This window comes from Bradyrhizobium sp. CCGE-LA001, from assembly GCF_000296215.2.
Lineage (GTDB): Bacteria > Pseudomonadota > Alphaproteobacteria > Rhizobiales > Xanthobacteraceae > Bradyrhizobium.
This window is the reverse complement of the sequence record NZ_CP013949.1, coordinates 1-57,470: the sequence shown is the minus strand read 5'-3', so window position 1 is coordinate 57,470 and position 57,470 is coordinate 1. Positions and strand designations below refer to the sequence as shown.

The window sequence follows — 57,470 nt, the reverse complement described above, 5'->3', positions numbered from 1 at the left end:
AGAACTTCGCCGACCGGCTTTCCCGCGATCTGCGGATTGTCCTTGGCGAAATTGTTCAGGTTGGTGATGAACGCCTGGTGATGGCGGTCATGATGGATCTCCATCGTCTTGGCATCGATATGCGGTTCCAGCGCATTCGCCGGATAGGCGAGCGGATCGAGCTTGAACGGCCCTGCGGGCGCCGCGGCGGCTTGTGCAAACGCGATGCGTGGAGCCGCGGCCGCCGCGACGAGGCCGGTTGCAGCGAACATGAGACGACGCCGGGATATGGATGTCATTCGGTTCTCCTGTCTGGGGACGATCCGCTGAAGCGTAGGGCGGTACGATAGGTACGCATCACCAACCATCGTCGGTTTCGATCCCGGTCTCTCCGGCGCTGCGGCGGAATCGCGCATGGCCAATCCGGTAAAGCCGGCCGCAAACGGCTAACAAAAAGGGCGGCCTTTCGGCCGCCCTTCGTGTTTCTGGACTGTCGCGAGAGCTTACTCGCCGGCGGCTTCGCGCGGAGCCTTCTCGCCCTCGCCCTTGCCTTCGAGGTCTTCGCCGGTGGTCTGGTCGACCACCTTCATCGACAGGCGGGTCTTGCCGCGGTCGTCGAAGCCGAGCAGCTTGACCTTGACCTTGTCGCCTTCCTTGACGACGTCGGAGGTCTTCTGCACGCGCGACGAAGCGAGCTGGCTGATGTGGACGAGACCGTCCTTGGAGCCGAAGAAGTTCACGAAGGCGCCGAACTCCATGACCTTGACGACGGTGCCGTCATAGATCTGGCCGACTTCCGGATCGGACGCGATCGACTTGATCCACTTGATCGCCGCCTTCATGGCCTCGCCGTCGCTGGAGGCGACCTTGACGGTGCCGTCGTCCTCGATGTTGACCTTGGCGCCGGTCTTCTCGACGATCTCGCGGATCACCTTGCCGCCGGTGCCGATCACTTCGCGGATCTTGTCGGTCGCGATCTTGAAGGTCTCGATGCGCGGCGCGTATTCGCCGAGCTCGGCGCGCGCGGCAGTCAGCGCCTTGGACATCTCACCCAGGATATGGATGCGACCTTCCTTGGCCTGGCCGAGCGCCACCTTCATGATCTCTTCGGTGATGCCCTCGATCTTGATGTCCATCTGGAGCGAGGTGATGCCCTGCTCCGTCCCGGCCACCTTGAAGTCCATGTCGCCGAGATGGTCTTCGTCACCGAGGATGTCCGAGAGAACCGCATAGCGCTTGTCTTCGAGGATCAGGCCCATCGCGATGCCCGCGGTCGGCCGCTTCAGCGGCACGCCGGCATCCATCAGCGCGAGCGAGGCGCCGCAGACCGACGCCATCGACGAGGAGCCGTTGGACTCGGTGATTTCCGACACCACGCGCGTGGTGTAGGGGAATTCGTGGTGCGGCGGCAGCACCGGATGGATCGCGCGCCAGGCCAGCTTGCCGTGGCCGATCTCGCGGCGCTTGGTGCCGCCGAGGCGGCCGGTCTCGCCGACCGAATAGGGCGGGAAGTTGTAGTGCAGCAGGAACGTCTCCTTGTACGTTCCCGACAGCGCGTCGATGTACTGCTCGTCCTCGCCGGTACCGAGCGTGGTCACGACCATCGCCTGGGTCTCACCGCGGGTGAACAGCGCCGAGCCGTGCGCGCGGGGCAGCACGCCGACTTCGGCGACGATGTTGCGCACGGTCTTGCTGTCGCGGCCGTCGATGCGCTTGCCGGTGTCCAGGATGTTCCAGCGGACGATCTTGGCTTCGAGCTCCTTGAACACGCCGGCGACGCGCAGCTTGTCGTATTTCGGCTCCTGCCCTTCGGGGAAGTAGTGGGCGATCACCTTTTCCTTGACCTTGCCGACCGCGGCGTAGCGGTCCTGCTTCACCGGAATGGCGTAGGCGGCGCGCAGCTCCTGCTCGACCAGGCCGAGCATTTCCTTCTCGAGCGCGGAATTGTCGATGACGGTGACTTCGCGCGGCTCCTTGGCGGCCTTCTCGGCCAGCTCGATGATCGCGTTGATGACCGGCTGGAAGTGGCGGTGACCGAACATCACGGCGCCGAGCATGATGTCTTCGTTCAGTTCCTTGGCTTCCGATTCCACCATCAGCACGGCGTCGGCGGTGCCGGCGACGACGAGGTCGAGCTGGGTGTCGACCATCTCGTCGAGCGTCGGGTTGAGGATGAATTCGTCATTGGCGAAGCCGACGCGGGCGGCGCCGATCGGGCCCTTGAACGGAGCGCCGGACAGGGTCAGTGCAGCCGAAGAGGCCACCAGCGCGACGATGTCGGGATCGTTCTCCATGTCGTGCGACAGCACGGTGGCGATCACCTGGGTCTCGTTGCGCCAGCCGTCGACGAACAGCGGGCGGATCGGACGGTCGATCAGGCGGGAGACCAGCGTCTCCTTCTCGGTCGGACGGCCCTCGCGCTTGAAATAGCCGCCGGGAATGCGGCCGGCAGCGTAGGTCTTCTCCTGATAGTCGACGGTCAGCGGGAGGAAGTCGACGCCTTCGCGCGGCGCCTTCGCCGCGACCACGGTGGCGAGCACCACGGTCTCGCCGTAGGTGGCGACGACGGCGCCGTCGGCCTGGCGGGCGATCTTGCCGGTTTCCAGCTTGAGCGGGCGTCCACCCCAGTCGATCTCGACGGAATGCTTATTGAACATGGAGGTCTTCTTTCATGGGTTCTCGAAAGAAGGGACGGCCTCTCGAAAAACAAAAACCATGCGCAAGATTGCGGGACGCTGATCGGAGCGGATGATCAGCGTCCTGCGATCCTGCCATGGTTTTTGGATGTCGGATGGCGTCCATCCTTTCGGGTCATACGGGCGCCTTGCCCGTTGTGCCCAGCCGCCGGATTGCTGCTGGACTGTCAGTCGGCACGAATGCGAACACCGAACCGCGGTCTTCGCCCATCATGCCCGGATGCAAGTCTTCAACGGCTCGCATCCGACGCGCACGCAGCCTCGATCAAAAACCTCAAAGGAAGCGCTTTCGTTCGAAACCACGCGCGAAAACGCGCGCCAATGGCGCGCGTTGGGAACACTTAACGACGAATGTTGTGCTTCTCGAGCAGCGCCTTGTACCGCGCCTCATCCTTCTTCTTGAGATAGTCGAGGAGCGAGCGGCGGGTCGAGACCAGCTTCAAGAGGCCGCGACGCGAATGGTTGTCCTTCACGTGGGTCTTGAAATGGTTGGTGAGGTTGTTGATGCGTTCCGACAGGATCGCGACCTGAACCTCGGGCGAGCCGGTGTCGCCGGCCTTGGTGGCATTGGTCTTGATGACTTCCGCTTTGCGTTCTGCGGCAATCGACATCGTCAATTTCTCTCGTTGCGACCGGGGCTGGCAGTCAGGCCGGTCAGGTTGAACACACGCTTGGGGATGATTTCGCCATTGCCAACTTCAGCAAGCGCCAAAAGACGGCCTGCCACCGTGACATAGACTGTGCCGCTACAAGTGGGCGCATCCCGTCCGCGCAACAAAACGGCCTGGCCCCGATGGAGCCTTGCCGCATCAGCCCGAGTGACGGCCAGTGCCGGGATGTCGTCCAGCGCGGTCTCAACGGGCAAAAGCGCGTCGGCGAGGCTTCCCTCGCCGGACGCGGCTCTATCGCACAAAGCCTCCAACTGATCCAGCGGAATCATGTCGTTTTCGCCGAATGGGCCGACCAGGGTCCGCCGCAGCGCGGAGATATGGCCATAAGTACCGAGAATCCGGCCCATATCGCGGGCGAGCGCCCGGACATAGGTGCCCTTGCCGCATTCGGCCTCGAACACCGCCCGGTCGTTATCTGGTTGATCTACAAGGGTTAAATGGTGAATCTCGACGGGGCGGGGGGCCAGTTCCACGACCTCGCCGTCGCGGGCGAGGTCGTAGGCGCGCTCGCCCTGCACCTTGATCGCGGAATAGCGCGGCGGGATCTGCTCGATCACCCCGGTGAAGCGGGGCAGGAGGGCCAGGATGGCCTCGCGGGTCGGGCGCTGGTCCGAGGTCGCGGTGACCCGGCCCTCGATGTCGTCGGTGTCGCGCTCCTCGCCCCAGCTCACGGTGAACTGGTAGCGCTTGCGGCCGTCCATCACGAAGGGGACGGTCTTGGTGGCTTCGCCGAGCGCGATCGGCAGACCGCCCGAGGCGAGCGGATCGAGCGTGCCGGCATGTCCCGCGCGCTTGGCGTTGAACAGGCGCTTGAGCACGGCGACGGCCTGCGTCGAGGTCATGCCGATCGGCTTATCGAGCACGACCCAGCCGTGGACGTCGCGGCGGTCGCGGCGAACCTGGTTGCCCTTTTGCTGCTGCTTGGCGCGCGGATCGTTGTTGACGCGGCGCGGCTCCCGATGTGGCTGCGAGTCGTTGCTCAGCTCCGCAAAATTGTTTGTCTGCACGTCGCGCTGATCGGCCTGGTCGCCGCTGATCGTGTCGTGAGCCGGGTCCATCGTCATCGTTCTTCTTCCCGATCCGAATCCGGATCCTGTTCCAAGTCTTGCTCGAAGCCCTGTTCGAGATCCTTCTGCACCGCAGGTGTTCGCAAAAGCTTCTCGATCCGTTCCGCTTCGTCGAATCGCTCGTCGACGCGGAAGCGAATGTCAGGTGCAAATTTCAGGTTAACGCGCCGCGCGACCTCGCCGCGCAAAAATTTCTTGTTGCGCTCGAGCGCACCGATGACGATCCCGGTGTCGCGGCCACCGAGCGGCATCACGTAGATCGTCGCGAGCTTCAGGTCGGGCGACATCCGCACCTCCGGCACGGTGATGATGTGACCTTCGAGGTCCGCATCATGCACGTTGCCTTGCGCCAGAATCTCGGCCATCGCATGGCGAACCTGCTCGCCGACGCGCAACTGGCGTTGCGAGCCTCCGCCGGGCGCGGAACTCTTCTTCTGATGATGGCGTGGCATTCTCGAAAATCACCTCGTCATGCCCGTGCATGGGACACGGGCATTGTCGCTTGTCCTGTTGAAACGAAGAAGGGTGGGTGGCCGAAAAAAATCCGGCCACCGCACTCCTGCAATCTCAGTTCAAAAAGATCCGAACGCTTCGGTAAGATTTGGACTTACAGGGAGCGCTGGATCGTCTCCACGCGATAACACTCGATCACGTCACCAGCACGCATGTCGTGATAGTTCTCGAAGGCCATGCCGCACTCCTGGCCGGACTGGACTTCCTTCACTTCGTCCTTGAAGCGCTTGAGCGTCGACAGCTTGCCTTCGTGCACGACGACGTTGTCGCGGATCAGGCGCACATTGGCGCCGCGTTCCACGGTGCCGTCGGTGACGCGGCAGCCGGCGACCTTGCCGACCTTGGAGATGTTGAAGATCTCCAGGATCTCGGCATTGCCCAGCATGGTTTCGCGCAAGGTCGGCGCGAGCAGGCCGCTCATCGCCTTCTTCACGTCGTCCACGAGGTCGTAGATGATGTTGTAGTAGCGGATCTCGATGCCGTTGCGCTTGGCGGCCGCAGCGGCCTCCTTGTTGGCACGGACCGAGAAGCCGATGATCGCGGCGTTGAAGCCTTCCGCGAGCGTGACGTCGGACTCCGAGATGCCGCCGACGCCGGCGTGAAGGATGCGCGCGGCGACCTCGTCGGTGCCGAGCTTCTCCAGCGAGCCGAGGATCGCTTCCAGCGAGCCTTGCACGTCGGCCTTGATGATCAGCGGGAATTCCTTGCGGCCCGCCGTCTTCAATTGCGACATCATCTGCTCGAGCGAGCCACGCATGCCGGAGATCGAGGCCGCCGCGTTCTCGCGCTTCTGGTGCGCGCGGTAGCTGGTGATCTGGCGGGCGCGGGCTTCGTTCTCGACGACTGCCAGGCGATCGCCGGCCTCCGGCGGGCCGTTGAAGCCGAGCACCTCGACCGGCACCGAGGGGCCGGCCTCCTGCACGGTGTCGCCCTGATCGGAGATCAGCGCGCGGACGCGGCCCATCTCTGCGCCGGCGACGATGATGTCGCCGACACGAAGCGTGCCGCGCTGGACCAGCACGGTCGCGACCGGACCACGGCCGCGATCGAGCTTGGCCTCGATCACGGTGCCCTCCGCCGGACGTTCCGAATTGGTCTTCAGGTCAAGGATTTCGGCCTGCAGAGCGATCATCTCGAGCAGCTTGTCGAGATTGGTCTTGTTCTTGGCGGACACTTCGACGTCGACGACTTCGCCGCCGAAGGATTCGACCTGAACCTCGTGCTGGAGCAGCTCGGTGCGCACCCGCTCGGGCTTGGCATCGGGCTTGTCGATCTTGTTGATGGCAACGATGATCGGCACACCCGCCGCCTTGGCGTGGTTGATGGCTTCGACCGTCTGCGGCATCACGCCGTCATCGGCCGCGACTACCAGCACGACGATGTCGGTGACCTTGGCGCCGCGGGCGCGCATCGCGGTGAACGCGGCGTGGCCGGGCGTGTCGATGAAGGTGATCTTCTTGCCGCTCTCGGGCGAGAGCACCTGATAGGCGCCGATATGCTGGGTGATGCCGCCGGCTTCGCCGGAGACCACGTTGGCATGGCGGAGCGCGTCGAGCAGCGAGGTCTTGCCGTGGTCGACGTGGCCCATCACGGTCACGACGGGCGAACGCGTCTCGGTGTCGGTGGAATCGTCGACCTGGTCGAACAGGCCTTCCTCGACGTCCGAGGCGGCGACGCGCTTGACGGTGTGGCCGAGCTCTTCGGCGATCAGCTGCGCGGTGTCGGCGTCGATCACGTCGGTGATCTTGTGCATCGCGCCCTGCTTCATCAGCATGCGGATGACGTCGACCGCGCGCTCGGACATGCGGTTGGCGAGTTCCTGGATGGTGATCGCTTCCGGAATGACCACCTCGCGGATGAGCTTTTCCTTGGGCTCGTTCGAGGCGTGACCCTTCAGGCGCTGGGTGCGCCGGCGGAACGAGGCGATCGAGCGCTCGCGCACTTCGTCCGCATTGAGCGCCGTGACGACCGTCAGGCGGCCGCGCTCTTTCTGCGGGCCGGGCTTGTGGGTGGTCTTGGGGGCTGCCGCAGGACGCGCGGCGCCGCCGGGACCGCGGCGGATCTGGCGCGGACCGTCGTCTTCGTCGGGGCCGGCCGCGACTGCGGGCGCGCGACCCAGCGGTCCGCCGGCAGGCCTTGCTGTGGTCGTTCCGGGGCGCGCAGTCGTCGTTCCCGGGCGTGCCGTGGTCGTGGTGGTGCCGGGCCGCGCCGTGGGCGCGCCGGGGCGGGGCGCTGAAGCGGCCGGGGCGGCCGCAGCGGGGCGCGGAGCCGATTGCGGCTGCTCGCCTTCGCCAAAACGCTTCTTGGCCTCGGTCTCGGCCTTCCGCTTGGCTTCGTCCTCGTGGCGATGGCGCTCGTCCTCGGCCTTGCGGCGGGCCTCGGCGGCTTCGCGCTCGGCGCGTTCGGCGGCCTCGCGGACCGCGCGGCGCTGGGCCTCTTCCTCGGCCTGGCGGCGTTCCTCGACCTCGCGCAGCTTGGCATCGGCCAGCGCGCTGGCACGGGCCGAACGCTCGTCCTCGGTCAGCGTGCGCAGCACCACGCCGGAACCGGCGTTGCGGGGTGGGGCAGCCTTCGGGGCAGGACGCGGCGCCGCCGCGGGCGCAGCCGGTGCGGGCTTGGCGACCTCGGCAGCCTGCGGCTCAGGCGCGCCGTCGATCCGGCGCTTGCCGCGCTTCTCGACCACGACCTGCTTGCTGCGGCCATGGCTGAAGCTCTGGCGCACGGTGCCCGTTTCGACGCGCGGCTTGAGCGATAGCGTCTTGCTCGGAACGCTCAGCTTCTTGTCGCCAGGGGTCTTGGTATCAACCATTCAGCAGTCCTAATCCTGATTATCAGTGTTGTGCGTTTACCGCACCGTCCTATCGGGTCGTCGTTATCTCTCAGAAATCCTGGCCGGGCTTTTCGGCAGTCTTGTCGGCGTCCGCCATCCGGTATCGGACCAGCATCTGGCTACGCGACAGGAATGACTTGCTCGCCGGGCCCGCGAGCAGGGCAGCATGTATCACATTTGACCGGGTCAGTGCCAAATCCAATTCTATCGATTTCAGTGCGGTGACGACGGGAATCTGCGGCTTGGCGCCGCGATTCCCGGCATTTTGCCGCGCCAGCATGTCCAATTTGCGGATTCCGTCCGCGGCCCCGTCGCTGGCGTGGATCAGGACCTCGACCGTGCCTTCCCGAAGGGCGCTTTCGACCTTGCCGAAGCCGGCCACGACCTGGCCCGCCTTGGCGGCGATCCCAAGGGCCTCCGTCACGCTCCGAACCAGGAGCGCCTCGATGTCGGCAGGAAGCGTCTGAGGGGTGCGCAGGTCGCGCTTGAAGGCTTTGCTAAATTGGTGACGCCGGACGGCTTCCGCAACCACCTGCCGCGAGGCGGTGACCCACATGCCGCGTCCGGGCAGCTTGCGCTTGAGATCGGGAACTATGTCGCCTTGCGGCGAGACGACGAAGCGGATCAGCTCGTCGATCGGCCGGACCTCCCGGCTGACCGCGCACATCCGCATGGTCGCGGACCTTTCGGTCCGCGGTCCATGGTCGAGTTCGTGGTCAGTATCTGCAAGCATTCGGGCGACATTCTCCGTTGCCCTTAAGCCGGCTGATCTTCGGTCGCCTCGGCCTCTTCGGGCTTGGCGAGATCGGCCTCGGTGATCCAGCCGGCCTTGACGCGGGCCTGCATGATCAACGCTTCGGCATCGTCACGGGTGATCTCGATGCCGTCGAGCGCGCCGGCGTGCTTGGTCGGCTCGCTGCCTTCCTTGCGCTCGGTCCAGCCGACCAGATCGTCGGTGGCGCAGCCGGCGAGGTCGTCGACGGTCTTGATGTCGTTCTCGCCGAACTTCACCAGCATCTTCGAGGTCACGCCGGGCACGTCCTTCAGGGCGTCCTCGACACCGAGCTCTTTGCGCCTGGCCTCGAGCTCGGCTTCCTGCTGCTCCAGATATTCGCGGGCGCGGTTCTGCAGCTCCTGTGCGGTCTCCTCGTCGAAACCCTCGATGCCGGCGAGCTCCTTGACGTCTACCATCGCGAGTTCCTCGACCGAGGTGAAGCCTTCGGACGCCAGGAGCTGGCCGACCACCTCGTCGACGTTGAGCGATTCCATGAAGACGCGCGTGGAGTTCTCGAAGTCCGCCTGGCGGCGCTCCGATTCCTCCTGCTCGGTCAGGATGTCGATGTCCCAGCCGGTGAGCTGCGAGGCCAGACGCACGTTCTGGCCGCGGCGGCCGATCGCCAGCGAGAGCTGGTTGTTGGTGTCGGGCACGACGACCTCGATGCGCTCGCGGTCCTCGTCGATGACCACCTTGGAGACTTCCGCCGGCGCCAGCGCGTTGACCACGAAGGTCGCGATGTCGGGCGACCACGGGATGATGTCGATCTTCTCGCCCTGCAATTCGTTCACCACCGCCTGCACGCGCGAGCCGCGCATGCCGACGCAGGCGCCGACCGGGTCGACCGAGGAATCGCGGGAAATCACGCCGATCTTCGCGCGCGAGCCCGGATCACGGGCGACCGCCTTGATCTCGACGATGCCGTCATAGATCTCCGGCACCTCCTGCGCGAACAGCTTCGCCATGAACTGCGGATGGGTGCGGGAGAGGAAGATCTGCGGACCGCGGGTTTCGCGGCGGACGTCGAAGATGTAGGCGCGGACGCGGTCGCCGTTGCGGAAGACTTCGCGCGGCAGCATCTCGTCGCGGCGGATGATGGCCTCGCCGCGGCCGAGATCGACGATCACGCTGCCATATTCGACGCGCTTGACGACGCCGTTGACGATGTCGCCGATGCGGTCCTTGAATTCCTGATATTGCCGGTCGCGCTCGGCCTCGCGCACCTTCTGCACGATCACCTGCTTGGCCGATTGCGCGGCGATGCGGCCATATTCCAGCGGCGGCAGCGTGTCGGCGATGGTGTCGCCGACCTGGGCGCCGGGATTGGCGCGCTGCGCATCCACCAGCGAGATCTGGTTCGAATGGTTTTCCACCTTCTCGACCACCAGCATGTGGCGCGACAGCCGCAGCTCACCCTTCTTCGGGTCGATCTCGGCGTGAACGTCAGTCTCGCTGCCGTAGCGGGCCCGCGCCGCCTTGGCGATGGCGTCCTCCATCGCGGCGATGACGATGCCGCGGTCGATGGATTTCTCGCGCGCAACGGCGTCCGCGATCTGGAGCAATTCAAGTCGATTGGCGCTGACTGCCATGGCTAGTCTCCTTGGTCAGGATCGATCTCGCCGCGCCGCGCACGTTCGGCGGCAAGGCGATGTTTCTTCGTATTGGTCGGAGCCGGCTTCTTCTTCGGCTTGGTGTTCTTGGTCGTTTTCTCGCTGATCTTGGCATGCGGAACCTGCGGCGGCTCCAGGCCCAGATTGCGGCGCATCTCGCGCGCCTCGGCCTTGCCGCGACGCATCGATTCCGCGATCAGCTCGTCGGTCAGCACGAGGCGTGCCTCGCCGATATCCTCCATGGTCAGGAGAACGTCGGCTTCGTCGCCTGCCTTGACGTCGTCGCGATGCAGATGGACGCGATCGCCTTCGACGGCACCGATCGTGCCGCGGAACCGCTTCCGCCCCTCATGGGCGACCGCCATCTCGACCTTTACCAGATGTCCGGCATAGCGCTCGAAATCGGAGCGGCGCACCAGCGGACGGTCGATCCCCGGCGAGGAGATCTCCAATCGGTAGGCGCGATCGATGGGGTCGGCGACATCGAGCACGGGCGACAGCGCCCGCGAGATCGCTTCGCAATCCTCGATCTGCATCGTGCCGTCCGGTCGCTCGGCCATGACCTGCACGGTGCAGCCGGCCTCGCCGGAAATACGGATCCGCACCAGGCGATAGCCCATGCCCTGAAGCACGGGCGCTGCGACCGCGGACACCCGTGCCGCGACGCCCGGCTCGACCACGAGCCGCGGCTCGGCCAGCAATTCGGCATCCGTGGAACCAGAGGTCGGTTCGGTCATGGCAGGGGTCAAGGCGCTCGTTGGGTTTAACGCTTGGGTTAAGGCTTGGTTAATCTCAAAGCCCGCTTCGGAACTCTCCCGACACGCGTCGGGCCGCATCTTCCGCCAAGCCGCGTTCAGGTAATAAAAAAGAGCGGGTCCTTTCGGGCCCACTCTCACTACGCGGATCGTATGAGAAGATGAATTGGCGGTGATATAGCCCTTTCCACCCTCCCGGACAAGGCCCATTGCAGGGCCGAGGCGGCTTTTTGCGCCCTTCGGACCGCCCGCCGCGCAACGCTTCCTTCATCAAGCAGGCCTAGATTCCCTAATTGTGGGGCGGCTTGAGCTACGGCGCGCCCACGGCGTGCCAGATCCCGAGTTGCGTTTTCATGTCCGTTGCCACGTCGCTCATTCCTGGACTGGACGATATCGTCAAACGCGGCGATCCGAGACGTCGTGGCGAGATCGCGCGCGCCATCTCCCAGCTGTTCTTCCAGGACGCCGAGAACCTCCGCCCCGAGCTCATCGCTCTCTTCGACAATCTCCTGATCGATCTCGTCCCGCATGCCGAGCTCGACTCGCGCGTCGATCTCGCCGAGCGCTTCTCGCGCCTGAACAACGCGCCGCCGCATCTGGTGAACCAGCTCGCGCGCGAAAACGAGATCATGGTGGCAGGCCCCGTGCTGCGCCGCTCGCCCGTGCTCGACGAGGCCGCCTTGGTCGAGATCGCGCGGCTGAAGGGGCAGGGCCATCTGCTGGCGATGACGGAGCGCCCCGCTCTGCCTGTCGTCGTCACCGACGTGCTGGTCGAGCGTGGTGATCGCGACGTGGTGCGCCGCGCTGCTGCAAATGCAGGTGCGGTGTTCTCGCCGGGCAGCTATTCCGAGCTGATCAAGCGCGCCGCGCAGGACGGCGTGCTGACACTCAAGATCGGCCAGCGCAACGATCTCTCGGGCGAGCACCTGAAGGAGCTTCTCAACGGTACGCTCGACGTCATCCGCCGCCGCCTCTCCAGCGTGGTCAATCCCGCGCGCCAGGTCGAGATCAAGCGCGCCATGGCCGCCATCGAGGAGGCTTCGCTGCCGCCGGGGCCGCGCCGCGATTTCTCGGGGGCACAGCGCACGGTGCTGGGATTGCATCGTGATGGTCATCTCGGCGAGAGCGCACTGCTCGGTTTTGCCAAGGCCCACAAATACGAGGAATCGATCGCGACGCTCTCGGCGATGGCCGGCGTCCGTCTCTCAATTCTCGATCGCCTGATTTCGGGCGATCGCTACGATCCGCTTCTGATCCTCGGCCGTGTTCTGAATCTTGGCTGGCCCACGGTGCGCGCCCTCATCCTGCTTTGGTACGGCCCGCACCGCACGCCCGCCGATGCCGACATCGAGGCCGCGCGTGTCAACTACACGCGCCTGATGCCGGCGACCGCCGAGCGCATCGTGAATTTCTGGCGCAATCGGCAGACGATCTAAAGCCGCCTGAATCGCAGGTAAGCCGCCTTGCGTCCCTCACGCGCGGCCTTCCGGCCGTAGCGCGTCATGGTGTAGCCGTCCCAGGGCTGCCTGAAATCGTCGGCGCGCTCCGCGAGCCATTTGAAGTCCGAAGACCGCGCCAGATGCGACAGTGTCCAGGCGCAGTAATCGTCGATGTCGCAGACGAAGCGGAATTCGCCGCCAGGCTTGAGCACGCGCGCCATTGCGGCAATGGTCCTGTCCTGCACGAAGCGCCGCTTCCAATGCCGCCGCTTCGGCCAGGGATCGGGATGGATCAGGTCGATCCGCGACAGCGAGGCCTTCGGCAGCCAGGCCAGCAGCTCGGCGGCATCGCCGGCGAACAGGCGGATGTTGCCGATATTGGCGGCCTCGATCTGCGCGAGGATCTTGGCCATGCCGTTGACATAGGGCTCGCAGCCGATGAAGCCGGTCGTGGAGAAAGTTTGCGCCTCGGCCGCGAGATGCTCGCCGCCACCGAAGCCGATCTCGAGCCGCACGTCCTCGGCCGCGGGGTCGAAGATCCCGCGGGCATCCGCCGGTGCTTCGCCCTCGATGTCGAGGGCAAGATGCGGCAGCAGCTGCTCGATCAATCCGGCCTGGTGCTGCCTGAGCTTGTGGCCCTTGCGGCGCCCGAAGAAGGCGCGCTCGGTGTCATCGCGCTCGGGATCTGACTTGCGCTCGCTCATCGCAGCGTCTGATACAGGCGATGGAGCAGCCGCGCACGCGGCGCGAGCGACGAGACGTAGAGCTGCTCATAATGGGTGTGTGCGCCCTTGCCGTCGACGCCGAGCCCATCGAGCGTCGCGGTATGCGCGGCGGTGAAATTGCCGTCCGAGCCGCCGCCGGTGTGGGTGTCGATCAGTTCGAAGCCAAGATCGGCCGCAACCGCCTTCGCATGCTCGTAGAGCGAGGCGCCTGCATTGCTCTTCTCGTAAGGCGGCCGATTGAGCCCGCCAGTGACCTTGACGGTGACGCCGTCGGTCTTCGATGTGAGCGCGAGGATCTTGCCGACGAACTCGTCCGCATCCTTCAGGCTCACGACGCGCAGATCGACTTCGGCATAAGCCTCCTCCGGCGTGACGTTGGGACGCGTGCCGCCCCGCGCCACGCCGACATTGACGGTGACCCCGCGCGTCAGATCGTTCATGCCTTCCAATGCCAGAATCACATTGGCGAGCTCGCGAACGGCGCTGCGGCCGTCTTCCGGCCGGGATCCGGCATGCGCAGGCACGCCCTTGATGAAGACCTTGAAGCGTCCAACGCCCTTGCGGGCCGTGACGATCCTGCCGCCGTCGCGCGCCGGCTCCGTCACCAGCACGTATTTGGCCTTGCGCCCTTCCTGCTCGATCAGCGCGCGCGAGGTCGGGCTGCCGATCTCCTCGTCGGAGGTGAACAGGTGGGTGATGCCGAGCGGCGAACGATCGCCGCTCGAACAGAGCGCGCGAAAGGCGTGATGGGCGATATAGGCCCCGCCCTTCATGTCATAGATGCCTGGGCCGAACGCGCTGTCGCCCTCGACCTTGAACGGCAGGCGCTCGATGAAGCCGAGGGGATGAACGGTGTCGAGGTGGCTCAGCACCAGTATGCCCGGCCGGTCCTGGCCCCAGCTCGAACGCGCCACGAGATGATCGCCGCAGCCATCGACGCCGGCGATGCGCTCGAGCGTGACGGGCAGATCGCAATATTGCTCCGCGACCACGGAGATCAGCTTGTTGACCTGTTCGGGCGCTTCCGTCGGCGTCTCGATCTCCACCCAGCGGCGGATGCCATCGAGAATGGTTTGGGTATCGAACCAATTGGAGCTGGCCATCAACGCATCTATGCCTTCGAATCGCATCATTGGAGAGGACGCGTACCGAGGCGCGCCGCAAATGACGACATAGGCCAGATTTGACGCAGTCTCAAATCCCCATTGAGGATGGCGTCAGCGCTTGTCGGGGCCTTCGCGGGCGGCGATCTGCTCGACGAGATCGACGATGGAGCGGCGCATCTTGGAATCGGCTATTCGGGTGAACGCCTTGGTCAAGGCGAGCCCCTCCGATGTCGCGAGGAAATCCGAGACGTAAGAGGGCGAGGCGCCTTCGCTGAAGCCGTCCGGACCCGGCACGCCGCTCGGGCCGCCTTCGAACAAGAACGACACAGGCACCTGGAGAATTTCGGCAATCTGCTGGATGCGGCTCGCGCCGACCCGGTTGGTGCCCTTCTCGTATTTCTGGATCTGCTGGAAAGTCAGGCCCAAAGCTTCACCGAGCTTTTCCTGGCTCATGCCCAACATGATGCGGCGCATACGCACGCGACTGCCGACATATTTGTCAACAGGGTTGGGCGCTTTCGACATTTCCCCAGTCCTCCAAACATCACCTTCGGCGCAATCATCAAGCGTGCCTCGGTGCAGCACCGTCAAATCAAACCCTCTTATTGGGAAACATTGCGGAGAAATTTAGCAATGCCCACTGTCTTTTGCAGCCGGTGCAGAATGGGGAGCCCGCGTGCAGTCTGTCAACCGTGGGACTACGGTTGTCAAAGGATTCCAGGCGACGTCCGCGGTGAGACGATCAGGAGTGCCGTTTGGTGACGCGACGGCGAACCGCCACAATCATAGCGAGCGCGACGAGCATGATTGCTGGTACATCACCCACCCGCGCATAGACAGTCGGCGGGATCGCAGCCGGCAGGCTTGCATCCAAAATGCCTTCGATTCCAAGGCCGAGACTGGCGATGATGCGACCCATCGGATCGATCACCGCGGAGATGCCGGTATTGGCGGAGCGCACCAGCGGCAAGCCGAGCTCGATCGCACGCATCCGCGATTGCTCGAGATGCTGATAGGGACCGGTCGAGATGCCGAACCAGCCGTCATTGGTGAGGTTCACGATCCAGCCTGGACGTTCGTTGCGGCCTGCTACCTCGCCGGGAAAGATGGCTTCGTAACAGATCAGCGGCAGCGCCGGCGGTGCGCCCGCGACCGGTAGCGCATGCCGTACGGTGCCGGCAATGAAGCCGCCGCGCATACGCGTCAATTGCTCGAAGCCGAGCTTCTCCATCAGCCCCTGGTAGGGAAGAAATTCTCCGAATGGCACCAAATGCAACTTGTCGTACACAGCGAGGACGCTGCCGTCGTGATCGATGACGTAGATCGAGTTATAGGCGCGCGTGATCGGCGTGCCCCGCGGCAGGTCGGGCGCGCGGACCGAGCCCGTGATCAGCACCGTGCCGTTCGGCAGGAGGTCGGCGATTTGCGCCATCGCGTCGGCTTCGCGCGTGAGGAAGAACGGAAAGGCGGATTCCGGCCAGATCAGGATGGTGGCATCGCGCACGCCGGTCGATTGCGGACCCGAGGCCCGATCGGACAGCGCCAGGTATTTCTTCATCACCTCCGCCTTGGCGGCGTAGTTGAATTTCACGTCCTGTTGGAGGTTCGGCTGCATCAGACGCAGCTTGGCGCCTGATACCATCGTGGTCGGATGCAGCGACAGGCGGATGGCGCCGAAGACGCCCATGGCGATCAAGAGCACCATCGCGGCGGCCGGCGCGCGCCATTGCAGGCGGCGATCGGGCGATCGATCGATCAGTGTCGCGGGGCTCGCGAAGATCGCGACCGTCAGGAACGTCATGCCCCACAGGCCGATCAGCGATGCCGTCTGCGCCAGCGGCAGCGGCTCGGACAGCGCATAGCCGAACGCGTTCCAGGGAAAGCCGGTCAGCGCGTGGCCGCGCAGCCACTCACTGATGGTGAGGCTTGCTGCGAGCGCCAGCACGCGCGTGGCGTTCTTGGTCCAGAGCAGCCGCGCGAGCGCAAAGCCGATCGCGGTGAAGATCGAAAGGTAGGCTGGTAGCCCAAGCACGGCGAACGGCGTCAGCCAAGCGAATACGTCGGCATCGACGAAGAAGGCGTAGCCAATCCAATACAGGCCGGGCACGAAGTAGCCGAGCCCGAACCAGTAGCCGGTCAGCGCCGCGGCAGGAACGCCGCCATAGCGTCCGCCGCCAGCGCCGTCGATCAGCCAGACCAGCACCGGGAAGGTGAGGAACAGCACCGGGAAGAGGTTGAACGGCGCCAGCGCCAGCACCGACAGCGCTCCGGCCGCCATGGCGATGACGGCGCGCTTCCAGCCCCAGGTGAGGATGATGGCAAGCGCAATCTGTCGAAGTCGCTGGAGTGCGCTCACTGCGGACCGGCCCCGTCGCTCGGCGGCGGGGTGGACGTGTCACTGGCCGGAGCTTGACCGCTCTCCGGCGCGGCTTCGCGGCGCCGGCTCTCGCGCTGGGTGCGCGGCGCGGGACGCTCCTTCCGCGTCGAGATGCGCAGCCGCTTGACGCGGCGCGGATCGGCATCGAGTACCTCGACCTCATAGGCGCCCGGGCCCGAGATCACCTCGCCGCGCACCGGCAGGCGGCCGACGAAGCTGACGAGATAGCCGCCCAGCGTCTCCACCTCCTCGCCGGCCTCGCCGGTGACGAAATCCTCGCCGATCACCGAGCGGACGTCGTCGAGGCTGGCGCGGGCGTCGGCGATGAAGGCGTTGTCGGGCAGGCGCACGATCGAGGGGGGCTCGTCGCTGTCGTGCTCGTCGTCGATCTCGCCGACGATCTGCTCGACGATATCCTCGAGCGAGACCAGCCCGTCGCTGCCGCCATATTCGTCGACCACCAGCGCAAGGTGGATGCGCGTGGCCTGCATCTGCGCGAGCAGGTCGATCGCCCGCATCGACGGCGGCACGTAGAGCAGCTTGCGGATGATGCGTGCGTCCTCGAGCGGCAGGGCAAGGTCCACGGCCTTCAGATCGAGGCCGGCGGGCAACGGTTTCTTGCGCTTGGCCTTGGTCGCTTCCGTCACGCGCGCCCGCACGGTCATGAAGGCGAGCAGGTCGCGGATGTGGACGATGCCGACGGGATCGTCGAGCGTCTCGTTGTAGACGACGAGTCGCGAATGCCCGGCGCTCTCGAAGCGGTCCATCAATTCGCCGAGCGGAATGTCGCGCTTCACCGCCACGATGTCGGCGCGATGCACCATGACGTCGGCGATGCGGCGCTCATGCAGGCCGAGGATGTTGCGCAGCATGGTGCGCTCGACCGCGGAAAAGCCGGTGTCATCAGGCGTCGACGCGTCGAGCACGACCTGGAGATCGTCGCGCACCGATCCCGCCTTCCAGCCGAACAGCGTCCGGATGGCGCGCAGTAGCCAGCCTTCCGCGGTCGGGCGCATCACCTCGCCTTGCGTCACGACGGCGGGCAGATTGCGCGTCTCGCGAGAGTTGTCCTGGACTGGATCGGAATCAGGCATCTCAGTTCGTCCCCGGGCGGTCTGCATAGGGATCGGGGATGCCGAGATGCGCCAGGATCTGCGTCTCCAGCGCTTCCATCTCCTCCGCCTCGGCGTCGTTCTCGTGGTCGTAGCCGATCAGATGCAGGAAGCCGTGCACGGCGAGGTGGCTCAGATGATGCTCGAATGGCTTGTGTTCTTCGTCCGCCTCGCGCCGCATCGTCTCGTAGGCGATGGCGATGTCGCCGAGCATGCGCGGCGCATCGCCAACCTTCCACTCTCCCTCCGGCTGCAGCGCGGGGAACGACAGCACGTTGGTCGGCTTGTCGATGCCGCGCCAGTTGCCGTTGAGGGTGCGGATGCCGGCGTCATCGGTCAGCATCACGGCCACTTCGGCGTCGGCAACATCTTCATCGACGCTCTCGGCGGCGGCCGCAACGGCGCGCTGGATCACGGCTTCGGAATCGGGCTCGCTCCGCCAGCAATCGGCGACGACGAGGACCTCGGTAATGGGCAGGTTGGGGTGGGACATTGTTTTGTCTGGGACGAAAGGCGCTGTTCGCGCCCTTGGGGTCCGATGTTGCCTCGTCAGGATTGACCGGAGGCCGGCCGCTGCGGCGACGCTTCGTAAGCGGCGACGATCCGCGCCACGAGCTCGTGGCGGATCACGTCCTCGGCCTTGAAATGAACTTGCGCGATGCCTTCGACGCCGCTCAGCAACCGGGTTGCTTCCGCTAGACCCGAGGTCTGGCCGTTCGGCAGGTCGATTTGGGAGGGATCGCCCGTCACGATCATGCGGCTGTTCTCGCCCAAACGGGTCAGGAACATCTTCATCTGCATCGAGGTCGTGTTCTGCGCCTCGTCCAGGATGATGGCGGCATTGGTCAGCGTACGGCCGCGCATGAAGGCCAGCGGCGCGATCTCGATCTCGCCGGTCTGGAGCGCGCGCTCGACGATGCGCGCGTCCATGAGGTCGTAGAGCGCATCGTAGATTGGACGCAGGTAAGGATCGACCTTCTCGCGGAGATCGCCGGGCAAAAAGCCGAGCCGCTCGCCGGCTTCCACCGCCGGACGCGACAGGATGATCTTGTCGACCTCCTTGCGCTCGAACAGCTGCGCGGCATGTGCGACCGCGAGCCAGGTCTTGCCGGTGCCGGCGGGGCCGATGCCGAACACAAGCTCGTGGCGCTTCAACGCGCGGATGTAGGAATCCTGCGCGGCGGTGCGCGCGCGCACCGGGCGCTTGCGCAGGTTGATGCTGTCGAAGGTGGACTTGGCCGATTTGGCGTCGAACTCGAACAGCGAGCCCTGGGCGATGACGGCGCGGATCGCGCCCTCGACCTCGCCCTGGTCGAGGTCCTGTCCCTTCACGGCCTGCGCGTACAGCATCTCCAGCACGCGGCGCGCGGCGTCGCAGCCGTCGCGCGTGCCGCCGATGGTGATGTGGTTGCCCTTGGAGTCCACGACCACGCCGAGCCGCCGCTCGATCTGCGCCAGATGCTGGCCATACGGGCCGACCAGCGCGGATGCGGCACGGTTGTCGTCGAAGTCGATGACGACCTGGGTCTCGGGCGGAACTTGCATGTCGCGGTCAAATTTGCGGCTGGGAGCGAACGAAGGCGAATCCGATGCGCTTTTTGGCAAGGGTTCAGGCTCCACTGGCTTGCGATAAAGCGGGCTCGCGCGCAGTGCGCGGCGTCACGAGCTCGCCGAGAAAGCTGTAGCGTTCGAGGCTGTCGATCCTGACCGGCAGGATTTGTCCGATGATGTCGGGCGAGGCCATCACATGCGCGGGCTGGAGGTAAGCGGTGCGGCCGACGATCTGGCCGTCCTTGCGGGCCGGACGCTCGAACAGCACATCGACCGTTGAGCCAATCGCAGCCTTGTTGAAGGCCAATTGCTGGCTGTCGATCAGTTCCTGGAGCCGCTCCAATCGCTGGTCCATCTCGGCGGGGGACACCGTCTCCTGCATATCCGCGGCCGGCGTACCCGGCCGGGCGGAATATTTGAACGAATAAGCCGCAGCGTAGCCGATTTGCGTGACAAGCGCGAGGGTCGCGCGAAAATCTTGCTCGCTCTCGCCGGGGAAGCCGACGATGAAATCTGATGAAAAAGCAATATCTTGGCGTGAGGTACGGAAACGGTCGATGACACGCCGATAATCATCGGCGGTATGTTTCCGGTTCATGGCGGCCAAAATCCGGTCCGCCCCCGACTGCACCGGCAGATGCACGAACGGCATCAGGGCATCGAGATCGCGATGGGCCGCAATCAGGCTGTCATCGACGTCGCGGGGATGGCTGGTCGAATAGCGCAGCCGGGCGATGCCCGGAATCCTCGCCAGATGTTCGAGCAGCTTGCCGAGCGGCCAGCTTTTCCCGTCCGGCCCCTCGCCGTGATAGGCGTTGACGTTCTGCCCGATCAGCGTGAGCTCGCGCACGCCGTTGTCGGCGAGCCGCTTCACGTCGTCGACGATCTTCGCCACCGGGCGCGAAACTTCGGCGCCGCGCGTGTAGGGCACGACGCAGAAGGTGCAGAACTTGTCGCAGCCTTCCTGCACCGTGACGAACGCGGAAATGCCGCGCGCGCGGATCGCGTCGGGCTTGGGCTGCGCCAGGAAGCCGAACTTGTCCTGGGCGGGAAATTCGGTCTCGATGGCGCGGCCTTCGTCGCCGGCGCGCTTCAAGAGCTCAGGCAGGTGATGATAGCTCTGCGGTCCGACCACGACGTCGACGACGGGCGCGCGGCGCACGATCTCCTCGCCCTCGGCCTGCGCCACGCAGCCGGCAACCGCGATCTGCATCGCGCGGCCGGCGCGGGCGGCCTCGTCCTTGGCGACACGCAGACGGCCCAGCTCGGAATAGACCTTTTCCGAGGCCTTCTCGCGGATATGGCAGGTGTTGAGGATGACGAGGTCGGCGTCTTCGGCGCTGGCCGTCTCCACGAATCCTTCCGGGGCCAGCGTGTCCACCATGCGCTGGGCATCGTAGACGTTCATCTGGCAGCCATATGATTTGATGTGCAGCTTGCGCGGCGGCGTCATGGAACCCGAAATGGAGGTGGAGGACGGCCCTCAGATATAGGCTGGAGGGACGAAAATCCAGCGAATGGAGCCTCCTGGCCGTCGTTCTGGGGCGCGACGCTGTCGCGAACCCGGAATCCAGAGATTTTAGCGCAAGATTCCGGGTTCACGCGCGTCGCACGCGCCCCGGAATGACGGTGCGAGGCACCAAATCAGCCCGCCAAGGCCTTGGCTCCCGCCTTCCGGACCAGATCCGGCAATTGTCGCATATCGTCGAATGTCAGGTTGGCGCCTGCGGCGCGCAGCCTCTCGGCGTGACCCGGCGGGCAGTGGCCGCCGCCATGAAAGCCCAAGACTGTCATCCCGGCGGCACGCGCGCCTGTCACCCCGGGGACGCTGTCCTCGATCACCAGGCACCGCTCCGGCGCGACCTTCATCTGCCCGGCGGCGAACAGGAACAGGTCGGGCGCCGGCTTGCCGCGCGCGACCTGGCTTGCGGAAAAGATGTTCGGGGCGAGCAGGTCGTAGAGGCCGGCGCAAGTGAGGCCGTGATGAATCTTGTCCGGCGTGCCGCTGGACGCAACGCATTTGGGCAGATCGATCGCGGCGATCGCTGCCGCGACGTGGGTGATCGGCTGCAAATCGCTGGCGTAGGATTGCAGCGTCGCCGCATTGACCTGCTGCTCCAGATCGTCCGGGAGGCTGCGCCCGATTTCCTGCTCGACGATCCTCCGCGCGTCTTTCTCAGACACGCCGAGGAAGCGGACCAGCACCTGCTCCGACGTGATCGGGTAGCCGTGTCTGGTCAGCACGTCCGCATGCGCGCGACAGGAGATCACCTCGCTGTCCACGAGCACGCCGTCGCAATCGAAGATGATGAGGTCGATGGGCACTAAATCAAGACGTCGGCTTGTCGTCGTCGAGCGGGACGCAATAGAGCTCGAGCCGGTGATCCACCAGCTTGTAGCCGAGCTTGCGGGCGATCTCCGCCTGCAGCTTCTCGATCTCCTCGGAGGTGAACTCGATCACCTTGCCATCGCGCAGGTTGATGAGGTGGTCGTGGTGGCTGTCGCGCATCGTCTCATAGCGCGCGCGGCCCTCGCGGAAATCATGGCGCTCGATGATGCCGGCATCCTCGAACAGCTTCACGGTGCGATACACGGTCGAGATCGAGATCTTGTCGTCGACGGCGACGCAGCGGCGGTACAGCTCCTCGACGTCGGGATGGTCGACCGCCTCCGCGAGCACGCGCGCGATGACGCGGCGCTGCTCGGTCATGCGCATGCCGGTGGCGGCACAACGCGCCTCGATGCCGGAGGCCTTGGATGCGGCGGAAGCTTTAAGTCCAGTCATGTGTTGTCTGCCTGACGAGGGCGCTTTCTGCCACCGATGTTACGCCAAGTCACGCCGCATCAGAAGGGCGTTCAATTGTTCCCCGTTCGGCTGCTTATAGTAGCGTTCACGGCGCCCCACCACCATGAATCCGGCCCGGTCGTACAGCCGGCGCGCCGGCTGGTTATTTTCCTCGACTTCGAGAAATATCGTGCGCACGCCGCGCCCTGCGAGATGGCCGAGATGGGTCATCAGCAGCGTGCGGGAGAGGCCGCGGCCGCGATGGGTCTGGTCGACCGCGATCGAGAGGATTTCCGCCTCGTCCGCGCCGATCCGCGACACCGCAAAGCCGATCGTCTTGCGGCCGAGACGCAAGCGATGCACCAGCGTGTTGCGCTCGCTGATCATGCCCTCGAACTCGCCTTCGCCCCAGCCGCGGGCGAAGGAGGCGCCATGAAGCTGCGCCAGCCGCGCGGCATCGCGCGCGGACGCGGGCTCGACGGCGGCGGTGCCGCCGCGCCACCATTGCGACAGCCATCTCATCATGAGCTTGCGGCTTGTGCCGCGAACTGTGGCAGTGCGGCCGGCTTGGCGTCGGGCGCCTTCAGATAAAACGGCCGTGCCGGCGTGGTGTCGGGATTGGCGGCCGCGCCGAGCCACGCGACCCAGGCGATGTCGGGTGCGGCTTGCGCGTCGACTACGACGGGCTGCGGCGCATCCTTCGGCCAGCGCTCGGCGAGGATGTTCGCGGCATTGCCGACCAGATGCGGCGCGCCGAATTGCGAGGCCGCGATTGCCTCGTCGATCGGCGCGACGCGTGGCCGCACCAGCTGGCTGCCGTCGCCGGCGACGATTTGGAAGTAAACGTGATCGTGTCGTGCATCGATCGCCGAGATGACCGGTGCCGATCGGCTCTGGCCGACGATTGCGGCGGCATAGGCGGACAACGTGGTCAGGCCGACCGCGGGCTTGCCGGCGGCGAGCGCAAGGCCGCGCGCCGCCGAAATGCCGACGCGCAGGCCGGTGAAGCTGCCGGGACCGACGGTGACGGCGATGCGGTCGAGCGCGGTGAAGGTGAGATCGGCCGATCGCATCACCCGTGCGATCAGCGGCATCAGGGCTTCGGCATGCCCGCGCTTCATCGGCAGCGATTCCTGCGCGCGCAGCTCGGCGGTTTCAGTGTCGAGCACGGCCGCCGCGCAGGCGTCGAGCGCAGTATCGATGGCGAGGATCAGCATGGAAAAGCGAATGGCGAGTGGTGAATGGCGAACAGTCTAGCCGATCGGAATGCCATTCGCCATTCGCTACCCGCCATTCGCTGATCGATCACATCGGCCGGACTTCGACCACGTCGGGCACGAAGTGCTTGAGCAGGTTCTGGATGCCGTGCTGAAGCGTCGCGGTCGACGACGGGCAGCCGGAGCAAGCGCCCTTCATGTTGAGATAGACGATGCCGTCCTTGAAGCCGCGGAAGGTGATGTCGCCGCCGTCATTGGCGACCGCCGGCCGCACCCGGGTCTCGATCAGGTCCTTGATCATGTCGACCGTCTCGGCATCCGCCTCGTCGAAGAACTCGTCCTCGTCGTCAAGATCGGCATCGCTGCTGGCCGTGCCGTCGGCGAGCAGCGGCGCGCCGGACATGTAGTGCTCCATGATCGCACCGAGGATCGCGGGCTTGAGCTGCTGCCATTCACCGCTCGCCTTGGTGACGGTGATGAAGTCCGATCCGTAGAACACGCCGGTAACGCCAGGCACGTCGAACAGCTTCTCGGCCAGCGGCGAGCGCGTGGCGGCCTCGCGGCTCGAAAATTCCATCGGGCTGCCGTCGACCACGACGCGGCCGGGAATGAACTTCAGCGTGGCGGGATTGGGGGTGGCTTCGGTTTGAATGAACATGGCTTTCTCCAGACGTCGCCGGTTCAAGGCCGGCGCGTTGCCCTTATCCCCTAGCAGATGGCGATGGGGAACGCACGATCAAGGGGAGAGGTGGGCGTTTCGCTGTTATATCAGGAGGTTAGGGTACTCTGATGTTTCCGCGCCGTCATGGCCGGGCTTGACCCGGCCATCCACGCCTTGCTTCGCGGAACCAAGAACGTGGATGCCCGGGACAAGCCCGGGCATGACGAGTCCCTGAACTACGACAGCGAATCCACGCTTTGGTCGCTCAACGCGCCGGAAATGATGGTCACGGGGATCGGGAACGTCCCCACCGCATGGGCCAGCAGTGCGACGAGGGGGCCCGGCCCTTCCGAGCCGGGATTGGCCGCGAGCACCAGCATGGCGATATCAGGGTCCTCGTCGATCACCCCTAGCAATTGTTCCATCGCGACGCCTTCGCGGATCACCCGTTCCGGCGTGATCGCGGCGATGCCGTTGGCCCTCCCGGCGGCGCGGTCGAGCGCGGCCTCCGCGGCTTCCTGCGCCTCGGCGCGCATGATGTCGGCAACGCCAAGCCATTCCTGGCTCTGCTGCTCGGGCTCGATGATGCGCAGCATCACCACGCCGCCGCCGGCGCGGATCGCCCAGCGGCTGGCGTAATACACTGCCCGATCCCATTCGGCAGTGTCGTCGACGATGACGAGGCATTTGGGCTTGTGGCCCGGCTCGTAGCAAAGTCGCTTGCTGGTCATGCATGTCCCGGAATGCGCACGATCGGCATGCTGCCACACTCGCTCCGGCTTTGGGAGAGGGGACGTCGGCCGGTGCGATGGCGCCGGCCGAAGTTTCGCCGATCAGCGCCGGCGGATGAAGCCGACGATGTCCTTCGACTGCTTCATGGTCTCGTCGGCGATGGCGCGGGCCCTGTCGGAGCCGTCGTTCAGGACCGCGTCGATGTGGGCGGGGTCGGCGACGAGGCGCTTCATCTCGCCGGCGATCGGCGCGAGCTTGGTGACGCAGAGCTCGGCCAGCGCGTTCTTGAAGCTGGAGAACTGGCCGCCGCCGAAATCCCTGAGCACGTCGGCCTTGGAGCGGCCGGAGAGCGCGGCGAAGATGCCGACGAGATTGTCGGCTTCGGGCCGCGCTTCCAAACCCTTTTCCTCGCTCGGCAGCGGCTCCGGATCGGTCTTCGCCTTGCGGATCTTCTGCGCGATGGTGTCGGCATCGTCGGTGAGGTTGATGCGCGAATTGTCCGACGCATCCGACTTCGACATCTTCTTGGTGCCGTCGCGCAGGCTCATCACGCGCGTCGCCGGGCCCGTGATCAACGGTTCCGGCAGCGGGAAGAACAGGCCGTCATCGTTGCCCTGGACCCGAATGGAATCGGCGAAATCGTTGTTGAACTTCTGCGCGATGTCACGTGAAAGCTCGAGATGCTGCTTCTGGTCCTCGCCGACAGGCACGTGGGTGGCGCGGTACAGCAGGATGTCGGCCGCCATCAGCACGGGATAATCGAATAGCCCGACCGACGCATTCTCGCGGTCCTTGCCGGCCTTCTCCTTGAACTGGGTCATGCGGCCGAGCCAGCCCATGCGCGCGACGCAGTTGAAGATCCAGGCGAGCTCGGCGTGGCCCGAGACCTGGCTCTGGTTGAACACGATGTGCTTCTTCGGGTCGATGCCGGCTGCGATGAACGCCGCGGTGACCTCGCGGGTGCTGCGCGAGAGCACCTCCGGTCCGCCCCAGACGTCGACGCCTTGCGTGATCGCGTGCATGTCGACGACGCAATAGATGCAATTGTGGGTTTCCTGCATCTTCACGAAGTTGACGATCGCGCCGAGATAATTGCCGAGGTGCAGATTGCCCGTCGGCTGGACGCCCGAAAAGACCCGTTCAACGAATGGCATGGTCAGCCTTCCCATAGGTATTCGGCCGTCGTTTCCAACAGCGGCGCTGCCCCGTCAAGGGTATTTCGCTGTGCTTGCGGTTAGCCGGGCCGTTTCAACGCGTTAACCGCCTCGCGCCAGGAGGCAGCGCCGAGGATTTGCAGCAGCAGGCCGTAGACGGCGATCCCGACCGCGATCTGCACGCCCAGCGCAACGAAGTGAATGAAGCCATGGGCTCCGGCAGGCACCAGACCCGTGGTCAGCCAGAGCAGGGTGCCCATGGCGATCGCAGCCAGCACGATCCGCGGCAATCGCGAGCGGGCGCCCGCATCGATCGAGAAGCCGAACGCGGCCGTGCCTTTCCGGATCAAGGAGAGCGCGCTGCTCCAGGCACCAAGCGCGATGCTTGCCGCAATTCCGCTCGTGCCAAGGAGATGGCCGAGCAGAACCGCGAGCACGACCGTCACCACGAAGCCCTTGGCGGTCGCAAGCAGCGGCGTCATCGTGTCGCTGCGGGCATAGAACGCCGGCGACAGCGCCTTGATCAGCACATGCGCCGGCAGGCCGAGCGCCAGCCACATCAGCGCCTGCGCCGTCGCCGCGCTGTCCTGCGCGCCGAAGGCGCCATGCTCGAACAGCAGCCGCACGATCGGCTCGGCCAGCACGATCAGGCCGAGCGTCGCCGGCAGCGCCATCCCGGTCGCAAGCTCCAGCGCGCGGGATTCGGCATGCGCCACCGCATCGCGGTCGCCGCTTCCGACGGCGCGGGTCAGCTCCGGGACCAGCACCGTGCCCATGGCGACGCCGACGATGCCGAGCGGCAGCTCGATCAGGCGGTTGGCGAAATAGAGCCACGAGACCGCAGAGGGTGTCGCCGAGGCGATGATCGCGCCGGCCACCATCAGCCATTGCGGGCCCGAGCTTGCGATCATGCCGGGGATCGCCTTGCCGAAAAACGCGCGCATCTCCCGGTCGAAGCTCACGCGCAGCGGTGTCGCAAGGCGCGCGCTTCGTTGCGACAGCAACATCAGCAATTGCAGCAGGCCGGCAATGCCGACCGTGGCGGCCAGCATCCACGCTGCGAGCGCCGCATCGGCATGCCAGGCGAGCAGCATCGCGATCGCGACGATCAGCGCGATGTTGAACAGCAGCGGTGAGAACGCGGTGAGGCCAAAGCGCCCCTGCGCGTTGAGCAATCCCATCAACACGGTTACCGGGCCGGCGAAGGCGAGATAGGGCAGCATCAGTCGCGCGTTGTTCACGGCGAGATCGAGCGTGCTGCTGCCGACAAATCCCGGCGCGATCACCATGATGATCAGCGGCATTGCGAGCGCGATGCCGATCGAGATCACAACCAGCGCCGCGCTGACCGTGCCGAGCACGCACCCCGCGAACGCCGCTGCGGCCGGCACGCCGTTGCGGTCTCGGATCCGCAGCCAGGCCGGGATCAGCGCCGCATTCAGCGCCCCCTCGCTGAGCAGCCGGCGCACCACGTTGACGAGCTGGAACGCCGCTAGGAACGCATCCGCCACCGCGCCGGTGCCGAGCAGCGCCGCGATCAGCGAATCCCGGGCAAAGCCCAGCAGCCGCGAGGCCAGCGTTCCCGTCGAGACGGTCAGGAAGGAGCGGATCATTGCGCTTTGATAATACCGTTGCTTGCCCGCGCAGGCCCGGTCGTGATAGGCCGCGAGCCAGATTTTCAGGGCGACAGGAAGCGGATTTTCGCAGGGATCGCAATCCGCCAATCAGGATCAAGGTGAATGGCTGACGTGAAATATGACGTTCTCGGCATCGGCAACGCGCTGTTCGACGTACTGGTCAGGACTGACGAGGCCTTTCTGGCCAAGCATGGCATGACCAAGGGCAGCATGTCCCTGATCGACGAGGCCCGTGCGGCCGCCATCTACAAGGACATGGGCCCGGCGACGGAGGTCTCCGGCGGCTCGGCCGCCAACACCATCGTCGGCATCGGCAGCCTGGGGGCACGCGCCGCCTATGTCGGCAAGGTCAAGGACGACCAGATCGGCAAGCTCTACGTTCATGACATCCGCGCCGCCGGCGTCGCCTTCAACACCCCGGCCGCCAAGGACGGCCCCGCCACCGGCTGCTCCTACATTCTGGTCACCGGCGATGGCGAGCGCACCATGAACACCTATCTCGGCGCGGCGCAGGATCTGTCGCCCGCCGACATCGATCCGGCCGAGATCGCGGCCGCCGGCATCGTTTATCTCGAGGGCTATCTCTGGGACCCCAAGAACGCCAAGGACGCCTTCCTCAAGGCGGCCAAGATCGCCCATGATGCCAAGCGCAAGGTGGCGCTGACGCTGTCGGATTCCTTCTGCGTCGATCGCTATCGCGACGAGTTTCTGGGGCTGATGCGCAACGGCACCGTCGACATCGTCTTCGCCAACGAGTCCGAGCTGCACTCGCTCTACACGACCGCGGATTTCGATGCCGCGCTGAAGCAGTTGCGCAATGACGTCAAGCTCGGCGTCGTCACCCGCAGCGAGAAGGGCTGCATGGTGGTGTCGTCGGAAGACGCTGTCGCGGCTCCGGCCTTCCCGGTCGACAAGGTGATCGACACCACCGGCGCCGGCGACCTCTTTGCCGCCGGCTTCCTCTACGGCCTCGCGCGCAACTTCGGCTACAAGCAGTGCGGTGAGCTCGGCGCGCTCGCGGCCGCCGAAGTGATCCAGCACATCGGCGCGCGGCCCCAGGTATCGCTGAAGGAGCTGGCCGGTCAGCGCGGGCTGACGGGTTAAGGCTCGTCTCTCTCTCCTCCGTCATTGCGGGCCACAATCACCGCCGTCATCGCCCGGCCAGTGCGCAATTGCGCACTAGGACCGGGCGATCCAGTACTTCGAGACTTCGGTGATTCATCGAGAAGTCGCGGAGTACTGGATTCCCCGCCTTCGCGGGGAATGACAGTGCTCACGTGGCGAGGGCACCACCTCACGCCGTCTTCGCCGCCTTTAATCCCAATCGTTGCTCGACTTCATCGCGCATCAGGAATTTCTGGATCTTTCCGGTGACCGTCATCGGAAATTCGTCGACGAACTCGACGTAGCGCGGGATCTTGTTGTGGGCGATCTGCCCTTCGCAGAAGGCGCGCACGTCCTCCGCCGTCAGTTGCTCACCCGATCTGACGCGGATCCAGGCGCAGAGCTCTTCACCATAGCGGCTGTCGGCGACGCCGAAGATCTGCACATCCTGGATCTTGGGATGACGATACAGGAACTCCTCGATCTCGCGTGGATAGAGGTTTTCGCCGCCGCGGATCACCATGTCCTTGATGCGGCCGACGATGTTGCAATAGCCTTCGTCGTCGAGCGTGGCGAGATCGCCGGTGTGCATCCAACCATTGGCGTCGAGAACGTCGGCTGTCTTTTCCTTCTCTTCCCAATAACCGAGCATGACGCTGTAGCCCCGGGTGCAGAGCTCGCCGCGTTGGCCGCGCTTGACGATCCTGCCTTCGAGATCGACGACCTTCACCTCGACATGCGGATGGATCCGGCCGACGGTGGAGACGCGCCGCTCGAGCGGATCGTTCACAGCGCTCTGGAAGCTGACCGGGCTGGTCTCGGTCATGCCATAGGCGATGGTGACCTCGCGCATGTTCATCTCGCTGTTGACGCGCTTCATCACCTCGATCGGGCAGGGCGCGCCCGCCATGATGCCGGTGCGCAGTGACTTCAAATTGAACGCCTTGAACTCGGGGTGATCAAGCTCCGCGATGAACATGGTCGGCACGCCGTAGAGCGCCGTGCATTTCTCCTGTTCGATCGTGCGCAGCGTCGCAAGCGGGTCAAAACCCTCGCCGGGATAGACCATTGCGGCGCCGAGCGTCACGGAGGCGAGGTTGCCCATGACCATGCCGAAGCAATGGTAGAGCGGCACCGGAATGCAGATGCGGTCCTGCTCGTTGAGGCGCATCGCGCGGCCGACGAAATAGCCGTTGTTGAGGATGTTGTGATGGGTCAGCGTCACGCCCTTGGGCGAGCCGGTCGTGCCGCTGGTGAACTGGATGTTGACGGGATCGTCGAATTGCAGCTCCTGGCCGAGCGCGGCCAATTGCTGGCGGTGCCGGTCGCCGCCCATACCCGCGACCTCGTCGAAAGCGATCGTGCCCGGCGCGGCCGGGCCGCCGATCTGGATCACGTTGCGGAGGGCAGGCAGCCGTGCCGCATGCAACTGCCCCGGCTTGGCGGCTGATAGTTCCGGCAACAGCGTGTTGAGCATCTCCATGTAGTTGCTGGTCTTGAACGCCGTCGCCGTGACGATCGCCGCGCAGCCGACCTTGCGCAGGGCGAACTCCAGCTCGCTCAGGCGATAGGCAGGATTGATCGTCACCAGGATCAGGCCGGCCTTGGCGGCGGCGAACTGGGTCAACGTCCATTCCGGCCGGTTCAGCGACCAGATGCCGATCCGCTGGCCCCGCTCGAGCCCGAGCGCGAGAAAGCCGGCGGCGAGCGCATCGACCCGTTCGGCGAATTCCGACCAGGTCCATCTCACGCCGTGGCTGGGCGAGACCAGCGCCTCGCGGTTGCCCCAGCGCCGCACTGCATGGTCGAGACTGCGGCCGATGGTGTCGCCGAGCAGCGGCGTGTCCGAGATGCCGCAAACATAGCTGTCGGCTTTGCCTGCAAGATCGTCCGCCAAGTTCGTCTCCTCAAAATTGCTGCCTCGTGCCTGAAGCCGATGGCTTTCGGGCACGAGGTTAATCCTTGCCGGGAAGGCGCGCGACGCCGCGCGCCTCATACTAAGGGGTTAGGCCGCCTTCTTCCCGCTCCCGGCAGCATCGAGCCCGGCATAGACCCCGCGCTCGAAGCCCGCGAATGCCTCCAGGCATTTTGCGTCGGCGAACGGCAAAAGCTGCATCAGGATCACGCCGGTGACGTCGCGGGCAGGATCGATCCAGTAATAGGTGTTGGCAAGGCCCGCCCAGGCGAGGCTGCCTGCGCTGCGCCCTTCCGCGGTCTTCGCGGTGTTGATCATGAAGCTGAGGCCCCACTTCTTCACCTGCTCCGGATAGAGATCGACGTCGTTGGTGTACATCGGCGCCGCCGTGGTCATCTTGCCCATGGCGAGGTCGCCGATGTGGTTCTGCCCCATCATCGCGACGGTCTCGGCCTTCAGCACCTGGTTGCCATTGCCGCGGCCCTTGTTCAGGATCATCTGGGTGAACTTGATGTAGTCGGCCGCAGTCGAGTAGAGGCCGCCGCCACCCATGTGGAATTCGGGCTCCTGCTCGAGCTCGAACGGGATCGATGCGAGCTGGCCATCTTCGCCGCGCGCATGCATGCCGACGAGGCGCTTGCGCATGTGGTCGGCGATCTTGAAAGCCGTGTCGCTCATCCCGAGCGGGTTGAACAGATTGTCGCGCAGATAAGCGTCCAGCCGCTTGCCGCTGGCGGCCTCCACAGCCTTGCCGACGAAGTCGATATTGGTGCCGTATTCCCAGCGCGTGCCGGGATCGGACATGATCGGCGTCTTCAGCGCAGCGTTCTGGCAGGTGGTGATGGCGGGAATGCCGTTTTTGTCGAGATAAACCGCGAGATCGCCGTTCCACATATTGTAGCAGAAGCCGGCGGTATGGGTCATGAGCTGGCGCAGCGTGATCGGTCCCTTGGCCGGGCGGAGCTTGGCTTCGCCCTTGGCATCGAAGCCTTCGAGCACCTGCGGCTTGGCGAGATCGGGCAGAACCTCGCCGATCGGCGCATCCAGCGACAGCTTGCCCTGCTCGACCAGCTGCATCGCGCCCGCCGATGTCACCGCCTTCGTCATCGAGGCGATCCAGAACACGCTGTCCGCCGTCATGGCATCCGGCTTCGACAAATCGCGCTTGCCGAACGCGCCCTGATACAGCACCTCGTTGCCGCTGGCGGCGATGGCGACGACGCCGGGGATCTCCTTGGCGTCGCTCTTCTGGCGCAGAATTTCGTCGATCTGGGCTTGGCCTTGCATCGTGTTTCCTCCGGTTTGATTATTGTTGGAAGTGATCGATTGTCCTCCCGCACGCCGCGCGCGGCAAGCGTGTCCAGATGCCTGCGATGGTCGCGATGTCGTGACTTGACGGTCCGCGGCCGGCGCAGGACGACAGGGCGGCTGAACTGCAACACTCCGTCACAATCTGCGGTGGATGACCGCAGCCCGCCGTGACCGTGGATGGGCACCGGCGGTATGTTTCGCGTGTTTGATTCACTTGAAACATTTTGTGCTTTGCGGCGTTTCAGCACGCGGCCCATCGGCCGTGTGACGTTAAGACTTGATGCAAATTGGCGGCGGCTGACGGCCGCTTGGGGGACCTCAAATGATTTCGACCTGGAGCGAATGGAAGCGCTATCCCCGTGCCGGACGGGGCGACAATCTGGAGGCGCCGATCTCGCCCGGCATTTACGAGGTTCGTATCGCCGGCACCGGCGCGCTCTATTCCTTCGGCGCGGTTGACAATCTGGCGCAGTCGCTGGCGCTGCTGCCGGTCGGCTCGAAGTCCTGGTTCGGCCGCCGCGACCGCTCCGACGCGCCGGATCTCGAATACCGGACCTGCGCGACCTCCTCGAAGGCCGACGCCAAGGCCGCGGCCGAGCGCATGATCGGCCGGCGCGAGACCTATATGAGCGGCGCGGCGTAAGGCCAGGCTGCTCCGAGCCTAGCTCCCAGCAGATGTGCGTTGCGGGGCGGTGCATTGCGCACCGCTTGCTCATATATTCCGGGCCGATCCGATCGCCCCCAGTCCGATCGCCTAAGGGAGTACGCCATGACACCGACCGCCGCCGCACGCGCCACGCAAGCCACCGCCACCTTGCGCGACCGGTTGAAGGACCCGTCGCTGCTGAAGGAGGCCTGCTACATCGATGGCGCCTGGGTCGGCACGCCGGTCTTCGCCGTCAACAATCCCGCGACCGGGGTCGAGCTGGCGAAAGTTCCGCAGCTTGGTGCGGACGAGACGACCAAGGCGGTCGAGGCCGCCGACCGCGCGTTCCCGGGCTGGGCCAAGCACACCGCCAAGCAGCGCTCCAACATCCTGCGCAAATGGTTCGAGCTGATCACCGCCAACCGCGAGGACCTTGCGCTGATCCTTACCTCCGAGCAGGGCAAGCCGCTCACCGAGGCGCTCGGCGAGGTCGATATCGGCGCCGCCTATATCGAGTTCTTCGCGGAAGAAGCCCGCCGCGTCTATGGCGAGACCATCCCGACCCAGCGCGCCGATGCGCGCCTGCTCGCGATCAAGCAGCCGATCGGCGTCTGCGGGGCGATCACGCCGTGGAATTTCCCGAACTCGATGATCACCCGCAAGGTCTCGCCGGCGCTCGCGGCCGGCTGCACCGTGGTGCTCAAGCCCGCCAATGAAACGCCGCTCTCGGCGCTGGCGCTGGCCGTGCTCGCCGAGAAGGCTGGCATCCCCAAGGGCGTGCTCAACATCATCACGGGCGACGCGCCGCCGATCGGCAAGGTGCTGTGCGAGCACCCGGCCGTGCGCTTCGTCGGCTTCACCGGCTCGACCGCCGTCGGCAAGATTCTCTACCAGCAGGCTTCCGTCGGCGTGAAGCGGCTCGGCCTCGAGCTCGGCGGCAACGCGCCGTTCGTGGTGTTCGACGACGCCGACATCGACGCCGCGGTCGAGGGCGCCATCGTCTCGAAATACCGCAACATGGGCCAGACCTGCGTCTGCGCCAACCGCATCTACGCCCAGGACAAGATCTACGACGAGTTCGTGCAGAAGCTGTCGAAGAAGGTCGCGGCGATGAAGATCGGCGACGGCACCGAAGGCGGCGTCACGCAGGGTCCGCTGATCAACATGAAGGCGATCGACAAGGTCGAGCGCCACATCGCCGACGCCGTCAAGCGCGGCGCCAAGGTCGTCACCGGCGGCAAGCGCAGCGAGCTCGGGCGCTCCTTCTTCGAGCCGACGGTGCTCGCCGACGTCAAGCCGGACTCGCTGGTGTCGCAGGAGGAGACCTTCGGCCCGCTCGCGCCGGTCATCCGCTTCAAGGACGAGGCCGACGTCATCGCGATGTGCAATGCCTCGCCGTTCGGCCTTGCCTCGTACTTCTACTCCCGCGATCTCGGCCGCGTCTGGCGCGTCGCCGAGGCGCTGGAATCAGGCATGGTCGGCGTCAACACCGGCCTCATCACCACCGAAGTCGCCCCCTTCGGCGGCGTCAAGGAAAGCGGCCTCGGACGTGAAGGCTCGCGTCACGGCATGGAAGAATATGTCGAGATCAAATACGTGATGATGGCGGGGGTGTGAGAACGTCGCCGGTACCATCACGTATGTGAGCCCGCAAGAATGCTGGAGAGGCGCATTGGTCCCTCCACGTCATTGCGAGCGAAGCGAAGCAATCCAGAATCCCTCAGCGGAGGCAGCCTGGATTGCTTCGTCGCAAGGGCTCCTCGCAATGACGGAGCGCGCGGCGGCCGCGGAGCCTAAATCTTCAGCTCTTTCCCCGTCACGCGCTTGTAAGCTTCGAGATACCGCTTGCTGGTCGCGTCCACCACGCTCGCGGGCAGCGGCGGCGGCGGAGCGTCGCCGTTCCATCGGCCGGCGCGACGCTCGGCGTCGAGATAGTCGCGCAGCGGCTGCTTGTCGAAGCTCGCTTGCGGCTGGCCGGGCTTGTAGGCGTCGACCGCCCAGAAGCGAGAGGAGTCCGGCGTCATGACTTCGTCGATCAGGATGATGCGGCCGTCCTTGTCGCGGCCGAATTCGAACTTGGTGTCGGCGATGATGATGCCCTGCTCGCGAGCGAGCTCCTCGCCGAGCGTGTAGATCGCGCGCGTCATGCTCTCCAGCGTGTAGGCGACCTCCTCGCCGACGACGTTGCGCATCTTCGCGATGGTGATGTTCTCGTCATGACCGCTCTCGGCCTTGGTCGCCGGGCTGAAGATGGCAGGCTCCAGCTTTTCGCTCTCGACGAGGCCGGCCTTCAGCTTCTCGCCGGCGAGCGTGCCGCTCGCGGCATATTCCTTCCAGGCCGAGCCCGAGAGATAGCCGCGGATCACGCATTCGATCGGGAACACGGTGGTGCGCTTGCACAGCATGGCGCGGCCGAGAATCTCGGCGCGGTGCGGCTTCAAGGCCGGTACGGCCGCGACGATCGCGTCGGTGTCGGCGCTGATCATGTGGTGCGGCACCACGCCTTCGAGCTCGTCGAACCACCACGCGCTGATTTGAGTCAGCACTGCGCCCTTCATCGGAATGGTCTCGCCCATCACGACGTCGAAGGCGCTGATGCGGTCGGTGGTGACGAGCAGCAGGCGGTCGTCGTCGACGGCGTAGATATCGCGCACCTTGCCGCGTCCGATCTTGGGGAGCGGCAGGTCGCTGGAGAACATGGTGGTCATCGGCAAAGCCTTCGCACAGGACATCCGGCCGCGATGGCGCGGCCGGAGACCGGATTAGCCTATTCCGGCAGCGGAATGAACTCATGTTCCTGCGGAACTGCGGCGAAGCGGCCGGTTTTCCAGTCCTGCTTGGCCTGCTCGATCCGCTCCTTGCTGGAGGAGACGAAATTCCACCAGATGTGGCGCGGGCCTTCCAGTGCATCGCCGCCGAGAAACATCATCCGCGTCGCCTTGAGCGCTTTGACGGTGATGCGGTCGCCGGGGCGGAAGATCAGCAGCCGCGGCCCCTCGTAGCGCTCGTTCGCGATCTCGACCTCGCCATCGACGACGTAGATCGCGCGCTCCTCATGGTCGGGGTCGAGCGGCACGCTCGCGCCCGCCACCGCCGTGACCTCGGTGTAGAACCACGGCGACACCATCGACACCGGCGAGGCGATCCCGAAGGCGGAGCCTGCGATCACGCGCGCGGTGAAATCGCGCTCGGAGATCATCGGCAGATCGCCGGCGGCATAATGCTGGAACGACGGCGCGATCTCTTCCGATCCGGCCGGCAGCGCGATCCAGCTTTGCAGGCCCAGCATTTGCTGGCCCGAGGCACGCTGCGCATCCGGCGTGCGCTCGGAATGCGCGATGCCGCGCCCGGCGGTCATCAGGTTCATCGCGCCGGGCGCGATTTCCTGGACGTTGCCCTCGCTGTCGCGATGCATGATCGCGCCGTCGAACAGATAGGTGACGGTGGCAAGCCCGATATGCGGATGCGGCCGCACGTCCATGCCCTTGCCGGAGACGAACTGCACCGGTCCGAAATGGTCGAAGAAGATGAAGGGGCCGACCATCTGCCGCTTGCCATGCGGCAATGCGCGCCGCACCGCGAATCCGTCGCCGAGATCGCGCGTGCGCGGCACGATGACGAGATCGAGGGCATCGCAGGACATGGGATCGCCGAGCACGGGATCGTTCGAGGGTTGCCAGCTCATGAGGGACTCCTTTTGGCCTTGTTGCGCCGACCGTAGCATAATTTCATATCGCCGTCGCGATGAGGCGCCGCTAACCCCGGTGGACAGTTGGTCCTTGAAAAAGCCCGCGCAACAAAGGATGTTCGGCGGCTTCCAACCGCGACCGATCGCATCAGTCGATGACCCTTGCCGCAACCGAGCTCGCATTCCGCTCCGCCAGCGTCGCGCTGCTGCTGTTGCTCGCGGCGTCGCTATTGCACGATTTTCGCAAAGTGCTCGCAGCGCGCCTCGGCACGGCCTTCGCGCTGGGCTCGGCCGCGCATGCGGCGAGCTATTCGGTGGATGTGACGTCGCCGGTCCCGCTCTGGCATGCGCCGCTGATCGCCTTGTCGACTGGCGACATCGTGGTGTTCTGGCTGTTCACGCGCTCGCTGTTCGACGACGAGTTTCGTCTGCGCTGGTGGCACGGATGGGTCTGGGCGCTGGTGACGGCCTTCAGCTTCGCGGGCTGCGTCTGGATTGCACCCAGCGGCCATGTGCGGTTCTCGGTGACGGTGGTCAATCTGATCGTGCTCGGCTTCATCGCGCTCGCGGTCGGGCAGACGATCGCCTCCTGGCCGGCCGATCTTGTCGAGCGCCGCCGCCGCGCTCGTGTCTTCATCGTTTGCGCGACCGCACTCTACGGCGGGCTGAACGCCGTGCTCCAGATCGCCGTCGCCGGCCACCACGTCGGCGATGTCGCCGAAACCGTCAATGCCGGCGTACTCGCCTGCACCGTCGCGGCGATCGTCTATGCCATGATGCGCGTCGATGGCGCGGACCTGTTTCCCGTTGCCGCGGAGCCCGCACCTCCTGATGTTTCCAGTCAGCCTGCGGCCGATGACGGCGCCGACCAAAAGCTCATCGATGCCTTGATGCGGCTGATGGCGGATGAGCGGATCTATCGCCAGGAGAACATCTCCATCGGCGTGCTGGCGGGGCGGCTGAAAATTCCCGAGTACCGGCTGCGCCGGCTGATCAACCAGCGGCTCGGTTATCGCAACTTCAATGTGTTCCTCAACAATCACCGGATCGAGGAAGCCAAGGCCGCGCTGGCCGATCCCGCCCAGGCCGAGGTCCCCGTCATCACCATCGCGATGGACGCCGGCTTCCAGTCGCTGGGCCCGTTCAACCGTGCCTTCAAGGCGATCACGGGCGTGACGCCGACCGAATATCGGCGGCTGAAGGTGGGGACGGCGTAGTTCCTAATCCTTTATAATCACGACAAAATTCCAGAATCGGCGAGCTTGGCTCGGTTTAAGTCAGGTTGTTTTCCAAATCCGGCGAGCATCCACTCCCCGCATTCCGCTTCCTCCCGCAATACGCCCCAGCTGGAGAGAAAGCCCGTGACCCGCCGCCGCAAGATCATCCTCCTCGCCACCACCATGGCCTGCGCCGGCCTCGCGCTCGGCGCGGCCCGCGCCCGCGACGTGCCGAAGGTCGCGACCGGATTCCTCGCCGACATCCTGTGCTCCGAGACGTTCGTCTCCGGCCTCGATCCCAGGCGCACCTTCGCCGAGACCACCGATGCCATGCCCGGGACCGGCCTGATCAGCTGGGCGATGGACTACCGGATCGACCGTGTGCGCAAGGACGTCACGGTGACATTGTTCGGTCTCGGTCGCAGCCAAGCGGTCTATCGCGAGGGGCTCGGCTGCACGCTCGCGCATGAGGCCGGGATTGTCCCCGTCGAGCCGCCTGCAGACGACGGGCAACCGGCGCTGCTGCCCGAGATCGCCGGCCCCGCGATCGTGCCGCCGCAGAATGAGGCACTTGTCGTCGCGCTCGACCGCGCCTTCGCCGAGCCCGCGCAGCCGCCTTACCGCCGCACCCGCGCGGTCGTCGTGATGAAGGCCGGCCGTATCATCGCCGAGCGCTATGCCGACGGCATTGGACCTGAGACGCAGCTGCTCGGCTTCTCCATGACGAAGTCAGTGATGTCTGCACTGACGGGCATCCTGGTGCGCCAGGGCAAGCTGAAGCTCGATGGACCCGCGCCAATCGCTGCCTGGAAGAATCCGGATGACCCGCGCCATGCCATCACCGTCGATCAATTGCTGCGCCACACCGCTGGCCTCGCGCTCGGCAGCTCGTTGCAGGCCTCGCTTGGCTCCGTGCTCGAGCCGGTCAACCGGATGAAGTTCGTTGAGACCGACATGGCGGCCTATGCGACGAGTATCTCGCTCGCGACCGCGCCGGGCACGGCGTGGAATTATCACGACGGCAACACCGTGATCCTCTCGCATCTCATTCGCAACGCCGCCGGCGGCAATCCGGCCGATGCGCTCCGCTTCGCGCGCGGCGAATTGTTCGCCCCGCTCGGCATGCGCCATATCACGCTTCAGCTCGACGGCTCCGGCACGATCGAGGGCTCCGGCGAAATGCTGGCCTCTGCGCGCGACTGGGCGCGCTTCGGCCAGCTCTATCTCGGCGACGGCGTCGCCGGCAGCAAGCGCATCCTGCCGGAGGGATGGGTGAGCTATTCGTCCTCGCCCACGCCAAATGCCTGGGTCGGCATCGGCGCCGGCTTCTGGACCAACCAGGGCGACAGTTTTGGGGCGAAATTTCGCGTGGAGCACGGCTGGCCGCGTGATGCTTTTTTCGCGAAGGGTACGATCGGGCAGTACACGATCGTGATCCCGTCGGAGAAGCTGGTGATCGTGCGCCTCGGCCGCTCGCCGAACGCGCCGCCGGAAGCGGACGGCGTGTTCGATCTGGTGCGGGATGTGATCGCGGCAACGCGCGAGAAGGGGAAGATGGCGGGGGCGCGGTGATAGGAGCGGAACGACAAGCGCGTCATTCTTCCTTCTCCCCTTGTGGGAGAAGGTGGCGCGAAGCGCCGGATGAGGGGTCTCTCTCCGCGCATTCAAGTGAGAGTTGGACTCGCGGAGAGAGACCCCTCACCCGGCTGCGCTTCGCGCATCCACCCTCTCCCACAAGGGGCGAGGGTGCACCGTCTGCGCCGTGAGAATTACCTTCCCAATTCCGTCGCCTTCGCCACGCGGTCGAACCGTTCCAGCGTCATGATCGCATCCGCGAATTTCTCCGCGCGCGCATTCAGCACAGGCCGCGCCAGCGTCAGGAATTTCTGCTGCATCGCCTGCGTGTCGGGGAACGAAGCCGGCTCCCCCGAGGGGTCGGCGTAGAGCCGCTCATGCACGCCGTCATCAGTGGTGATGCTGACGCGGGCGCCGAAGGGATGGGTGCGGCCGACTTCCAGCCGGTCGTCCTGCACCACGTCGAACTTGTCCGCGAGCGCGTCGATGGCGGCGTCCCCGAGGCGGTTATAGTCGTCCCAGCCGAACGAGCCCTGGTCGAGCGCGAGCGCACCGGTGAAGAACATCGAGAACTGGCCGCCGACGATCGAGCGCGGATGACGCTTGGTCGCGGCATCGCCGGTCAGCGTGATGCCGTTGCGGTGCAGGCCGATCTCGACGCGCTTGACCTGGTCCGGCGTCAGATTGTGCTCGCGGCGCATCGCGATCAGCGCGTCGATCGCCGCATGGGTGTAGCGGCAGCTCGGATACGGCTTCACGCCGATCTTCATCGTCTCATAGGTCTTGCCGAGCTCGGCGACCGCCTTGTCCGGATGCGCATCGTCGGTATAGCCGGCGAGCAGGCCGTGCTTGCCCTCGACCGATTCAGTCGCGCCGACGAAATCGTTGCGCGCCAGCGTCGCGGCGATCACGCCGTTCATTGCGGCGGCGCCGACCTGGTAGCGCTTGTTCCAGGCGCCGTTGACCAGGAATTGCAGCGAGCCGGCGGCCTGGCTGCCAGAGACGCCGAACGCCGCGATGATCTGCTTCTCAGAGAGCCCGAACAGCTTGGCCGCGGCGGCTGCAGCGCCATAGGTGCCGGCGGTCGCGGTGGGGTGGAAACCGCGTGCGTAATGCGAGGTCGGGTCGAGCGCGTTGCCGAGCCGGCAGCAGACTTCATAGCCCGCGACGATCGCGGTCAGCACGTCACGCCCGGACGCGCCGACCATCTCGCCGACCGCGAAGGCGGCCGGCACCACCGGTGCGCTCGGATGCAGTGAGGAATCGGCATGCGTGTCGTCGAAATCGAGCGAATGTCCGAGCGCGCCGTTGAGCAGCGCCGCGACCGCCGGCGTCCAGGTCTTGCTGTCGCCGAACACGGTGGACTCGCCCTTTGTGTCGAGCGCGAGCGTCTCCAGCGTCTTCAGGATCGACGGGGTGGATTCCGCCTCGCTGCGGGCGCGGATGGCGCTGCCGAGGAAATCCAGCGTCAGCACCTTGGCGCGATCCAGCACCTCGGGCGGAATATCCTGATACTTCAGATTGAAGACATAGGCGGCGAGCGTTGCGGTTTCCTGAGCCATCGTGTTTCCTCGTTTTGGCCGGCAAGTTAGGCGGGCTGATTTCGCCTTTCAAGCCGCCTTCGAGCCGCGGGCATCAGCTATGCTTTTGCCTGTCTTGAGACGATCGGGATATTCCGTATGACGCGCGCAAGAGAGCTGTTCGACCAGGTCCGGGCGCGGCGGACGCAATTGGCACTGGCGATCCGCGTCACGGTGGCGGCGGTCGCGGCCTATGCCATCGCCTCGGCGCTGCATCTCTTGCTGCCGCTCTGGGCGGTGCTGACCTCGCTGATCGTGACCCAGATGAGCGTCGGCCGCTCGCTGAAGGCGACGCGCGACTACATGCTCGGCACCATCGGCGGTGCCATCTATGGCGGCGCCATCGCGATCCTGATCCCCTATTCCAGCGAGACCGGCTTGTTGGGGTTGCTGGTGCTGTCCGTCGCGCCGCTCGCCTTCATCGCCGCAATCAATCCGAGCCTCAGCGCGGCGACGGTCACGGCCGTGATCGTGCTCCTGGTGCCGACCCTGCATCATGCCGACCCCCTGACCTCGGCAATCGATCGCGTCAGCGAGGTCGCGGTCGGTGCCATTACGGGTCTGGTCGTGTCATTCCTGGTGCTGCCCTCGCGCGCGGTGCGACAGATTCGCGCCAGCGCGGCAAAGCTGCTCGAATTGATCGCGGATGCCTTCACCGAACTGCTCGCAGGTCTCACACGCGGCCGCGACAACGACGCGCTGCACCGGATCCAGGACGGCATCGGCACGGCGATGGTGAATCTGAATGCGATCGGCTCCGAGGCCGAGCGCGAGCGCGCCGTGCGTCTGTCGAGCGGGCCGGATACCGGACCGTTGTTGCGAACCATCCTGCGGCTGCGGCACGACGTCGTCATGATCGGCCGCGCCACCGTGGTGCCGTTGCCGGCCGACGTGCAGACGCGGCTCGCGGGTCCGCTGACGGAAGTCTCGACCGTGATCGCGCGCTTCCTGCGTTCGGCCGCTTCGGCCTTGCGTGAAGGCGCCGGTGCGCCGCCGATCCATCCCGTCCACGTCGCGCTCCAGCATTACGCCGAGGCCGTCGCCGCCGTGCGTCATGAGGGATTGATTCGCGGTCAGCCCGCTGACACCGCTGAACGCTTCTTTGCGCTCGGCTTCTCGCTGGAGCAGATGCACCAGAATCTCTGTGATCTCGATCGCGTCGTCGGCGAATGGTCGGAGGCCTCGAGCGACAAGTCCGCGCGCATTGCGGAGTGAGTTCGAGCGCGTCGTCGTCAACGTCTGCTTTCGACAGCAAATGCACGTCTCCGCGGCGCGACACGGATCTGCGGCCTGCACTCTGCTGCACGCACGAGGTTCCATCGGGTCATGTTGCTGACGCATTCTCTGTTTTAATCGGCGACAAGCTAAACACGACGTGAGGACCACCCCGGTTCTCACAACGGTTCCGTAGCCAGGGTTGGCTCGAATCCGCAAAACGCTTGGCACAAGTTGACGAACGCTGCTGCGTTCGCTTGGCCATGTTTGCGGTTCTGGAACCGGACAAACTAAAAAATCACAGGACTTATGATGCTATTCCGCTCGAGCGCCGCAATTTGCGGCGCCCTGATTACGCTTGCCTTGTCTGTTGCCGTTGCCCGAAGTGAAACGCGTGGGGATCACTCAAGTGCCGTCGTCGATGCCGTCTCCGGCGAGGCGATCATTGGCGCGGCGTCGACGTACAATCCGTTCAAGCCCGGCAAAGAGGAGGGCGGTCCGAAGACAGCCTCCGGCGAGCGTTATGATCCCTCTGCCTGGACGGCCGCCATCAAGACGAGCCTGCGTCGGAAATTCGGTGGGGTCCAATTCGGCGCGAGACCGAAATATGCGCTTGTCGAGGCCGTGGGCAAGAAAGTCATCGTCAAGATCAACGACGTGGGCCCACTGAGACCCGGCCGCATCATCGACTTCAATGAGCGGACGATGCGTCATTTCGATCCGAGCATGGATATCGGAGTCATTCCGGACGTGAAAGTCAGTCCGCTCGCGGGGGACAATTGGACTCCGGGGCCGGTCGGCTGAACACGGGCGCCCTCCTCAACGTCGGTCCGCACGAATTATCGCACCGGCTACGCGATCCGCCCCATCATGCTGCGGACCACGAGCTTGTGGAACGGCGTGATGAGCGTGAGATAGGTCCGGCCGAGCAGATTGTGCGTGCGCACCAGCGTGGTCGAGGTGACCTGGCGATCCCTGGCATCGCCCGTCACGTCGACTACGATCCTGAAATCGAGATGATGATCGTCGAAGCCCGCGACAAGGCGCTCCGGCGTCTCGCTCAGCACCGGAAACAGGCCGATCAGGCCATGCGGCGCCGGCGCGCCTTCGCCCGACGTCTTCAGCCCGAACGGCGTCACCAGAACGTTGCGCAGGCGCAGCAGCGCGTCGATCCAGCACGGCCCGTGCAGCACCATCCGGGTGCAGGCCTCGCGGGCATTCACCGCCTTCGCGCCGATCTCGACGCGAAACGCGTCGATGAACTGCGCGCCCGCCAGCACCGTGCCGGCATCGACATTGGGGGTGATTTCGCGAACCGTGCTGGTCATGCCATCAGTCTGCGCGCCAGCATGCGGAAGCGCAAGATCAGGAGGCCGGCATAGACGAAGGTGCCGACCGAGAACCCGACCCAGACGCCGGTCGCGCCCAGTCCGGTGTGGAAAGCCAGCAGCCAGGCGGTCGGGAAAGCCACGCACCAATAGCCGATCGCCGCGAACACCAGCGTCATCCTGGTGTCGTTGATGCCGCGCAGCGCGCCGCCAATGATGGTCTGCAGGCCATCGCCGATAAAGAAGGTCGCGCCGACCACCAGCAGCGTCGCCGTCAGCTCGACCGTTGCCGCGCTGGCCTCGCTGCGGCCGAAGAACAGCCGCCCGAGCTCATAGCGGCCAAGAATGATCGCGACGGTCAGGGCGGAGACGAGCGCGATGCCGAGCACGGCGGCAACCAGGCCCGCTCGCCTCACGGCGACCATATCGCCTCGCCCGAAAGCATGGCCGACGCGCACCGTTGCCGCCATGCCGATGCCGAGTGGCACCATGAACAGCACGGCGGTGACTTGAAGCGCGATCTGATGCGCTGCGAGTGCCGTGGTCGAGATCAGCCCCATCAGCAGCGCGGCGGAAGAAAACAGGCCGTATTCCAGCAGCAGCGAAAACGAGATCGGCGCGCCGATCGCGATGAGCTGGCGCATCAAGGGCCAGTCGATCCGCCAGAGACGGGCGAGCGGGTGATAGTCCGCGAACGGCTTGCGCCATGCGGCGATGGCGAGCGCGGCAAGGAAAGTGCCGAGATTGACCAGCGTGGTCCCGAGCCCCGCACCGAACAGCCCGAGCTCCGGCAGGCCGAACAGGCCGTGGATGAGGGCGTAGACGAGGACGGCATTGATCGGGATCGCCGCGACTGTGATCCAGAGCGGAGCCTGCGGCCGGTTCACGGCGCTCATCATGCTGCGCAGCGCGATGAAGCCGAGCGCCGGCGCGATGCCCCAGGCGAGGCCATTGAGATAGCGCTGGGCCAGCGCCGTCGATTGCGGCATCTGACCCAGCGCGAGCAGGATCTGTTCGCCATAGAGGGGCGAGGCCATCATCGGCAGCGAAATCAGCAGGGCGACCCACAGGCCGACCCGCAAGGAGCGGCGGATGAGCTTGGGGTCGCCGGCGCCAAAGGCCTGCGCGGCCAGCGGCGATACCGCCGACATCAATCCGAGCCCAAAGGTGAAGTTGACGAAATAGACCGTATGCGCCAGCGCCGCCGCAGCCACCGCGCTCTCGCCGAGGTGCCCGATCATCGCGAGATCGGTGGTGATCATCGCGATCTGTCCGAGCTGCGTCAGCATCAACGGCACGGCAAGGCGCAGCGTCTCGGCGAATTCCGCGGCGAGATGATTTGGCGGCACGCCGGCTTGCGGCTGCGCATGATGTTGGACGGTGTCGAGCATGGCGGCTGCAATAGCACAGCGGCGCGACGAAAACATGGCTCGCTCTCGTGTCCCGGACGCGCGAAGCGCGAGGCGGGACCCAGAAGCCACAGGCGTGGCGCGTAGTCGCATGGGCCCCGGCTCAGCAGCGCATCACTTACGTGCTGCGCTGCGTCCGGGGATACGAAGCGCCGCAGTGAGACAGGTGTGCGGATTTGGCCGCTAGCTCGGTACCGTAGGGTGGGCAAAGGCGTGCTTGCGCCGTGCCCACCGTCAATCAAGTAATTGGAGAGAATTGGTGGGCACGCTGCGCTTTGCCCACCCTACCAGACCGTTGGCGGAGCGAGCACTCTCTCAATGGAGAAGCCTCAGCCCTTCCGCTCCGGCACGCGCTTGATCTTCGCGCCCAGCGCGTTCAGCCGCTCCTCGATGCGCTCATAGCCGCGCTCGATCTGATCGGCGTTGTTGATGGTCGAGGTGCCCTCGGCGCAGACGGCGGCGAGCAGCATAGCCATGCCGGCGCGGATGTCGGGCGATGTCATGGTCGCGCCGTGCAGGCGGCTGGGGCCGGCGATGATGGCGCGGTGCGGATCGCACAGCACGATGCGCGCGCCCATCGCGATCAGCTTGTCGACGAAGAACATTCGCGATTCGAACATCTTCTCGAACATCAGGATCACGCCCTCGCATTGCGTGGCGGTGACGATCGCGATCGACATCAGGTCGGCGGGGAAGGCCGGCCAGGGCTGGTCCTCGAGCTTGGGCACGTGGCCGCCGAAATCGTCCTGGATCTTCAATGTTTGATTGGAGGGCACGATGAGATCGTCGCCCTCGACGCGGCAGACGATGCCGAGCCGTTCGAAGCCCATGCGGATCGAGCGCAGATGCTCGACGCCGGCGCGCACGATGCGCAAGGGCGAGCGCGTCACCGCGGCAAGGCCGATCAGCGAGCCGACCTCGATATGGTCGGGCTGGATCGAATAGGTCGCGCCGCCCAGCGTCGCCGGGCCATGGATGATCATGGTGTTGGTGCCGATGCCCTCGATCTTCGCACCGAGCGCGACCAGGAAATTGGCGAGATCCTGCACATGCGGCTCGGACGCCGCATTGCGCAAATATGTAACGCCGTCGGCGGCGACCGCGGCGACCAGCGCGTTCTCGGTGGCGGTGACGCTGGGCTCGTCCAGGAACACGTCGGCACCCGCAAGCTTGGGCGCGCGGAATTCGAGCCGGTCGGTCGCGGTGACCTTGGCCCCCAGCTGCTCCAGCGCCAGCACATGGGTGTCGAGCCGGCGCCGGCCGATGACGTCGCCGCCGGGCGGCGGCAGCATCACCTCGCCGCAGCGGGCGAGCAGGGGGCCGGCGAGCAGAATCGAGGCGCGGATGCGAACGCACAGCTCGGGGTCGAGATCGGCGGCGCGGATGCTCTTGGCGTGGATCTGCAGCGTGTTGCGGGCGGTCCATTCCGCCGCGGCGCCAACCGAGCGGATCAGCTCGACCAGCGTCTCGGTGTCGCGGATCCGCGGCACGTTCTGCAGCGTCACCGGATGCTCGGTGAGCAGGGCGGCGGCGATGATCGGCAGCGCCGAATTCTTGTTGCCGGATGGCTCGATCGAGCCCGAGAGCCGGTGACCGCCCTCGACGATGTATTGGATGGGCGCCACGTGGTTCTCGCTGTCCTGATGGTGGGCGGGCTGTTTCGGGCGGAAACTACAGAGAATTGGGCGCGGGAGCAATTGTGCTGGACGGCGGCGAGGGGGCGCTCGTTGGCCGGGACACCACAGCATGTCCCTCATGGTGAGGAGCGCGGAACGCGCGTCTCGAACCATGAAGGCCCCGCTCTCGCCTGCGGCCATCCTTCGAGACGCCCGCTTTGCGGGCTCCTCAGGATGAGGTGCGGAGCTTGTTGCAGGTGGGTCCTAGAACAGTCCGATGATATTGCCGATCACATAGAGGATCGCGATCAGGATCAGCACCCCCATCATGACGAAGGAGATTTCGATCGCGATGGCGCCGGTGCCGAGCGTGGCGGCAACCGCGGCAAGCAGCCGTTCCTCTCGGAAGATCATCGAGAGCACCGAGAACAGGATGGCGAGAAGACCGAGCGAGATCGCGGTCACCGAGGCGATTCCACTCCAGCTCCGCCCCGCCGATTTCTCCACCTTCGGAGCCTGATACTCCACACCCTTCACCTTCGCGACGATGCGATCCTTGATGCGATGCCCGGTGTCGACGATCACCTTGTCCGCCGGCGGCGGCGGAAACACGATCGGCACGACCCAATGCGGCAGCACCGCCGCCATCAGCGCCAGCACGCCGACAATGCTGCCGATGATGCCGAGGCGGCGGGACGGCACGGTGGAGCTGGGTGTTGCAGAGGCGATCATGGCGTAAGGGCTTCCCGGCCGGATTGGCCAATGGGTTCATGCCACTTCGTCGCGATGGCGAGGGGGGAGGTTCAGCCCATGTGGACCCACGTTGTCATGGCCGGGCTTGACCCGGCCATCCACGTCTTGCCGAGCCGCACGAAGAACGTGGATGCCCGGGACAAGCCCGGGCATGACGACCGTCTGAAGCCATTCGCCTCAAATATCGATCGTCGCGCTCAGCGAATGTTCCTGGATGAAGTCGCGGCGGGGCTCGACCACGTCGCCCATCAGCTTGGTGAAGATGTCGTCGGCCTCGTCGACCTCCTTGACCTTCACCTGCAACAGCGAGCGTACTTCTGTGTCGAGCGTGGTCTCCCAGAGCTGTTCCGGGTTCATCTCGCCGAGACCTTTGTAGCGCTGCAGCGAGATACCCTTGCGCCCGGACTCGGTGACCGCCTCGAACAGGTCGACCGGGCCGTGCACCACGTGCTCGGAGTCCTTGCGCCGCAGCTTGCCGGAACGGGCGTAGACGTCCTGGAGTTTCGGCGTGTACTCGTCGAGCTTGCGCGCCTCGGCCGAGCCGAGCAGCGCGTCGTCGATGATAGCGGCTTCTTTGACGCCGCGCACGGTGCGCTCGAACACGAAGCCCTGGCCCTCGACGAATTGTCCGACCCAACCACGCTCGACTTCCTCGGCCTGGTTGTCGAGCCTGGTTGCAATGTACTGCGCTGCGGCCGCGGCGTTCTCAGGGTTGCCGTAAACCGACTTGTTCAGCACGCCGGTAATGGCGGCCTGCTCGACCACTTTTCGGTTATAGCGGCTGTGCAGATTGCGCAGGATGCTGCGGACCACGCGGGCGTCGTCGATCAGCGCGCGCAAATCGCGGCCGGTGCGGTCGCCGCCGGTGCCGGGAACGAACACGCAGTCGTCGAGGCCGGCGTCGATCAGATAGTCCTCCAGCGCGCGCTCGTCCTTCAGATATTGCTCGGACTTGCCGCGTGAAACCTTATAGAGCGGCGGCTGAGCGATATAGAGATAGCCACCGTCGATGATGTCGCGCATCTGCCGGTAGAAGAAGGTGAGCAGCAGCGTGCGGATATGGGCGCCGTCGACGTCGGCGTCCGTCATCACGATGATCTTGTGATAGCGCAGCTTCTCGACCGAGAAGTCGTCGCTGATGCCGGTGCCGAGCGCCGTGATCAGCGTTCCGATCTGCTCCGAGGAGAGCATCTTGTCGGGGCGGACGCGTTCCACGTTCAAGATCTTGCCGCGCAGCGGCAAGACGGCCTGGAACTCGCGGTTGCGGCCCTGCTTGGCGCTGCCGCCGGCCGAGTCACCCTCGACGATGAAGAGTTCGGACTTCGCGGGATCCTTTTCCTGGCAGTCGGCGAGCTTGCCGGGCAGCGAGGACACCGAGAGCGGGCTCTTGCGCGTCAGCTCGCGCGCCTTTCGCGCGGCTTCACGGGCGGCGGCGGCCTGGATCACCTTGCCGACGATCATCTTGGCCTCAGACGGATGCTCCTCGAACCAGGCCTGAAGCGCCTCGTTGAGGACGTTCTCGACCACGGGACGCACCTCCGAGGACACCAGCTTGTCCTTGGTCTGCGACGAAAACTTGGGGTCCGGCACCTTCACCGAGAGAACGGCCGTGAGACCTTCGCGGCAATCGTCTCCAGTGAGCGCGATCTTTTCCTTCTTGGCGTTGGCCTCGGCATAGCCGTTGACCTGGCGCGTCAGCGCGCCGCGGAAACCGGCCAGATGGGTGCCGCCGTCCCGCTGCGGGATGTTGTTGGTGAAGCACAGCACGTTCTCGTGGTAGCTGTCGTTCCACCACAAGGCGGCCTCGACGCCGATGCCGTTGGCTTCCGAGCGCACCATGATCGGCGTCGGCACCAGCGCCTTCTTGTTGCGGTCGAGATACTTGACGAACTCCTCGACGCCGCCGGAATAGTGCATCTCCTCGCGCTTCTCGACCGCGTGACGCATGTCGGAGAGGGCGATGTTGACGCCGGAATTGAGGAAGGCGAGCTCGCGCAGCCGGTGCTCGAGCGTGGCGAAATCATATTCGATGTTCTTGAACGTCTCGGTCGAGGCGAGGAACGTGACCTCGGTGCCGCGCTTGCCCGGCGCATCGCCGATCACTTTCAGCGGTGCCACGGCATCGCCATGGGCGAACTCGATGTAGTGTTCCTTGTCGTCGCGCCAGATCCGCAGGCCGAGCTTGCTGGAGAGCGCGTTGACGACGGAGACGCCGACGCCGTGCAGGCCGCCGGAGACCTTGTAGGAGTTCTGGTCGAACTTACCGCCGGCATGGAGCTGGGTCATGATGACCTCGGCTGCCGAGATGCCTTCGCCCTTGTGGATGTCGACGGGGATGCCGCGGCCGTCGTCGCGCACCGTCACGGAATTGTCGGCGTTGAGGATGACGTCGACGCGCGTGGCGTGGCCCGCGAGCGCCTCGTCGATCGCGTTGTCGACGACCTCGTAGACCATGTGGTGCAGGCCGGAGCCGTCGTCGGTGTCGCCGATATACATGCCCGGACGCTTGCGGACGGCGTCGAGACCCTTGAGCACGCGGATCGATTCCGCACCGTATTCGCTCGCGATGGAGGGCTCGTTTTCGGCAGAGGGCTGCCGAGCAGGTTCTGTCATGAGAGGCCTTCGAGATGTCGCCCGAATCAGCTGCACAGAAGGCGCTGATTTGCAGGCTATTTGTGCCATGAAAGACCGCCTGCGCCTAGCGCAAAGTATCCTCTGGCAACCCATTGAGCAGATAGGGTTTTTCAGCGAGTTTTCAAGGCTTTTGCAGGCCGATTCGGAGGCTTGCAAAAAGCCCGATTCGAGGGCGGTTTCCCGTCTCGAGAATCGGTGAATCTGCGGGGTCGGAAAGGCGTTCCGCGGCGCTGCACAGGTGCCGTCATGCCGCCAACTCGACCCGCCTGCGCGGCCGAAGCCGCTTCGGCGAGGCGAAGGCCCGGGCATCCACGTCTTTGTGCGGACCGCAGAACGTGGATGGCCGGGACAAGCCCGGCCACGACGATCAACCTCAATACATCTGAAGCGGCAGCACGTCTCCGCTCGGGCCCACCAAGAGGCCCCAGGCCTCGCCGGCGGCAACGGTCAGGGTTTCGGTCTGGGCCGGGCGGCCCGGCACGCGTAGCGCGTATTGGTGCTTGCCGGGCGGCAGGTCGAGCATCGGGCCTTTCCCAGACTGGGGGCCACCGGCGCCGGCGGCGATCTTCACCGTCTGCTTGTTGATCGTCAGTGAGGCCTCGGCGGCGCCCATGTTTCCGAGCATGACCCTTGCTTGTCCCGCCTTCGGCATGATGTCGGCCTTGGCCGCGACATCCGCATTCTTCTGCGCCAGATTGACCGTGGTCTCGCCCTTGGCGCGGCCGAGCTTGAGCACGGCCGGGCCTTGCGGCGAGCTGAAGTCGATCTGCGCGCGTTCCGCCGAGATCGCTGCACCCTCGGTCTTTTCCTGCCAGCCGAGCTTGGACAGCTCGGCGCGGTAGAAGGCGAGGACATCAGGCAGCGGCGCCGGAATGTTGGCCGTCAGCTCGCGGCGAAGCGGTGCCTCGCCGCCGGGAATTTTGGTGGTGGCGAAGGATTTCGACGAACGCTGCGTCGGTACGGGCAGTGGGGACTCGGGGTCCGGTTTGAGCGGCTCGGCGGATTTGGCTTGCACCTCCACCTCCTCGCCCGCCGCAGCAGGCTTGGCCGCTTCCGTCACCAGGCCCGACCCGTCGGCGCGGACATTCACCTTCGGGCCCATCTGCATCACGGTCATCGAGATCGACTTGCCGCCCTTGGAGAACGCCATCACCGCCATGTTGGGCTGGTTGATGACGGAGGGCTGCTCTTTCCAGCCTGCGCTCTTCAGCGCCGTGCGATAGAAGCTGCTGAGCGCCTTCACACTCGACGCCGAGGAGAATTCCAGCCGGCCGTCGCCGCCCTCGAACTCTACGTCTTCGGCATTCCCGGGCAGCGGCACCGGCGTCTTGCTGTCGGCGAGCGCAGTGAGCGGCGCATCCGACAGAGTGGCGGCCTGCGCTTTGCGCCTGACCTCATCGGCGGCAATGAGCTGCTGAGCCGTGCCCAAGGCATCACTCAGGAACCTCGCATCGGCCTCCTTCTTCGCCTTGGCGCGGGCTGCAAGCGCGGACTCCTTCACCTGCGCGGTCAGGCTGATCATGGTGAAATCATACTTGCGGCCGAGCCGCAGGACGGCGGTCTCCTCCGCCGAGGAGATCCTGAGCGCGACCTCGTCGCCGGGCGCGAGCGGTGCGTTGCCGTCCTCCTGCCAGCCGCGCGCGGCGAGCTCGCGACGATAGAAGGCGAGCACAGCGGGCAGCTCGGCCATCGCAGCGGCCGACATCTCGCGCTTGTTGGAGCTCGCGCTGCCGAGGCCGCGCGCGGATTTGGTCGGCTTGGGCCGCGGCAGGCCGGCCATGTCGTCGTCGGCCTCGAGCTCCGCCGGCAGCGCGAACGGCGCCACCCGGATCTCGACATGGGTGCGGCCATCGTCGCGGCGCATCAAGGTCAGCATCACCGGCTTCTGCTTGTAGAACTGCGTCGTGTCGCCGCCGGGATGGTCGTAGAAGACGCGCATGCCGTTCGGGACGGTCTCGCCGAGATCGGCGTTCGGCCAGCGCGATGCCGCCTCGGGGTTAAGCTTGCGCCATCCCAACGCCGCCATCTCCTTCGCAAAGAAAGCCGCGGTCGCATCGAGCGCGCCGGGCGCGAGGCAGCCGAGATAGGGCCGGGTCTCGTCGAACACGAGATCGGTCGCGCCGTCCGGGAACGGCACGTTGGAATAGATCCGGCTCGGCGTGTAGGCGACTGCGGACTGGTCGGGACGCCCCCGCGCCTGCGTGAAGGAGACGCGCAGGCCCTGCCGCCCCTTCTTGAAATTCAGCGTGCTGCTCTTCTCGTCCAGCGGATACACATAGGGCACCCAGCCCTCGGCGCTCAGCAGCTTCCTGGCCGCTTCCGACGTGGCTGGTACGGCGGTCGGAACGGTGTAGATCACGCGATGGTTGTCGGGACGCGAAGTGTCCTCCACCGCGCCGTCGAGCCGCGGCAGCGTATGGACGTCGACGATGCCGTCGTCCGCCGCGCCGGCCGGACGCGAGGTGCTCGCCATTGCTAGAATGCCGCAGGCAAGCAGCAGCCATCTTGCCGGGACTTGCGCCCCGCGCCGGATCATCGGCATCGTCGAAACTCCCGGATGTCGCGCGGGCCGTCATGCCCTGCGCATTGGCAGGCTGCGGCGCCGTCGGCGCGCGGCCTCAGACCAGAAGTCGCGGCGGGAACCGGCGAGGTTCAACCGGCTCAATACAGCTGCAGCGGCGCCCAGGCGTCGCCGTCGCGCCCGACCGTGAGCTCCCAGGTCTCGCCGGCGGCGACGGTAAGGATGTTCGTGGTGGCGGGATGGCCGGGCACGCCAAGCTGATAGGGATATTTGCCGGGCACGAGGTCCAGCGCGACGGCGTTCGCGCCGGCCGGGCGCGGAATGGTCCGCTCGTTGATGGTGAGCACGGCTTCCTTCTCGCCGATATTGCTGAACACAAGCTTGGCCTGGCCGGGCTCGGGGAGGACGTTTGCTCTGGTCGCGGTGTCCGCGTTCTTCTGCACGAGATGGACCGCGGTGCTGGACTCCTTGCGGTCGAGCTTCAGCGCGGCCGGGCCCACGGGTGAGACGAAGGCGAGCTGGACGTGCGCGGTGCTGATTACGGCGCCATCAAGCTGCTCCTGCCAGCCGAGCTTGCCAAGCTCGGTGCGATAGAAGGCGAGCACGTCGTTGAGCCCCGCGGGCACGGTGGCCTCCAGCCTGACGCGGAGCGGCGCATCGATGCCCTGCATCAGCGTGGTGTGGATCCCTCTGTAAGTGTAGCGGGTCGGTGCAGGCAGCCTGGCATCGGAATCCAGCGTCAGCGTCGTCGGAAACAGCTGCGGCAGCGAGGCGCCGGCGCTGGCTGCGAGCATGCACATCGCCAGCAGGACGAAGCCGCATGCAAACAACTGCCATCGTGCCGGGGCTTGCGCCCCATGCCTCACCGCCGTCATGCTCATGCTCCAAGGGTGTCGCGCATGTCCGAGTGGTGCGCGATGGCCGCTTCTTGCGGCCTCAAGCAGCTAGTCGCGGACCGAAACGGGCCGGTTCAATGCGCCGGCCTACTGACGCGCCGAGACTTGTCCGCTCTCGACGTCAAAGACTTGGCCGCCTGCGCCGATGTCGGCGAAGGCCGCAGGGTCCGCGCCGGTCAGCCACACCTGTGCGCCGAGCTTCTTCAGCTCGTCGAACAGCGCGGCGCGGCGGTTCGGATCGAGATGCGCGACCACCTCGTCGAGCAGCAGCAGCGGCACGATGCCGGTCATCTCGGCGACCAGGCTCGCATGCGCCAGCACGAGGCCGATCAGCAGCGCCTTCTGCTCGCCGGTCGAGGCATCGCGCGCCGGCATGCTCTTGGGTGCATAGACGACCTGGAGGTCGGTGAGATGCGGACCGTCCGTGGTGCGGCCGGCGATGGCATCGCGCGGTCTGTTGTCGCGCAGGATCTGGCGGTAGCGGTCCTCGACCGAGGTCGCGGTCTCCTGCAGCAGCGCGTTCTCCATCCAGCCGTCGAGCGCGATTTTCGCCGAGGGGAAAGCGGATTCCTGCGCGCGCGCGTTGAGCATTCCGGTCAACCGCGCCGCGGTCTGGCCGCGCGTCGCCGCCACCGCGACCGCAAGCTCGGCGGTCTCGCGCTCGATCGCGTCACACCAATGGTCGTCGTAATTGCGCGTCTCCAGCAGGCGGTTGCGCGAGCGCAGGGACCGCTCCAGCGCGGAGATGCGGCTGGAATGATCGCTGTCGATGGCGAGCACCAGGCGGTCGAAGAAGCGCCGCCGCTCGGAGGCCGCGCCCATGAACAGCCCGTCCATCGCCGGCGTCAGCCACACCATGCGGATGTGGTCGCCGAACGCGGTGGCCGAATTCACCGGCTCGCGGTCGATGCGGCAGCGCCGGCTCACGGAGGTGTCGGGTCGCGGCGGGTCGATGCCGGTGCCGAGCGTGGCGAGCCCCAGCGCGCCCTCGACCTGCGCCGACACCGCCCAGGAGCCGTCGCCCTGGTTGTCGGCGACGTCTTCCAGCGTCGCGCGCCGCAGGCCCCGTCCCGGCGACAGGAACGAGATCGCCTCGATGCAATTGGTCTTGCCCGCCCCGTTCGGCCCGACCAGCGCCACCATGTCAGCCGCCGTCTCGAGCCCCGCCGCCCGGTAATTGCGAAAATGCGTCAGCGTCAGGCGATGAATGCGGGAGGGGGTCATTTGAACTCGTCATTGCCCGGCTTTGCTTCCCTCCCCCCTTGTGGGGGAGGGTGGCGCCTCACGCAGTGAGGCGACGGGTGAGGGGTATCTTACCGCCCGCCGAGCTTTGCAAGGATATCCTCCAACACCGAAGCGGGCTGTTGAAGCACGTCGTTGTTCCAGTATCGGGCAATGGAGAAACCTTGAGAGGCAAGTGCGGCATCCCGAGCTGCATCAAGTGGCGATTCCGCGTGCTGACTCCCGTCAATTTCGATGACAAGGTGCTTCTCGAAACAGACAAAGTCGAGAATGTAGTTCCTGAACGGCACCTGTCGGCGAAACTTGAATGTCGAGAGCCGACGATCCCTCAGCAAGCGCCACATTGCGGCTTCCGCATCCGTCGGTTCGTGCCGCATGTTCTTCGCGAATTGGCGGAGACGCTTGGCGACTGGCCGATGGGATGGCTCCTGCGGCACGAACCCCTCACCCGATTGAATGTGTATCCATCGGCGGAGATGCCCTCTCCCACAAGGGGAGAGGGCACAGCAATGCGCATTGCGCTTGGTTCGACGGCAACAGCTGGAGCTTCACCCTCTCCCTTTGTGGGAGAGGGTGGCTTCGCGCAGCGAAGCCGGGTGAGGGGTTGTCTCCACACAGCAGGTGTTGCGAGAGGAAGATCACCTCACACCCGCATGGGCATCAGCACGTACAGCGCGCTCTTGTCGTCGCGGTCTTGCACCAGCGTCGGGGAGCCGGGGTCGGCGAGGCGGAGCGTTGCGACGTCGCCTTCGATCTGGGCGGCGATGTCGAGCAGATAGCGGGAATTGAAGCCGATATCGAGGGCATCGGAGGCGTATTCGACCTCGAGCTCTTCGGTCGCGCTGCCGGAATCCGGATTGGTCACCGACAGCACCAGCTTGCCCGCCGACAGCGACAGCTTGACCGCCCGGCCGCGCTCGCTCGAAATCGTCGAGACGCGGTCGACCGCGTTCTCGAAATCCTTCTTGTCGACCACGAGCTCCTTGTCGTTGTTCTGCGGGATGACGCGGCCGTAGTCGGGGAAGGTGCCGTCAATCAGTTTCGAGGTCAGCACCACATTGCCGATGGTGAAGCGGATCTTGGCCTGCGACAGCTCGATCGTCATCTCGGCCTCGGTGTCCTCGATCAGGCGCTGCACCTCGCCGACGGTCTTGCGCGGCACGATGACGCCGGGCATGCCCTCGGCGCCCTTGGGCTGCACCAGGTCGAGCTGGGCGAGGCGGTGGCCGTCGGTGGCAACGCCGCGCAGGGTCGCGGCCTTCGTCGTGCCGGCGGCATGCAGATAGATGCCGTTGAGATAATAGCGCGTCTCTTCGGTCGAGATCGCGAACTGGGTGCGGTCGATCAGCCGCTTGACGTCCTTGGCGGCGAGCGAGAAGGAGTGCGACATGTCCCCGGCGGCGAGATCCGGGAAATCATTCTCCGGCAGGGTCTGCAGCGTGAAGCGGGAGCGGCCGGCGCGGATCGCCAGCACCGCGCGGTCGCCGTCCGCCTCCAGCACGATCTGCGAGCCGTCGGGCAGCTTGCGCACGATGTCGTAGAACATGTGCGCCGGCACGGTGGTGGAGCCCGCGGTCGCGGTTTCCGCCGGCAGCGTCTCGGTCACCTCGAGGTCGAGGTCGGTCGCCTTCAGCGACAATTTCGCGTTCTCGGCGCGGACCAGCACGTTGCCGAGGATCGGAATCGTGTTGCGGCGTTCGACCACGCGGTGGACATGGCCCAGCGACTTCAGGAGTTGCGCGCGTTCGACCGTAACCTTCATTGCACTACTCGCCCGATCCCCAAGAAAACACAGCGTTGGAAAGGCCGGGCTGCGGGACGCGCGCCACGGCACCGAAGACCCCGGAAAGCCGGATCATCCAGCCGATATGATCAAAGCCGTCAGGGTCGCGCAAGGTGGCGCGGATGGCCCCGGGATTCAAGGGATTGCGGGCAGTTCCCCACGGTTTACCGCCCAAAACGAAGACCGCCGCCCAGCTCGGCCGGGCGGCGGGGAATGGCCAGGAAAGCCTAGGCCTTTATTCCTGAAGCTGGCGCTTCAGCGACTCCACTTCCTCCGACAGCGCCGTGTCCTTGGAGACCAGGGACTCGATCTTGCGCACGGCGTGCAGCACGGTGGTGTGGTCGCGTCCGCCGAAGCGGCGGCCGATCTCGGGGAGCGAGCGCAGCGTCAGGGTCTTGGCGAGATACATCGCCACCTGCCGCGGGCGGACCACGTTGGCGGTGCGGCGCGAGGACAAAAGATCGGAGCGGCTGACATTGTACTGCCGCGCCACCACGCGCTGGATGTCCTCGATCTTGATCCGCTTCGGTTCCTGCGGCCGGACCAGGTCGCGCACCTCGCGCTCGGCCATCTCCAGCGTCACCGGCTGGTTGTTCAGCTTGGAATGCGCCAGCAGCCGGTTGATCGCGCCTTCGAGATCGCGGCCGTTATGGGTGATGGTGCGCGCCAGATAAAGCAGCACCTCCTCCGGCACGTCGAAGGTCGCATGATGGGCGCGGGCCGCGGCGACCCGCGACTTGAGAATGCCGTGCCGCAGGTCCTCGCCAAGCGAGGCCATCTCGACCACGAGGCCGCCGGCGAGCCGCGAGCGGACGCGATCGTCCAGGCTTTCGAGATCGGACGGCGGACGGTCGGCCGCGATCACCACCTGACGGCCGGCGTCGATCAGCGCGTTCAGCGTGTGACAGAATTCGGCTTGCGTCGACTTGCCCTGAAGGAACTGGAGGTCGTCGATGACGAGCACGTCGATGCCGCGCAGCGCTTCCTTGAAGGCGAGCGCCGTCTGCGTCTTCAGCGCGGCGACGAAGCCGTACATGAATTTTTCCGCGGTGAGATACAGCACCTTGCGCTCATTGCCGGAATTGCCGGCCCACGTCACCGCCTGGAGCAGATGCGTCTTGCCGAGGCCGACGCCGGCATGGATGTAGAGCGGGTTGAACATCACGGGGTCGCCGCGGCGTCCTTCGGCGACCTGGCGCGCAGCCGCATGGGCGAGCGTGTTAGAGCGGCCGACGACGAAGCTGGCAAAGGTCAGGCGCGGATCGAGCGGCGAGCCGCCGAGCGCGTCGTGGTTGGCCGAGACCGGCGCGGTTGCGGTTGAGCGCAATTCCGGCGTCGGCGCGCGGCGCGCCTCGATCGGGGCGGGCGCTTCCTTCGGCTGCGCGACCGGACGCACCGCCGAGCGGACCGTGAGATCGATGCGATGCACCTCCGGCATCTCGGCCTGCCAGCACGACAGCACGCGCTCGGCATAATGGGCCTGGATCCAGCTCTTCAGGAAGCGGGTCGGCACCGAGAGCCGCACGCTCTCGTCCTGCACGCCCTCGAGATCCATGCGCGCAAACCAGCTCGTGTAAACGTCCTCGCCAACGGTCGAGCGCAGCCGACCCTTCACGCGTGACCAGCGATCCTGTTCCATTGTCAT

At 65.6% G+C, this 57,470-nt stretch carries 49 protein-coding genes (1 of these 49 running past the window's edge); 8 read left to right on the top strand and 41 right to left on the bottom strand.

Annotated features, from left to right (window positions below):
- From BCCGELA001_RS00245 to rimP, 9 genes are all read right to left on the bottom strand, one after another.
- A protein-coding gene (locus tag BCCGELA001_RS00245) for a superoxide dismutase (protein WP_060734347.1) crosses the window boundary here: on the bottom strand, nt 1-278 show its 5' portion. Its footprint begins 454 nt before the window's first position; 278 of the gene's 732 nt are visible here — the first part of the coding sequence; its start codon is at nt 276-278; its stop codon lies off the left edge, out of view.
- Nucleotides 279-482: 204 nt separating this feature from the next.
- Nucleotides 483-2,636: a polyribonucleotide nucleotidyltransferase gene (pnp, locus tag BCCGELA001_RS00240; protein WP_060734346.1), complete on the bottom strand. Its 2,154-nt coding sequence runs from the start codon at nt 2,634-2,636 to the stop codon at nt 483-485.
- A gap of 380 nt (nt 2,637-3,016) precedes the next feature.
- The gene (gene rpsO / locus BCCGELA001_RS00235; RefSeq protein ID WP_008540131.1) at nt 3,017-3,286 is read right to left on the bottom strand and encodes a 30S ribosomal protein S15; all 270 of its coding nucleotides are present in this window, start codon (nt 3,284-3,286) and stop codon (nt 3,017-3,019) included.
- A 2-nt stretch (nt 3,287-3,288) separates the two neighbouring features.
- The gene (truB, locus tag BCCGELA001_RS00230; protein WP_008540134.1) at nt 3,289-4,410 is read right to left on the bottom strand and encodes a tRNA pseudouridine(55) synthase TruB; all 1,122 of its coding nucleotides are present in this window, start codon (nt 4,408-4,410) and stop codon (nt 3,289-3,291) included.
- Nucleotides 4,407-4,865, bottom strand: coding sequence for a 30S ribosome-binding factor RbfA (gene rbfA, locus BCCGELA001_RS00225; protein ID WP_008540135.1), 459 nt, complete (start codon nt 4,863-4,865; stop codon nt 4,407-4,409). Before rbfA ends, truB begins: the two co-directional genes overlap by 4 nt.
- Nucleotides 4,866-5,020: 155 nt before the next feature.
- Nucleotides 5,021-7,735 (bottom strand): translation initiation factor IF-2, encoded by a 2,715-nt coding sequence (infB, locus tag BCCGELA001_RS00220; protein WP_060734345.1) that lies wholly within the window; start codon nt 7,733-7,735, stop codon nt 5,021-5,023.
- Between the two features lie 70 nt (nt 7,736-7,805).
- The gene (locus BCCGELA001_RS00215; protein WP_060734344.1) at nt 7,806-8,489 is read right to left on the bottom strand and encodes an RNA-binding protein; all 684 of its coding nucleotides are present in this window, start codon (nt 8,487-8,489) and stop codon (nt 7,806-7,808) included.
- A gap of 23 nt (nt 8,490-8,512) precedes the next feature.
- Nucleotides 8,513-10,120 carry a transcription termination factor NusA gene (gene nusA / locus BCCGELA001_RS00210; RefSeq protein WP_060734343.1) on the bottom strand — a complete coding sequence of 536 codons (1,608 nt, stop codon included), beginning with the start codon at nt 10,118-10,120 and terminating at the stop codon, nt 8,513-8,515.
- Nucleotides 10,121-10,122: 2 nt separating this feature from the next.
- Complete coding sequence (gene rimP, locus BCCGELA001_RS00205; protein WP_008540158.1) at nt 10,123-10,878, bottom strand: ribosome maturation factor RimP; 756 nt, start codon at nt 10,876-10,878, stop codon at nt 10,123-10,125.
- A gap of 371 nt (nt 10,879-11,249) precedes the next feature.
- On the opposite strand from rimP, the gene BCCGELA001_RS00200 reads away from it, so the two are divergent.
- Entirely contained in the window at nt 11,250-12,332 is a 1,083-nt protein-coding gene (locus tag BCCGELA001_RS00200; RefSeq protein ID WP_060734342.1) for a DUF2336 domain-containing protein, read from the top strand.
- Here the strand turns inward: BCCGELA001_RS00200 and trmB are convergent.
- The 16 genes from trmB to murJ all read right to left on the bottom strand — a co-directional run bounded on the left by trmB (nt 12,329) and on the right by murJ (nt 27,368).
- On the bottom strand, nt 12,329-13,039 hold the full coding sequence (trmB, locus tag BCCGELA001_RS00195; RefSeq protein ID WP_060734341.1) for a tRNA (guanosine(46)-N7)-methyltransferase TrmB: 711 nt from the start codon (nt 13,037-13,039) through the stop codon (nt 12,329-12,331). The genes BCCGELA001_RS00200 and trmB overlap by 4 nt on opposite strands.
- On the bottom strand, nt 13,036-14,193 hold the full coding sequence (locus BCCGELA001_RS00190; protein ID WP_008540160.1) for a M20 family metallopeptidase: 1,158 nt from the start codon (nt 14,191-14,193) through the stop codon (nt 13,036-13,038). The genes trmB and BCCGELA001_RS00190 overlap by 4 nt, the downstream gene beginning before the upstream one ends.
- An 84-nt stretch (nt 14,194-14,277) precedes the next feature.
- The gene (locus BCCGELA001_RS00185; protein WP_008540161.1) at nt 14,278-14,691 is read right to left on the bottom strand and encodes a helix-turn-helix domain-containing protein; all 414 of its coding nucleotides are present in this window, start codon (nt 14,689-14,691) and stop codon (nt 14,278-14,280) included.
- Nucleotides 14,692-14,908: 217 nt separating this feature from the next.
- Nucleotides 14,909-16,522, bottom strand: coding sequence for an apolipoprotein N-acyltransferase (gene lnt / locus BCCGELA001_RS00180; RefSeq protein ID WP_060734340.1), 1,614 nt, complete (start codon nt 16,520-16,522; stop codon nt 14,909-14,911).
- Nucleotides 16,519-17,637 (bottom strand): hemolysin family protein, encoded by a 1,119-nt coding sequence (locus tag BCCGELA001_RS00175; protein WP_008540176.1) that lies wholly within the window; start codon nt 17,635-17,637, stop codon nt 16,519-16,521. The genes lnt and BCCGELA001_RS00175 overlap by 4 nt, the downstream gene beginning before the upstream one ends.
- Before the next feature lies 1 nt (nt 17,638).
- Nucleotides 17,639-18,148, bottom strand: a complete 510-nt coding sequence (gene ybeY / locus BCCGELA001_RS00170; RefSeq protein ID WP_008540178.1) for an rRNA maturation RNase YbeY — start codon at nt 18,146-18,148, stop codon at nt 17,639-17,641.
- Between the two features lie 56 nt (nt 18,149-18,204).
- Complete coding sequence (locus BCCGELA001_RS00165; protein WP_060734339.1) at nt 18,205-19,200, bottom strand: PhoH family protein; 996 nt, start codon at nt 19,198-19,200, stop codon at nt 18,205-18,207.
- A gap of 64 nt (nt 19,201-19,264) precedes the next feature.
- Nucleotides 19,265-20,659 carry a tRNA (N6-isopentenyl adenosine(37)-C2)-methylthiotransferase MiaB gene (miaB, locus tag BCCGELA001_RS00160; protein WP_060734338.1) on the bottom strand — a complete coding sequence of 465 codons (1,395 nt, stop codon included), beginning with the start codon at nt 20,657-20,659 and terminating at the stop codon, nt 19,265-19,267.
- A 191-nt stretch (nt 20,660-20,850) separates the two neighbouring features.
- Nucleotides 20,851-21,531 carry an HAD family hydrolase gene (locus BCCGELA001_RS00155; RefSeq protein ID WP_008540191.1) on the bottom strand — a complete coding sequence of 227 codons (681 nt, stop codon included), beginning with the start codon at nt 21,529-21,531 and terminating at the stop codon, nt 20,851-20,853.
- 4 nt (nt 21,532-21,535) lie between these two features.
- Nucleotides 21,536-21,991 (bottom strand): Fur family transcriptional regulator, encoded by a 456-nt coding sequence (locus BCCGELA001_RS00150; protein ID WP_008540193.1) that lies wholly within the window; start codon nt 21,989-21,991, stop codon nt 21,536-21,538.
- 39 nt (nt 21,992-22,030) lie between these two features.
- A complete protein-coding gene (gene rimI, locus BCCGELA001_RS00145) occupies nt 22,031-22,516 on the bottom strand; it encodes a ribosomal protein S18-alanine N-acetyltransferase (protein ID WP_008540195.1) in 486 nt (161 codons plus the stop codon).
- On the bottom strand, nt 22,513-23,208 hold the full coding sequence (gene tsaB / locus BCCGELA001_RS00140) for a tRNA (adenosine(37)-N6)-threonylcarbamoyltransferase complex dimerization subunit type 1 TsaB (protein ID WP_060734337.1): 696 nt from the start codon (nt 23,206-23,208) through the stop codon (nt 22,513-22,515). Before tsaB ends, rimI begins: the two co-directional genes overlap by 4 nt.
- An 88-nt stretch (nt 23,209-23,296) precedes the next feature.
- Nucleotides 23,297-23,866: a NifU family protein gene (locus BCCGELA001_RS00135; protein WP_060734336.1), complete on the bottom strand. Its 570-nt coding sequence runs from the start codon at nt 23,864-23,866 to the stop codon at nt 23,297-23,299.
- A gap of 239 nt (nt 23,867-24,105) precedes the next feature.
- Nucleotides 24,106-24,600, bottom strand: coding sequence for a universal stress protein (locus BCCGELA001_RS00130; protein ID WP_060734335.1), 495 nt, complete (start codon nt 24,598-24,600; stop codon nt 24,106-24,108).
- 102 nt (nt 24,601-24,702) lie between these two features.
- Nucleotides 24,703-25,755 carry a tryptophan--tRNA ligase gene (gene trpS, locus BCCGELA001_RS00125; RefSeq protein ID WP_060737426.1) on the bottom strand — a complete coding sequence of 351 codons (1,053 nt, stop codon included), beginning with the start codon at nt 25,753-25,755 and terminating at the stop codon, nt 24,703-24,705.
- 80 nt (nt 25,756-25,835) lie between these two features.
- Nucleotides 25,836-27,368, bottom strand: coding sequence for a murein biosynthesis integral membrane protein MurJ (murJ, locus tag BCCGELA001_RS00120; RefSeq protein ID WP_060737425.1), 1,533 nt, complete (start codon nt 27,366-27,368; stop codon nt 25,836-25,838).
- Between the two features lie 126 nt (nt 27,369-27,494).
- On the opposite strand from murJ, the gene BCCGELA001_RS00115 reads away from it, so the two are divergent.
- Nucleotides 27,495-28,496 (top strand): adenosine kinase, encoded by a 1,002-nt coding sequence (locus BCCGELA001_RS00115; protein ID WP_060734334.1) that lies wholly within the window; start codon nt 27,495-27,497, stop codon nt 28,494-28,496.
- A 190-nt stretch (nt 28,497-28,686) separates the two neighbouring features.
- On the opposite strand, the gene BCCGELA001_RS00110 is transcribed toward BCCGELA001_RS00115, so the two are convergent.
- Nucleotides 28,687-30,492 carry an AMP-binding protein gene (locus BCCGELA001_RS00110; protein WP_236840807.1) on the bottom strand — a complete coding sequence of 602 codons (1,806 nt, stop codon included), beginning with the start codon at nt 30,490-30,492 and terminating at the stop codon, nt 28,687-28,689.
- A 9-nt stretch (nt 30,493-30,501) separates the two neighbouring features.
- A complete protein-coding gene (locus tag BCCGELA001_RS00105; RefSeq protein WP_060734332.1) occupies nt 30,502-31,698 on the bottom strand; it encodes a serine hydrolase domain-containing protein in 1,197 nt (398 codons plus the stop codon).
- Nucleotides 31,699-32,044: 346 nt separating this feature from the next.
- Here BCCGELA001_RS00105 and BCCGELA001_RS00100 point away from each other — a divergent pair, with 346 nt between their 5' ends.
- Complete coding sequence (locus BCCGELA001_RS00100; RefSeq protein ID WP_008571809.1) at nt 32,045-32,365, top strand: hypothetical protein; 321 nt, start codon at nt 32,045-32,047, stop codon at nt 32,363-32,365.
- Nucleotides 32,366-32,491: 126 nt separating this feature from the next.
- Complete coding sequence (locus tag BCCGELA001_RS00095; RefSeq protein WP_060734331.1) at nt 32,492-33,985, top strand: NAD-dependent succinate-semialdehyde dehydrogenase; 1,494 nt, start codon at nt 32,492-32,494, stop codon at nt 33,983-33,985.
- Nucleotides 33,986-34,161: 176 nt separating this feature from the next.
- Here the strand turns inward: BCCGELA001_RS00095 and BCCGELA001_RS00090 are convergent, their stop codons facing one another.
- Both BCCGELA001_RS00090 and BCCGELA001_RS00085 read right to left on the bottom strand, forming a co-directional pair.
- Nucleotides 34,162-35,076: a phosphoribosylaminoimidazolesuccinocarboxamide synthase gene (locus BCCGELA001_RS00090; RefSeq protein WP_008565529.1), complete on the bottom strand. Its 915-nt coding sequence runs from the start codon at nt 35,074-35,076 to the stop codon at nt 34,162-34,164.
- 59 nt (nt 35,077-35,135) lie between these two features.
- Nucleotides 35,136-36,053 (bottom strand): pirin family protein, encoded by a 918-nt coding sequence (locus BCCGELA001_RS00085; protein ID WP_060734330.1) that lies wholly within the window; start codon nt 36,051-36,053, stop codon nt 35,136-35,138.
- Between the two features lie 158 nt (nt 36,054-36,211).
- Here BCCGELA001_RS00085 and BCCGELA001_RS00080 point away from each other — a divergent pair, with 158 nt between their 5' ends.
- Nucleotides 36,212-37,273 carry a helix-turn-helix domain-containing protein gene (locus BCCGELA001_RS00080; RefSeq protein ID WP_008540249.1) on the top strand — a complete coding sequence of 354 codons (1,062 nt, stop codon included), beginning with the start codon at nt 36,212-36,214 and terminating at the stop codon, nt 37,271-37,273.
- Between the two features lie 144 nt (nt 37,274-37,417).
- Nucleotides 37,418-38,845 carry a serine hydrolase domain-containing protein gene (locus BCCGELA001_RS00075; RefSeq protein ID WP_060734329.1) on the top strand — a complete coding sequence of 476 codons (1,428 nt, stop codon included), beginning with the start codon at nt 37,418-37,420 and terminating at the stop codon, nt 38,843-38,845.
- A 197-nt stretch (nt 38,846-39,042) separates the two neighbouring features.
- Here BCCGELA001_RS00075 and BCCGELA001_RS00070 read toward each other — a convergent pair whose 3' ends face one another.
- Nucleotides 39,043-40,410 (bottom strand): MmgE/PrpD family protein, encoded by a 1,368-nt coding sequence (locus BCCGELA001_RS00070; protein ID WP_008540255.1) that lies wholly within the window; start codon nt 40,408-40,410, stop codon nt 39,043-39,045.
- Nucleotides 40,411-40,527: 117 nt separating this feature from the next.
- On the opposite strand from BCCGELA001_RS00070, the gene BCCGELA001_RS00065 reads away from it, so the two are divergent.
- Together BCCGELA001_RS00065 and BCCGELA001_RS00060 are read left to right on the top strand one after the other, a co-directional pair.
- Nucleotides 40,528-41,643 (top strand): FUSC family protein, encoded by a 1,116-nt coding sequence (locus BCCGELA001_RS00065; protein WP_060734328.1) that lies wholly within the window; start codon nt 40,528-40,530, stop codon nt 41,641-41,643.
- Nucleotides 41,644-41,952: 309 nt separating this feature from the next.
- Nucleotides 41,953-42,447 carry a septal ring lytic transglycosylase RlpA family protein gene (locus tag BCCGELA001_RS00060; protein WP_008540259.1) on the top strand — a complete coding sequence of 165 codons (495 nt, stop codon included), beginning with the start codon at nt 41,953-41,955 and terminating at the stop codon, nt 42,445-42,447.
- Between the two features lie 47 nt (nt 42,448-42,494).
- Here BCCGELA001_RS00060 and BCCGELA001_RS00055 read toward each other — a convergent pair whose 3' ends face one another.
- The 11 genes from BCCGELA001_RS00055 to dnaA form a co-directional block, all read right to left on the bottom strand.
- Nucleotides 42,495-42,971, bottom strand: coding sequence for a DUF2867 domain-containing protein (locus BCCGELA001_RS00055; RefSeq protein WP_008540260.1), 477 nt, complete (start codon nt 42,969-42,971; stop codon nt 42,495-42,497).
- Nucleotides 42,968-44,362, bottom strand: a complete 1,395-nt coding sequence (locus BCCGELA001_RS00050) for an MATE family efflux transporter (protein ID WP_060734327.1) — start codon at nt 44,360-44,362, stop codon at nt 42,968-42,970. Before BCCGELA001_RS00050 ends, BCCGELA001_RS00055 begins: the two co-directional genes overlap by 4 nt.
- 347 nt (nt 44,363-44,709) lie before the next feature.
- A complete protein-coding gene (gene murA / locus BCCGELA001_RS00045; protein ID WP_060734326.1) occupies nt 44,710-46,005 on the bottom strand; it encodes a UDP-N-acetylglucosamine 1-carboxyvinyltransferase in 1,296 nt (431 codons plus the stop codon).
- A gap of 255 nt (nt 46,006-46,260) precedes the next feature.
- Nucleotides 46,261-46,728 (bottom strand): hypothetical protein, encoded by a 468-nt coding sequence (locus BCCGELA001_RS00040; RefSeq protein WP_008540267.1) that lies wholly within the window; start codon nt 46,726-46,728, stop codon nt 46,261-46,263.
- Nucleotides 46,729-46,926: 198 nt separating this feature from the next.
- Entirely contained in the window at nt 46,927-49,362 is a 2,436-nt protein-coding gene (gene gyrB / locus BCCGELA001_RS00035) for a DNA topoisomerase (ATP-hydrolyzing) subunit B (RefSeq protein ID WP_008540269.1), read from the bottom strand.
- Between the two features lie 394 nt (nt 49,363-49,756).
- Nucleotides 49,757-51,925 carry a hypothetical protein gene (locus tag BCCGELA001_RS00030; protein ID WP_008540271.1) on the bottom strand — a complete coding sequence of 723 codons (2,169 nt, stop codon included), beginning with the start codon at nt 51,923-51,925 and terminating at the stop codon, nt 49,757-49,759.
- Between the two features lie 119 nt (nt 51,926-52,044).
- Complete coding sequence (locus tag BCCGELA001_RS00025) at nt 52,045-52,779, bottom strand: hypothetical protein (RefSeq protein ID WP_060737423.1); 735 nt, start codon at nt 52,777-52,779, stop codon at nt 52,045-52,047.
- A 108-nt stretch (nt 52,780-52,887) separates the two neighbouring features.
- Entirely contained in the window at nt 52,888-54,024 is a 1,137-nt protein-coding gene (gene recF / locus BCCGELA001_RS00020) for a DNA replication/repair protein RecF (RefSeq protein WP_008540279.1), read from the bottom strand.
- Between the two features lie 89 nt (nt 54,025-54,113).
- Nucleotides 54,114-54,479 (bottom strand): endonuclease domain-containing protein, encoded by a 366-nt coding sequence (locus BCCGELA001_RS00015; protein WP_060734325.1) that lies wholly within the window; start codon nt 54,477-54,479, stop codon nt 54,114-54,116.
- Between the two features lie 206 nt (nt 54,480-54,685).
- A complete protein-coding gene (gene dnaN, locus BCCGELA001_RS00010) occupies nt 54,686-55,804 on the bottom strand; it encodes a DNA polymerase III subunit beta (RefSeq protein WP_060734324.1) in 1,119 nt (372 codons plus the stop codon).
- A 256-nt stretch (nt 55,805-56,060) separates the two neighbouring features.
- Nucleotides 56,061-57,470, bottom strand: a complete 1,410-nt coding sequence (gene dnaA, locus BCCGELA001_RS00005; RefSeq protein WP_060734323.1) for a chromosomal replication initiator protein DnaA — start codon at nt 57,468-57,470, stop codon at nt 56,061-56,063.

Bases quoted from the DNA above. Each gene is read 5' to 3' on its own strand.
- pnp (WP_060734346.1), bottom strand. From the start codon at position 2,636: ATGTTCAATAAGCATTCCGTCGAGATCGACTGGGGTGGACGCCCGCTC.
- rpsO (WP_008540131.1), bottom strand. From the start codon at position 3,286: ATGTCGATTGCCGCAGAACGCAAAGCGGAAGTCATCAAGACCAATGCC.
- truB (WP_008540134.1), bottom strand. From the start codon at position 4,410: ATGACGATGGACCCGGCTCACGACACGATCAGCGGCGACCAGGCCGAT.
- rbfA (WP_008540135.1), bottom strand. From the start codon at position 4,865: ATGCCACGCCATCATCAGAAGAAGAGTTCCGCGCCCGGCGGAGGCTCG.
- infB (WP_060734345.1), bottom strand. From the start codon at position 7,735: ATGGTTGATACCAAGACCCCTGGCGACAAGAAGCTGAGCGTTCCGAGC.
- BCCGELA001_RS00215 (WP_060734344.1), bottom strand. From the start codon at position 8,489: ATGCTTGCAGATACTGACCACGAACTCGACCATGGACCGCGGACCGAA.
- nusA (WP_060734343.1), bottom strand. From the start codon at position 10,120: ATGGCAGTCAGCGCCAATCGACTTGAATTGCTCCAGATCGCGGACGCC.
- rimP (WP_008540158.1), bottom strand. From the start codon at position 10,878: ATGACCGAACCGACCTCTGGTTCCACGGATGCCGAATTGCTGGCCGAG.
- BCCGELA001_RS00200 (WP_060734342.1), top strand. From the start codon at position 11,250: ATGTCCGTTGCCACGTCGCTCATTCCTGGACTGGACGATATCGTCAAA.
- trmB (WP_060734341.1), bottom strand. From the start codon at position 13,039: ATGAGCGAGCGCAAGTCAGATCCCGAGCGCGATGACACCGAGCGCGCC.
- BCCGELA001_RS00190 (WP_008540160.1), bottom strand. From the start codon at position 14,193: ATGATGCGATTCGAAGGCATAGATGCGTTGATGGCCAGCTCCAATTGG.
- BCCGELA001_RS00185 (WP_008540161.1), bottom strand. From the start codon at position 14,691: ATGTCGAAAGCGCCCAACCCTGTTGACAAATATGTCGGCAGTCGCGTG.
- BCCGELA001_RS00175 (WP_008540176.1), bottom strand. From the start codon at position 17,637: ATGCCTGATTCCGATCCAGTCCAGGACAACTCTCGCGAGACGCGCAAT.
- ybeY (WP_008540178.1), bottom strand. From the start codon at position 18,148: ATGTCCCACCCCAACCTGCCCATTACCGAGGTCCTCGTCGTCGCCGAT.
- BCCGELA001_RS00165 (WP_060734339.1), bottom strand. From the start codon at position 19,200: ATGCAAGTTCCGCCCGAGACCCAGGTCGTCATCGACTTCGACGACAAC.
- miaB (WP_060734338.1), bottom strand. From the start codon at position 20,659: ATGACGCCGCCGCGCAAGCTGCACATCAAATCATATGGCTGCCAGATG.
- BCCGELA001_RS00150 (WP_008540193.1), bottom strand. From the start codon at position 21,991: ATGACTGGACTTAAAGCTTCCGCCGCATCCAAGGCCTCCGGCATCGAG.
- rimI (WP_008540195.1), bottom strand. From the start codon at position 22,516: ATGATGAGATGGCTGTCGCAATGGTGGCGCGGCGGCACCGCCGCCGTC.
- tsaB (WP_060734337.1), bottom strand. From the start codon at position 23,208: ATGCTGATCCTCGCCATCGATACTGCGCTCGACGCCTGCGCGGCGGCC.
- BCCGELA001_RS00135 (WP_060734336.1), bottom strand. From the start codon at position 23,866: ATGTTCATTCAAACCGAAGCCACCCCCAATCCCGCCACGCTGAAGTTC.
- BCCGELA001_RS00130 (WP_060734335.1), bottom strand. From the start codon at position 24,600: ATGACCAGCAAGCGACTTTGCTACGAGCCGGGCCACAAGCCCAAATGC.
- trpS (WP_060737426.1), bottom strand. From the start codon at position 25,755: ATGCCATTCGTTGAACGGGTCTTTTCGGGCGTCCAGCCGACGGGCAAT.
- murJ (WP_060737425.1), bottom strand. From the start codon at position 27,368: ATGATCCGCTCCTTCCTGACCGTCTCGACGGGAACGCTGGCCTCGCGG.
- BCCGELA001_RS00115 (WP_060734334.1), top strand. From the start codon at position 27,495: ATGGCTGACGTGAAATATGACGTTCTCGGCATCGGCAACGCGCTGTTC.
- BCCGELA001_RS00110 (WP_236840807.1), bottom strand. From the start codon at position 30,492: ATGAGGCGCGCGGCGTCGCGCGCCTTCCCGGCAAGGATTAACCTCGTG.
- BCCGELA001_RS00105 (WP_060734332.1), bottom strand. From the start codon at position 31,698: ATGCAAGGCCAAGCCCAGATCGACGAAATTCTGCGCCAGAAGAGCGAC.
- BCCGELA001_RS00100 (WP_008571809.1), top strand. From the start codon at position 32,045: ATGATTTCGACCTGGAGCGAATGGAAGCGCTATCCCCGTGCCGGACGG.
- BCCGELA001_RS00095 (WP_060734331.1), top strand. From the start codon at position 32,492: ATGACACCGACCGCCGCCGCACGCGCCACGCAAGCCACCGCCACCTTG.
- BCCGELA001_RS00090 (WP_008565529.1), bottom strand. From the start codon at position 35,076: ATGACCACCATGTTCTCCAGCGACCTGCCGCTCCCCAAGATCGGACGC.
- BCCGELA001_RS00085 (WP_060734330.1), bottom strand. From the start codon at position 36,053: ATGAGCTGGCAACCCTCGAACGATCCCGTGCTCGGCGATCCCATGTCC.
- BCCGELA001_RS00080 (WP_008540249.1), top strand. From the start codon at position 36,212: ATGACCCTTGCCGCAACCGAGCTCGCATTCCGCTCCGCCAGCGTCGCG.
- BCCGELA001_RS00070 (WP_008540255.1), bottom strand. From the start codon at position 40,410: ATGGCTCAGGAAACCGCAACGCTCGCCGCCTATGTCTTCAATCTGAAG.
- BCCGELA001_RS00065 (WP_060734328.1), top strand. From the start codon at position 40,528: ATGACGCGCGCAAGAGAGCTGTTCGACCAGGTCCGGGCGCGGCGGACG.
- BCCGELA001_RS00060 (WP_008540259.1), top strand. From the start codon at position 41,953: ATGATGCTATTCCGCTCGAGCGCCGCAATTTGCGGCGCCCTGATTACG.
- BCCGELA001_RS00055 (WP_008540260.1), bottom strand. From the start codon at position 42,971: ATGACCAGCACGGTTCGCGAAATCACCCCCAATGTCGATGCCGGCACG.
- BCCGELA001_RS00050 (WP_060734327.1), bottom strand. From the start codon at position 44,362: ATGCTCGACACCGTCCAACATCATGCGCAGCCGCAAGCCGGCGTGCCG.
- BCCGELA001_RS00040 (WP_008540267.1), bottom strand. From the start codon at position 46,728: ATGATCGCCTCTGCAACACCCAGCTCCACCGTGCCGTCCCGCCGCCTC.
- gyrB (WP_008540269.1), bottom strand. From the start codon at position 49,362: ATGACAGAACCTGCTCGGCAGCCCTCTGCCGAAAACGAGCCCTCCATC.
- BCCGELA001_RS00030 (WP_008540271.1), bottom strand. From the start codon at position 51,925: ATGCCGATGATCCGGCGCGGGGCGCAAGTCCCGGCAAGATGGCTGCTG.
- BCCGELA001_RS00025 (WP_060737423.1), bottom strand. From the start codon at position 52,779: ATGACGGCGGTGAGGCATGGGGCGCAAGCCCCGGCACGATGGCAGTTG.
- recF (WP_008540279.1), bottom strand. From the start codon at position 54,024: ATGACCCCCTCCCGCATTCATCGCCTGACGCTGACGCATTTTCGCAAT.
- dnaN (WP_060734324.1), bottom strand. From the start codon at position 55,804: ATGAAGGTTACGGTCGAACGCGCGCAACTCCTGAAGTCGCTGGGCCAT.
- dnaA (WP_060734323.1), bottom strand. From the start codon at position 57,470: ATGACAATGGAACAGGATCGCTGGTCACGCGTGAAGGGTCGGCTGCGC.